The sequence below is a fragment of the Ochrobactrum sp. SFR4 genome (assembly GCF_019730395.1).
In the GTDB taxonomy this organism is placed as follows: domain Bacteria; phylum Pseudomonadota; class Alphaproteobacteria; order Rhizobiales; family Rhizobiaceae; genus Pseudochrobactrum.
Genome location: NZ_JAAPBB010000004.1, coordinates 286,158 through 341,287, shown reverse-complemented (window position 1 = coordinate 341,287; position 55,130 = coordinate 286,158). Strand labels below are relative to the sequence as shown.

Here is a 55,130-nt window from a genome sequence, read left to right as displayed (position 1 = left end):
CGATTTCTATACGCTCTCACCTCATTACGTCCATAACCTGAAGGGTGAGGAGGAAAAGCAAGCAATTGACTATCGATTGCCCGACGAATGGTTCAAATCCTGCCCTCGCAACCAAAATCTCCCATGAAAAACATCAAATGCCCCGGCAGAAATGCGCGGGGCTTTTTTTGTATGTTCAAACAAACAAATGACAAATGTGGGGAGAGGGGGAAGCGAACTTAGAAATATGCTTTTACTAGTTATGAGCATTGCTATGATTATAGGCATTCTGGTCGATTTTTAGTAATAAAATGATATTTGTGATGGTTCTATAAGAATGCGGAGTACGAGAATGATTAAACTATTGTGTGCCGGTGTTCTTGTAAGCCTGATGTTGCCGCTGGAAATGGCATCAGCTCAAACTTTTCGTGTCTGTCACGGTTATGATTGCTATTACCGAACTAAAGTGACGCTAAGTTCAAAGGATGAGAGCCGCATCCGTAATCTTTTGCAAAAGGCTGGCCGAAGCGCAAATGACGAGAGAAAAGCATTACGGATGGCTGTCGCAATATTTGAAGAGCGTAGTACAGCAATTATCAGTGTTCGTGACAAACCAAAAATGCAGTTCGGTAAAGCCCGCATTAAAGGCCAAATGGATTGTGTTGATGAATCGATCAATACAGATAGTTTTCTTCGTTATTTAGAAACACGCGGCTGGTTAAAGCATCATACTGTTTCGAAACGAACGACGCGCGGTTCGTTTATTGATGGTCGTTATCCGCACTGGACTGCGGTTATTCAGGATATATCGGGACAGAGGTGGGCTGTCGATTCCTGGTATGAGGCGGGTGGCGGAATGCCTGATATTATGCCGCTTCAGGAATGGAAACGTGGCGGCTATGGGGACGAACGTTAACACTCCAATCCCCATTATAATAAAGCATAAGATGTAGCCTTAAATGCTAGGGTGAAAGTCATAAAATATTACATCTATCGTTATCCCGTTGGCAAAAAGCCTTTTGATCAGATGCAGATGGCTAATGTGCCGTGATCATGCAAATTTCTTCAATTCATTCCTTGCCATTGATAAAGACACTTATATTCTATGTGTGAATGAGTGACATATGGGGAATGAAATGACTCCGGAAGAAATTTTTGTATCGCCGCAATGGGTGAAAGACCGTCAGAAATCAGGCGGTCTGAAAATCGTTGACGGTTCCTGGTATATGCGGGCGACAAAACGCATCTGCGGTGAGGAATTTGAACAGGTTCATATTCCGGGCGCAGTCTTTTTCGATCAGGATAAGATCGTCGATCCGAGCTCTTCTTTCCCGCATACTGTTCCTTCACCGGAAGTTTTCGCGGATGCAGTGGGCATGCTGGGCATCAGCGTTGATGATGAGATCGTTATCTATGAAACCGGTGATTTGTTTGCCGCGCCCCGCGTCTGGTGGTTGTTTCATATTATGGGCGTACAAAAACTGCATATTCTGCGCGGCGGTATTGCTGCATGGCAGGCTGAACGCTTTGAAACAGAGAGCGGTAAAGTTGTACCTGAGCCTGTTAAATTCAAACCGGTCTATGCCGGTGAAAAAGTTGTCTTCATTGAAGAAATGGTGCTGATTGCCAAACATGCAAAAGCACATATTACAGATGCCCGTTCGGCTGAACGGTTTACCGGTGCCGTACCAGAGCCGCGTGCGAATGTCCGTTCCGGCTCTATTCCCGGTTCTGTCAATGTGCCTTACGGTTCTCTCGTAGAAGACGGTGCTTTCAAAGCACTTGATACGATGAAGGTAATTTTTGAAGCACAGGGTGTGAAGAAGGATAAGCCTGTTGTAACAACCTGCGGCTCAGGTGTGACAGCCGCTGTGCTGTTTCTTGCGCTCAATCTGCTGGGTTATGAAAATGTCCGCCTTTATGACGGTTCATGGACAGAATGGGGCACAGTGACCTGAGCGGTTTTTCTGTGTAATCGCCAGTTAATGGTATAATTTTCTTTGATTTTGCATCATGGAAAACTGTTGTTCTTGTAATTGGCTATGTTTTGGAACGTGAATATCGCGAATGCATGAGGTCATTGATCTGAATCAATGAGAAACATTCCTGACAGTCTCAGATGGAGGTGAAGAGACGACTCAGGAGTTCAACATGAAGCTTGTTAAGACGCTTGCCCTTTGCGGTCTGGGCTTGTTTGGCGCAAGCTATGCAATTGCGGTTACATCGCATCATTGGTATGCGCCAAAGCAGGAAGCTACAGTCAATATTCAGGATCCGGTACTGATTAAGCAGGGTGAATATCTTGCTCGTGCCGGTGACTGTATTGCCTGTCATACTGCACCGGGCGGCAAGGAATTTGCCGGCGGTCTGGGTATGCAGACACCGCTTGGCACCATTTATTCAACAAATATCACACCGGATAAGAAAACCGGTATTGGTAATTACAGTTACGGCGATTTCGAGCGTGCTGTCCGTCGTGGCGTACGCCCCGACGGTGTGGCGCTCTATCCGGCTATGCCTTACGTTTCCTACGTTGTCGTGAAAGACGACGACATTAAAGCGCTCTATGCATATTTCATGTCACGCGTGGAAAAGGTTGAGCAGGAAAATCAGGCTTCCACTTTGCCTTGGCCGATGAATATGCGCTGGCCGCTGGCCTATTGGCAGCTGGCTTTTGCACAACCGCGTGAATTTACATCGGCAACCGGCATGGATGCGATGGTTGATCGCGGAGCCTATCTGGTTGAAGGTCTGGCGCATTGCGGTGCCTGCCATACACCACGTGGTGTCGGCTATCAGGAAACAGCACTCAGTGATGACAAGAAGGGCAATTACCTGTCCGGCTCTGTTCTTGAAGGCTGGTATGCTAAGAACCTGCGTGATGAAGGCACCGGCCTTTCCACATGGACTGAAGCGGAAATTACCGACTTCCTGAAAACCGGCCGTAATGATCGCACCGCCGCCTTTGGTGGTATGGCCGATGTGGTTGCCCATAGTACGCAATATCTGACGGATGACGATCTGACATCGATTGCCCGCTATCTGAAGAGCCTGCCTGCTCGTGACAGCCATCCGCAGCAATGGACTCCGAAGGAAGATGTAACAACTGCGGCACTGCGTGCCGGTGACTTTTCCGCTCCGGGTGCCGTTGGTTACGTGGATAATTGTGCTGCCTGTCACCGTCTGGATGGTCGTGGTGCGGAACGTGTTTTCCCGGCTCTTGCCGGTAATTCGATCGTCTTTGCTGAAGATCCGAGCTCTCTGATCCAGTTGACACTGGATGGTGCAGCAATGGCTGAGACGCCGCATGATCCGATGGTGTTCAAGATGCCGGGCTTTGCCCATCTCACCAACAAGGAAATCGCGGATATTCTGAACTTTATCCGTAACGGCTGGGGAAATCACGGCTCACATATCAAGGACAGCGATATTGCCCGTATGCGGCATCTGATTGAGCACAAGCCTGTGCATTATGTTCCGGAGGCAAAATAATGAGCAAGCAATTCTGGATCGGCACAGCTGCAGCACTTGTTGTAACAATCGCAGCAGCAGGCGCAGGCTGGACATTTCTGGTGAAACCGTCGCGTGTCGATGCGCCGCCACTGCCGACCTATGATGTGGTGGATGCAGAAGGCAAAGTCGTCGGTCAATATACAATCCCGAGTGATGATCTGATTGCCAAGGAACCGGATGCCAATGCCATTATGTATGGCAAGCGTCTGCTCAATGAAACAGCCCGTCTGTTGCCGGAGAATGTTGGTGCGGGGCTGAATTGTAACTCCTGTCATCTGGCGCAGGGGAAACTGGATAAAGGCGCTCCTTATATTAACTCCTATAATTTCTATCCGCGGGTGATGCCGCGTGCGGGTAAGGAAGTTAATCTGGTGATGCGTATCAATGGCTGCTTTCAGCGCTCAATGAATGGTAAGCCGCTTGATCCGAAGTCTGAGGAAATGGGCGCAATGATCGCCTATATGAAATGGCTCGGACAGGGATTGCCGAAACAACACATGGTGAAAGTGGCCGGTGCCGGTAAAATTGATGAGTCACTGGTGCCGGATCCTGTCAAAGGCAAGGCGATTTATGCAACCCAATGCGCCGTTTGTCATGGCAATGACGGCGAAGGTAAAAAAGACCAGTTCGGTGATTATGTCTTCCCGCCGCTTTGGGGTGATGACAGCTTTAACATCGGTGCGGGTATGGCGCGTACCTATAAGGCTGCGGCATTCGTAAAATATAATATGCCGGTCAGCATCCATCAGGACGGTATGCTGGGGCAGGGTGGCTTGTTGACTGATCAGGAAGCGGTTGATGTGTCTGAATATTTCACACATATGCCGCGTCCGGATTTTGCCGGTAAGGTCAATGACTGGCCGAATGGCAAAAAGCCGAAAGATGCCCGCTATTAATCGCGTGTGGTGCGTGATCGGAAAAACCGGCAGCAAGAAATTGCTGCCGGTTTTTTGTTCTTGCTTGGTGGATATTTAGGTGACAAACAGTTTTCTCATTCTCATCCGCTGCTATGTTGTGCGGAAAATGTAAAAGGTTGAAGTCTCGTGAAAAAGCTGCTGCGGATTATTCTGATTGTTATGATTGCTGCGATCGCTGTTGCTGGTCAACGTTGGTATAGTTATGTGACGAATACTACAGATCCGTTTGATGAGGTTGGAATCAATCTGCAATCCTATATGCCTGCACCGATCCGTCATTGGGGTTGCATGCAATTGAAAAAGAATTTTGGCACTAAAACTTTGCCGCCTTATGGTTGCCAGTCACCGGATAACAGCGCAAGCTGGATTGAGGGATAAGTCCTTCAGCAAGATACAAAAAAGGCGCGGACAGGTTATATTGTCCGCGCTTTTTTGTTGTTGTGCCGAATCAGCGCCAGCTGAGGAAATAATGTTCGACCCTGCCGATGAGCCAGCTGGTAATCAGCCCCATGACGGAGAGGATTGTAACGCCGGCAAACAGGCGCTCCAGATCATAGAGTGAACCGGCTTCCAGAATGTAAGCGCCGACGCCATATTGCGCGCCGAGCATTTCGGCAGCAACCAGCAGAATAATGGCAATGGCGATGGAAACACGTAAGCCCGACAGGATGCCGGGTAAGGCACCCGGCAAGACGATCTTGCGGATGATCGACCACCAGCGCAGATTAAAACTTTGTCCCATGCGGATCAGACTGCGATCCACATTATCAACCGCGCCATAGGTTGCGACCACAGTTGGTGTGAAAGTACCGAAAGCGATCAGCGCATATTTCGACATTTCATCAATGCCGAACCAGATCACAAACAGCGGCAGCAGGGCGATTTTAGGGATCGGAAAGATGGCAGCAACCAATGGCACCAGACCGGCACGGACATAGGAGAACAGTCCGATCATCGTGCCGAGCAGTACACCGGCGAAAATCCCCATCGAAGCGCCGACAAGCAGCCGCTGCAATGACGGCAGCAGATGTTGCCATAACAGACCGGTATCATAGAGCTGATAGAAGGTGCCCAGCACCGCAGAAGGGCGCGGCAAAGTGAGATTGGAAATAAAACCTGTACGGGTGCCGATCTCAGCCAGTGCAATCAGGACCATAAATAGCAAAGGCGCTATGAAGCGCACTTTTACCGGTGCAAAACCGCCGCCTCGAAAAGGTACAGGACGGGTGATGATTGTCTGGTTATCTGATGGTTTTGTCATTTCAGCAGCTCCTGATCCGCAGCCATCGCTTCATCACGCATGAGCGCCCATAATTCCTGCTGCTTGGCATCCAGTACAGGGTCTGCGAGATGGCGCTGATCGAGAGGCGTGTCGATTGTCACAACCTGATTGATCCGCCCCGGACGGCGGGACAGCACCACAATCTTATGGCCGAGGCGGACGGCTTCAGCCAGATTATGGGTGACATAGACAGCGGTGAAAGGCTGGCGCGTCCAGAGTGATACCAGATCATCCATCAGCAATTCGCGGGTCTGACTATCGAGCGCGGAGAGCGGCTCATCCATCAGCATGACATCAGGGCGCACAGCCAGTGCACGGGCAATGGCAACGCGCTGCTTCATGCCGCCGGAAAGTTGCTTGGGATAGGCATTGGCGAAGTCAGACAGGCGGGTGCGTGCCAGCACATCAGCAATGATGGTATCCATTTCTGATGAGGATAATTTGTGATCTTCCAGTACCAGCCGGATATTACCGGCAACCGTGCGCCAAGGCAGCAGGGCAAAATGCTGGAAAACATAGGTCAACGGATTGAGCGATGAGGGCGAAGGTTCTCCGACCTGCAAAACCTGACCGGATGTCGGCTGTTCAAGACCACCGATAAAACGGAGCAACGTGGATTTGCCGCAACCGGAGGGGCCGATCAGACAGACGATCTGCCCCTGATTGATCTCTAGCGTGATATCACGCAAAACTTCGACCTTGCCGTAATGGTGGCCGACATTTTTTAACAGCAAATCCATGCAGTTTTTACTTCTTCTTGTCAGGGCGGCAGGGTTAAAATGTATCCCGAAAAGTGAGAGCGGTTTTCGGATAAGATACACGTAATAACAAAAAGAGAGAGCATTTCTTCTGAATTAAAAAACTAGAAATGCTCGATCGCTACGGGCCCTGATCATTCGCGGGAAACAGCCGGCAGGGCAAACCGTACCGGCTGAAAAGACTTTAGATCAGATGGTTTTGACGTAACTGGTGTCAAACAGCATTTCAGACGTAATGGTATCTTTGACCATCTTCTCGTCTTTAAACCAGTTCAGCTGTTCGGTCACAGAACCGAGCGACAGTGCAAGACCTTTGTTGATGCGCATTGCGCCATTGACAAGATTGGTTTTGGCCTGTTCGAACGGCAAATCCATTTCCACATATTTATGGGTGATCTTGGCAATCGCATCGACCTCTTCCGCAGAAGCGGTTTTGTCGACCAGAGCCGCATTGTAATCATCAATAGCTTTGGAATAAGCGCGGATGAAAGCTTCTGTTTTCGCACGTTCTTCCGCAGCATTTTTGGTCGAAGTGAACACTGTTGTCACCTGATAATCCGGCGCAACATCAGACACCAGACCGATCTGCTTGGCTGCACCTTCTGCAATCATTTTCTTGGCAATGCTTGGCTGGATAGCCCATACGTCAATCTGGCCGGAAGTCAGAGCGCCGACAACAGCACCGACCTTCTGCAGCGGGCGCAGAGTGATTTCAGACAGCGGAATATTGTTGGCCTTGGCAATTTTGTAAGCCATGAAGTGGAAGGATGAACCAGCAGTGGTGATGCCGAAGCTCTTGCCTGCCAGATGTTTAGGCTCGGTCAAGCCTGCTTCATATGCTTTGTTAGAAGCAAGAATGATCTGACCGGCGAGGCCTTTTTCTTCTTGCAGAGAACCGCCGATGACTTTTACCGCATTTTTCTCGGCCAGATTGATCAGGCCGCCGCTCATGGCTGTTACACCATAGTCGACATCGCCACCGGCAATGGCAACGGCCATCGGCTGCGCGGCTTCAAAATATTTGAATTCCATGTCGAGGTTTTCAGCTTGGAAATAGCCGCGCTCCATCGCAATGAAGCTAGGTGCCTGACTGGCGAGACGGATAATGCCGAGCACGGCCTTGATCTGTGCAGCTTCAGCTCTGGCACTTAACGAAAACGGGGCGCCCAGAACAGTCATAGCACCGGCGGCACTGAGCCCTGCGAGAGTCTGACGGCGGGAGAGCTGGAATTTCTGCATCTGTTATCCTTACCAAAAGCGGAGCGGCCTGAAACATAAAGCGACAGATGCCGGTTTACCTGCTGTCCGTGCCCGACGCTTTATTGCGAAAAGGCATGGAATTTTTGCAATGATTTCGTGTGCCCTTTTAGAGCAAACTTGTCAGGATTTGAAGCCAAAAGCCGCAAGATTGCACTTTGTCCCGCTTAATTGTGATAAGAAACGGAGGTTTATCTGTTTGTACGGCCTTTAAATTATTCCGGAACCTTGCGGCGCAGCGTAAGGCAAAGTACGCCGGAGATAATCAGAAGGATTGCTGCCAGCTCAGTTATATCGGGTGTTTCATTGAGAAAGACTACGCCAAGTATAACAGTCACCACTGGTATCAATGAAGAAAGAGCTGATCCTGCCGCAGCACCAAGACCTGCGACAGCGCGGTTAAAAGCGACCAGTCCGATAATGGTGGTGAATATGCCCTGATAAATTGCCTGTGTGAGAATATCCTCCCATGGAGCTGAGGTGATGTTTTTCTCAAAAAAGCAAAGATAGAGCGGCAGGTAGACGAGTGCGGAGATCACTGCTGCAATTGCCGTGGCATGGAGCGCGCTGATACCGCTGCCACGCAAGGCAATAACATAGGCAGCCCAGAGCATTGCAGCTGCCAGAAAGGCCAGATGGCCGTAAGATTGTCCGGCTTCAAAAGACTGGCTGACGATGAATAATGCGCCGCCAAGAATGAGAAGGATACCAGCCCAACCGCGGGGTGAAAGTTTTTCCCGCAACAGAAAAGTCCCCAGCAGCGCCACCAGCACAGTCATCAGACCCGGAATAAGTGCTGCGGCCTGCGCGGCAGGCGCAAAACGCAGGCCGGTCGCGGTGAGCAGCGCGTAAGGGGCTCCTGCACCGCATACCAGCAGAACCCAGCCGCTGCGACCAAGGCGGTTAAGACCTGAGCCTGTTTTCCATAAAACAGGGAATAGCAACAGGCCGCCGGTGCCGAAACGCAGAGCAATAATATCATAGGCAGTGAGGCTGGATTTGACACCGAAGCGGGTGAGGACAAATGAACCGGACCAAATGGCCAGCCCGAGCAGCCCCCACAGGAAAGCACTCAGACGGGAGGGGGAGGCAGCGATCTGCGCTTGAGATGTGGCGGGGCTGGTGATGCTTGCTGACATGACGGTCTCCTGATGTGAAGACCAGCCTGTGACATATAATGAAACTTATGCGGTCATTAAATCAAATCAGATTACCCATTAGTCCGGCTTATGGTTTGTGTCATAAGCTGTGATAATGCCGCGAAAATATCTGTCTGGGTGTTATCCTGACGATGGATAAGTTGCAGGGTTCTGCAGAGTACGGGACTGAAAGAGCGCAAACGCAATTCATGATAATCAGCCTGCGGGAAAGTGTTTGCCGCCAGAATAGTGATGCCCAGTCCTTGCCGCACCATATTCAGCGCGGTGGTAATGTCCTGTGTCATGATTGTTTCCGGCGCGGATATATTTGCCGCCTGAAACAGCGGCAGCATAATATGTTCCGAACCTGCGGCCATGATCACAGTGCGCTGCGTTGCATCCTGTAAGGTCAGATGCGGCAGACGCAGCAGGGGATCATCGCGGCGGATAACTGCCAGCAACTCTTCCTGCCTGAGCGGCTGACTGATCAGCTCAGCCGGCAGGCCTGTTGGTAAAGCCGTGATACCGGCATCGGTGATGCCTTGTCTGACCCAGTTGCTGACTTCGAGATGCGTACCCTGATAAAGCGAGATTTCCAATCCTGGAAAGAGCCGCTGTAATTGTCTGCGCCATTGCGGCAGCAGGGTTTCTGCAATACTGGGAATGGCTGCAAAGCTGAACCGTTGCGGGTGCTGATTTTGCCGGTTTTCAGCGCTTTCAGCAATATTCAATATGCGCAGTGCCGCATCAATTGCGTGGTGTGCTTCGGGTAAAATGCTTTGCGCAAAGGCTGTGGGCGTCACACCGGATGCGGTTCTGGTAAAAAGCGGCAATCCCAAAGTTTTTTCCAGTGAGGCAAGCGACTGGCTGGCGGCTGATTGTGTGAGATGCAGCTGCCGTGCTGCCTTGCCGATAGTACCGCATGCAGCAATAGCGATGATCAGCTCAAGCTGGGACAAGGTTAGTTTTCGCTGCATCACAACCTGTCTTTACGTGATTTGTAGCGGCTATATTTCTGTCCGTTAACAATAGACAGACATTTCTTGTTGTGCTGCACTGTTTCTGAAAATCTTGTTTGGCGATTGGCGGGACTCTGCGATACAAGATTATGTCAGGTGGGCTTTTGAAGGCAAGTCCGGATTTTCTTTCCGGTTATTGTTGCCGCCTATGTCAGCGGGGGCGTTATCGTGTGCGGATTAGCAGGCTATGTCGGGCAGATAAAAACGGATCAGGCGCCGGAGATTTTACTGCGCCGGATGGCCGATGCTATTGCTCATCGCGGCCCTGACGAGCAGGGCGCCGTTGTTCTGAATGGTGCAGGTCTGGCGCATAAGCGTTTGTCTATTGTCGGCATCAGCGATGGTCAGCAACCGATGACAGTCGCCGATAAGCGCTATGTGCTGGTTTTCAACGGCCAGATTTTCAATCATGCAGAATTGCGTCGTGATCTGGAAGGACAGGGGGCACAGTTCCGCACTCACAGCGATACGGAAGTGATCCTGCATCTCTATGCCCGTTATGGCACAGATTGCCTGCGTTTTATGAACGGTGATTTTGCATTCGCTTTATGGGATGTGCAGTTAAAGCGCATGTTTATTGCCCGTGATCGTCTGGGGGTGCGGCCGCTTTTCTACACTTATGCGGACGGGGTGTTATATTTCGCTTCAGAGATTAAAGCATTGCTGCGTGTGCCTTCAGTACAGGCAGAGCTTGATCCGGTTGCACTGGATCAGATTTTTACGCTCTGGGCGCCGGTTGCGCCGCGCACGGCTTTCCGTAATATCTATGAGCTTGAACCGGCGCATATGATGATCTGCGATGAAAACGGCATGAAAATGCACCGTTACTGGACGCTAGATTATCCGGACAGGGACGATGCTGCCGTCATTCATGATGCCGATACTGCCGCAGAAGAATTGGAAGCTTTACTGCAGGATGCCACTAATCTGCGCATTCAGGCTGATGTGCCTGTCGGAACTTATCTTTCCGGCGGGTTGGATTCATCACTGATTGCTGCTTTTGCACAGCCGCTGACAAAAGGCGAGCTGCATAGTTTTTCCGTAGGCTTCGAGCAGGCGGATTATGATGAAAGCCGTTATCAGCAAATGGTGGCGCAGGCGCTGCATACGCATCATCATTCCATCTCCATTGCGGAAGATGATATTGCCGCTATTTTTCCTGATGTTATTCAGGCTGCCGAAGTGCCGCTGGTCCGCACGGCACCGGCACCGCTTTATCGCCTTGCACAATTGGTGCGGGAAAGTGGCATGAAAGCAGTGCTGACCGGAGAAGGGGCGGATGAGGTCTTTGCCGGCTATGATATTTTTCGCGAGGCAAAAGTCCGCCGTTTTTGTGCGCGGCAACCGCAATCGCAAATCAGGCCGCAATTATTTCGCAAACTCTATCCTTATTTGCCTGGCTTAAAAGCACAGACACCGGAAACACTGGCTGCTTTTTTCGGTATTCACGGTACGGATATGGCAGACCCGCTTTATTCGCACCGCCCGCGTTTTAAGGCGACAAGTGCTGCTAAATTGTTTTTCTCCGGCGATCTGAAACGGGAGCTTGCTGATTATGATGCGGGTGAGGAAGTGGCTTCCAAACTGCCGGAGCGGTTCGGGCGCTGGCATGAACTACATCAGGCGCAATATCTGGAGTGTCGTTTTCTGTTACCGTCCTATATTCTCTCCAGTCAGGGTGATCGTATGGCAATGGTGCATGGTGTGGAAACACGCTTTCCGTTTCTGGATTACCGCCTGTCTGAATTTGCAACAAGGTTGCATCCGTCGCTGAAGCTGCACGGACTGACCGAGAAATATCTGTTGCGCCGTGTCGCAGAAGAACGGGTTCCGGCTGAGGTTTTGCAAAGACAGAAACAGCCTTATCGTGCGCCGGACAGCCATTCCTTTACCGGAAAGGGTGAAAAAGACTATGTACGCGATCTGATGAGTGACGGCCGCATTGAAGAGAGCGGCTATTTTAACTCTAAAGCCGTTTCTAAATTATATAATAAGAATAAAGAACAAGGTCTGACTGGTTTTCGTGACAATACAGCCTATGTCGGGGTGCTTTCTACACAGATATGGCTGAGAAAATTTACAAGTTTACTGAACTAGTTTGGAAAATTTAAAAATCTTATAGACTTTACTGTCAAAATTATGCGTTAAGACAGTGAATAAAACAGAGTATTTACAGGCTTCATTAGAGTATTCTCAAATTATTGCTATGGCAGTTCTGAGAATGCCGGAAATGACCGAAACAGGATAAGAGCATGAGTGATACAATCAAAGACCGCTTGCGTGCGTTCATTATTGAGAATTTTCTTTTTGGCGATACGGATTATGCGCTGGAAGATGATGCCTCGCTAATCGACAATGATGTGATGGATTCCACAGGCGTGTTGGAACTGATTGCTTTTATTGACGAGGCTTTCGGTATTAAAATGGCAGATGCGGATATTGTTCCGGCTAATCTCGACAGCCTGTCAAAAATCACCACCTATGTCGCCGCCCGTAAAGCTGCCTGATAGCAGGCAATCTGTCCGATGATGCGTATTGAGAACCATCTTAAATTCCATGCACAAAATACCGGCCATAAGACTGTGCTGGTAACCGGACAGATGCGTCTTTCCTATGCGGAATTTAATGCCAAAGCTGAAGCTTTGGCACGCAGTTTGCAGGCACAGAATGTACAGCGCGGGGATCGCGTTGTTATTTTTATGGATAATTGCTGGCAGGCAGCGGTATCAGTTTTTGCTATTTTGAAGGCTGGCGCAGTTTTCACACTGGTGAACCCTTCAACCAAAGCAGATAAACTTGGTTATATTCTGAACGACTGTACCCCTTCCGCTTTGCTGACACAGGCTAAATTATTGCAGGTGGTTGATGAGGCTGAGGCGTTTGCTGAAATACCTGCTCTGATTGCCGTTAAAGGTCCAGGTCGCTCCAAGCGCCAGCACTTGTCATTTGAGACGGCTGTTGAACCGCAGGAAGACCAGACAGAGATTATCAGCGGCGGCATCGATATTGATCTGGCCATGCTGATCTATACATCCGGTTCAACCGGTCGCCCCAAAGGTGTGATGATGACACATCGCAATATTGAGGCGGCGGCGACCTCTCTGACCGGGCTGCTGAAAAACACTGCAGATGATATTATTCTCTCTGTATTACCACTGTCTTTCAATTACGGGCTGTATCAGCTGCTGATGACTGTGAAACTCGGTGCAACGCTGGTGCTGGAAAAGTCTTTTGCCTTTCCGCAGGCAGTGTTTGAGGTGATGCGTGCAGAGAAGGTAACAGGCTTTCCTATTGTGCCTACAATGTCTGCTATTATGATGCAGATGCGTGATCTGACATCCGGTTTTTTGCCCGATCTGCGCTATGTTACCAACACTGCTGCCCAATTGCCGGTGCCGCATATCGAGTTTTTGCAACGTGTTGTTCCGGATGCGGAAATCTACTCCATGTATGGTATGACAGAATGCAAACGCTGCACATGGTTGCCGCCGCATATGATCAGCGAGAAGCCGGAATCGGTGGGTATTGCACTGCCGAATAGTGAAGTTTATCTGGTCGATGAGCAGGGCTGGCCTGTACCTGCCGGTGAAGCCGGTGAAATGGTGATACGCGGGCCGAATGTGATGCAGGGTTACTGGAACAATCCCGAGGCAAGTGCTGCTGTGCTGAAAAGCGGGCGCAATCCGTGGGAAAAGGTTCTGCATACCGGTGATCTGCTGCGCATGGATGCAGACGGATATTATTACTTTGTCGGGCGCAAGGATGACATCATCAAATCGCGCGGAGAAAAAGTGCCGCCGAAAGAAGTCGAGACTGTGCTTTACACGCATCCCGCCATTCGGGAAGCTGTTGTAGCCGGTGTGCCTGATGCAATGCTGGGGCAGGCGATCACCGCAATGGTGACCACCACAGATACAGAGCTGAGCGATAAGGAGATTATCCGGTTCTGCCGTCAGCATCTGGAAGATTATATGGTTCCGGTTTTCGTTCTGGTTACGGATGAATTGCCGCGAACCGATACAGGTAAAGTCAGTCGTCGTCTTGCGGCGGAAATATTGGCCAAACAATACAGGCAGTTTCAGGATGAATAAGATTCAAGAATTTTCCGCACAGACGATGGTGATTGATGCGGAAGCTGAGGTGGAGAAAATCATCGCTGCCTTGCGTCGTCAGCTGCGCGGTCTGCGGCGCCGTGGTCTGGTTGTCGGTATCTCCGGCGGTATCGATTCCAGCGTAAGTACGGCATTGGCTGTGCGCGCTGTCGGTGCGGATAAAGTCTTCGGTATTTTTATGCCGGAAAATGATTCCGACCCGTTGTCGCTGGCGCTGGGGCAGAAGCTTGCAGGCACCTATGGTGTGCAAACAGTGATTGAGGATATCGGCCCTGCCTTGGCTGCAATGGGTTGCTATCGCCGCCGCGATGATTTTATCCGCTCGGTTGTACCTGCTTACGGAGAGGGCTGGGCGTCGAAGCTGGTGATCAACAATGCTTCTGAAAATGGCGGCTATAATATTTCCTCGCTGGTGGTGCAGTCGCCGGACGGTCAGCAGGAAAAAATCCGCCTGACACCGGAGGCTTATTTAGGCATTGTTGCTGCTACCAATATGAAGCAGCGTACCCGTAAACAGTTTGAATATTATCACGCGGATCGCCTGAATTTTGCGGTTGTCGGTACACCGAACCGGCTGGAATATGATCAGGGCTTCTTCGTGAAGAACGGGGATGGTGCCGCGGATGTGAAGCCGATTGCTCATCTTTATAAGACACAGGTCTATCAGCTTGCTGATCATCTTGGGGTGCCCGCAGAAATCCGTCAGCGTCCGCCGACAACGGATACTTTCTCGCTCGCGCAGACGCAGGAAGAGTTCTATTTCTCTCTGCCATATAATCTGATGGATCTTTGCCTTTACGCGCTTAATCACAAGATCAGTGCGGCGGATACGGCTAAAGCGACCAATCTGGGTGAAGATCAGGTGCAGCATGTCTGGGCGGATATTGCAGCCAAGCGTAAAACAACCAAAGCTCTGCATGAGCCGCCGCTCCTGGTCGAGCCGGTTCAGGATTTTCTGTCCTAGAGCATTATTCCTTACACTTGGATCAGTTAAGGAAAAAATTATGCTCTAATTCTCAAGTGTTAGAGCGGGTTTTGTGTGCCAAGTCCGGCACATGGCGCTCTAATGAGAAAAGCCGCCTTTTGAGGCGGCTTTTTTTATCGGCGCTTACAGCGTGTTGGCGTAGAGTCTGTTCCAGAACTCTCCGGCAAGGCCGTTCAGCAGGGCTTTACCCTCGACAAAAGGCGGCAATGAAGCCGGATCCTGCGCCCACACCATCGTTGAGCATAAATGGGTGAAAGCAATACGCTTTCCGAGCATGTTTTCCATGAGTTCCGGTTGTGTACGTCCGCGAATGGCGACGGCGCCGTTGGAGGCCGCATGATGGATCAGCGTATCAATCATCTGACTCCCGGCTTTCGGATCGCTGAAGAGTTCCAGTACACGCGCTGTTTTGCCAGACTCTAAGTGATAGAGGAAAAGACCGAGATTTTTGCCAGATTTTGTGCCTGCTTTGACCATATAGGCCTTGCCATATTCAGGCTTTTGCAATGCATCTTCCAGACGGTTCAGCAATTGCTCTGTATTCCATTGCGGACGGCAGGAAAAGCTTTGCGCGTAATGCTGATAGAGTTCAGCAAATTCTGTTGCATCAATATCTGTACAGGTCAGTTGCTGGGCGGTTGGCCAATCCGATGGTGTGGCTGACCAGCGCAGGCTTTTGCCATGCATGGTATTGCGTTTGCGATCATCAAACTTGCGCGCCAAAGGTTGCAGCACGGAGAGAGGTTTCAGCTTGCTGCCTGCGATTTCTGTCATGAAGCTAAGCGGGCGAATAATCCGCAACCAGTCAAGGCTGTAATTGGTGAGTTGAACCGCATCCAGTTTTTTCCAGATCGCTGCGGCAATCTCACTGGCCGTTTCGGTTATCATCAGGTCATAACCGTCTTTTTGCAGATTGCGCATCAGTTTGACGCCGCCCAGAGGGTTGTGCTGATGATCCTCTACCATCAATGTGCTGACAATGGCGGTACGCAGTGTTTTATGTGACGTCTCACAAAAATAATCAAAATAATTCACGCCGAGAAAACCGCAAATATTGCCGTTTTTGTCGAGCAAAACTTTAGAAGCAGGCGCGGTCTCTCCGGCAAAACGAATATAAAGCCGGTGAAGATAGGTGATCAGTTCAGCCGACGGTTCCTTGTTGCTTTTCCGGAAGATTTTTTGAAAAAGCTTTGCGACTACCGGTATATCCGTTTCTGTTAAGGATCGGATTTCAGTCATGGTCAGTTTATCCCGTCTTTAGAGTCTGACATTTTGCACATTATTCTGTGCATTATACCTGTTTTGCTTCCTGCTTCGGCTGCTAACAGCTGTCGCTCTGCTCTTGGTTGATAATCATACTATGCGGGAGAAACCCTTTAAAATCTTTTACTTAAATGTTGGGATAGCTCCGCAGAAAATTGTGACCAAGATAAACTTGACTCTTTTTATCAAGTTTATTATTCCCTAGGCATAAGAGAGAAATCTACTCTTTCAATTGCTGCTTTTCAAAACTTGTCATGATTATGCATGGCAGGACAGACGATGTCTGCCTGCCAAAGGGGGTATTATGTCTGTTGTCAGACACTGTCTGCGCGCATCTTTTGCCGGTACCATTTTGAGCCTATCGGGTTTGAGCATTGCCGGTCTCGGGATTTTTACTGGTATGGCTGCGGCGCAGCAGCGTGAAGTCGCCGCACAGGATGCGGCAAAAGATAAGGCTGCGGGCAGTACCACGCAATTGCAAACAATTACAGTGACCGGTGGTTTGAACGGACCTTTTGTTCAGGGTGACGGAATATACCGCGCACCCGCAGCAGTCAGCTCTGTGAGCCGTAATACGCTGCAGGAGCGATTTGGCGGCGATCCGCAGGCTGCGTTGCGCTCGACACCCGGTGTATTCACCCGCCAGCAGTCCAGTCAGCCTGGTATTGAGGTGAATATTCGCGGGATGAGCGGTTTTGGTCGTGTGAATGCGATGATTGACGGTGTGCCGCAGACATTCCGTAATGTGGCAGGCCATGCCTCATCCGGCGGTACCTTGCTCTATGTGCAGCCGGAACTGCTTGGCGGCATTGATGTGAGCAAAGGTGCCGTGGGAGGCGCCGCCGGTATGGGGACTCTGAGCGGCGCCGCAAATTTCCGCACACTTGATTTTGACGATATTGTTTTACCGGGGCGTGATGTCGGCGTGCTGACACGCTGGAAAGCCGGAACCAACGGGTTCCGCGGCTCCGGCATGCTGGCAGGCGCTGCACGCGCCAATCTGAACAATGATAAATCCAGCAATGTCAGTATTCTCGGTGCTTTTGCTCGCACATCCTTCGGTACATTTAAAAACGGTGACGGCGTTTATGTGGATAGCGGGCGCGATGCCACCAACCGTCCGGGTGGCGGCCTGATCAAATTTGAAATTGCACCATCCTCCGAGCATAATCTCAAACTTGGTGCCCGCTGGTATGAAAACCGGTTTACCTATGCCAATTACGAGCAGGATCTGAAGAACGCATCTTATACTGCAAATTATGCCTATACGCCGGATGATAATGACTGGATCGATCTGAAGGTGAATGCCTATTATAACCGCACCAATATGGACTATGCAGCGACCGGCGGTAGCTATCGGGGACGCAAAACCGATGATCGCGGCTATGGTTTTGACATTTCCAATACCAGCAAAACAATGCTGAGTGATGATGTACAGCTCAAGCTGTTCTATGGCGGGTCTTTCGGCAGTGATGAATATCTCATCAACAGCTACCGCGGTGCCAACCCTCCCGGTACTTTAAAGAAATCCAGCGGTTTTACCGATGCAACTTTGTCGTGGAATATTTTCACGCTGACCGGCGGTCTGCGTTATGATCACTGGAATGTGGAAGGCTATCAGCCGGCTTATGCGGCAGGCACAGGGGACTGTCCTGCAGGAGGACCTGCCTGCGGCAACAAGGATATTGAGCGCAGCAGCGGCAAATGGTTGCCGAAAGTCTCTCTGACCGCGCAACCTTATGACGGATTGGAGCTTTATGCGACTTATGCCCATACTTTCCGCCCGCCGACGGTACAGGAAATGTTCTTCTCGCTGATACCGATTGGCGCGGGACTCGGCAGTGGTATTGCCAATAATCTCAGTCTTGAACCGGAATATAGCAAAGGCTGGGATATCGGGGTTAATTTCACAGAAGACGGCTTGTTACGCAGCGATGACAAGTTCCGTCTGAAAACCGGCTTCTTTCACAATTCTATTGAGAATTTCGTCGTCAATGATTTTGTCGATGTACCCAATCGCGGGCCGACAGCGATGTGGATCAACCGCCCCGGCATTACCAAAATGTATGGCTGGGAGATTGAAGGCAGCTATGATCTCGGCTTCTTCTATACCAATGTTTCTTATACCAAAGCCAAAACAGATCAGCCGATTGGTGAGGGGGCCGGTGCGGGGAATGGTGATGCCTTCATGATACCGGATCAGTATGGCACGCTTGATGCCGGTTTCCGTCTGTTTGATGAGAAGCTGACACTGGGGGCACAGGCGCGTTATTTCGGCAAAAGCAGCTATGCCGGATTTGGTACGGATTTTGGTCAGAAATTCGCACTACCAAGCTATATTCTCTATGATCTCTACGGTTCTTATAAGCTGAAGGAAAATGCGGAATTGTTCTTCTCGGTCGAGAATGTGGCCAATAAGAATTATCGCGTGGCTGTGTCGGGGCCATTGGGTGAGAATGAATATTCAGGAAAAGGCCGCAGCTTTATATTCGGAGCGAGTGCCAAATTCTGATCCCTGTCATTTTATTGACTTCAAAGAACCGCCGGACAATTTCCGGCGGTTTTTTTATTGCATGAAGAAAAAATTCACAGTTGCGTCAAAATAGCCAGTTCGTCTTTTTTCAATGTTGCCTATGGTACGGGCATAAGGTTCGCTGACAGCTTGCACATTGATTTTACAGGCTGTTTGAATTTTTCAGTGTGATTATTACACCGAACCATGCATGATGGAGCATCTGCTTCGGATAGGAAATTCTGCGGTGTCGCAAAGTGTATCCCCTTTAGCCCCGTTTAAACATAAAGCTTTTCGCTCTTTATGGACTGCAACGCTTGCTTCCAATCTTGGCGGGCTGATTCAGACTGTTGGTGCAGGCTGGATGATGACGACCATCGCGCAATCCTCCAATATGGTGGCGCTGGTGCAGGCCTCCACAACTTTGCCGGTGATGTTTTTCTCGCTGTTTGCCGGTGCTCTGGCGGATAATTTTGACCGCCGCCGTATCATGCTGATTGCTCAGTTTATGATGTTGCTGGTGTCGCTGATGCTGGCGATTTTTGGCTATATGGGCTGGCTTACGCCATGGCTTTTGCTGAGTTTTACATTCCTGATCGGTTGTGGCGGAGCCTTGCACAATCCGTCATGGCAGGCATCAATGGGGGACATTGTACCCCGCTCTGATCTGCCGGGGGCGGTGGCACTCAACAGCATGAGCTTTAATGCTATGCGCAGTATCGGCCCTGCCATTGGTGGTTTTATCGTGGCCGTTGCCGGTGCTGCTTTTGCCTTTATCATCAATGCTGTCAGTTATATTCCGCTGATTATTGCACTGCTGCGCTGGAAGCCGCAGGTTGCAAAATCCACACTACCGCGTGAGACCTTTGGGCGTGCCGTTTCCGCTGGTTTGCGCTATGTTTCCATGTCGCCGAACCTGATCAAGGTGATGTTTCGTGGTTTCCTGTTCGGTCTTTCAGCCATTGTTGTGCTGGCTCTGTTGCCGCTGGTTGCGCGCGATCTGGTGCAGGGCACGGCGCTGACCTATGGTATTATGCTCGGTGCCTTCGGTCTTGGGGCGATTGCCGGTGCTTTCACTTCCGGCGAGCTGCGCGAGAAGTTTGCCAATGAAACCATTGTGCGCGGTGCATTCATCGCCTTTGGTATCAGTGTTTATCTGTTGTCCTACAGTCATTCGGTTATTTTAACCTGCCTGCTATTACTGCCTGCCGGTGCGTCATGGGTTCTGGCTTTGTCGCTATTCAATGTGACAGTGCAATTGTCTACGCCGCGCTGGGTGGTAGGACGTGCTCTGGCGCTTTATCAAACCGCTACTTTCGGCGGTATGGCCGCTGGCAGCTGGCTCTGGGGTTCTGTGGCTGACGGCTATGGGCCTGAGGCGGCGCTGAGTGTTGCTGCCTTCACGCTGGTTGGCGGAGCGCTGGTCGGACTGGTGTTCAAACTGCCGGAATTCGACAAGCTCAATCTTGATCCGCTCAATTCGTTTTCTGAGCCGCAATTGCGTCTGGACATCCGCCCGCGCAGCGGTCCGATTATGGTGATGGTGGATTATCATATTGAGCATCATAATGTTCATGCATTTCTGGAGGCGATGGCTGCACGCCGCCGTATCCGTATTCGTGACGGTGCACAGCAATGGGCTCTGCTACGCGATCTGGAAAATCCGGATATCTGGACAGAAACCTATCATGTGCCGACATGGGTGGAATATGTCCGCCATAATCAGCGCCGTACCTATGCGGATGCTGCGGTATCCGAAAAATTACTGTCGTTGCATAAAGGGCCGGAAAAACCGCGTGTCCATCGTATGATCGAACGCCAGACTGTGCCTTTGCATGATGATATGCCTTTGAAATCGCATATTGAAATCACCTGACTGGTGCGCAAGTCGGAAAATTAAAAACGCCGGTCTGTTTGCAACGGACCGGCGTTTTGCGTTTTTCGGGCACTTTCTTGGCCGGAATGATATATTTTATGGCACCATGACAGAATGACGCCAGTATGATAAAACTATACTAATTATCTCATATTTTAACGCCTATTACAGGTGTATAGTTTATGAGGCAGACTATGCAGATTGATATTCAGGACTTTCCGCTGGTACGGATGGATTATTCCGGTGCTGGTCATCAGACGATTGAAGAGACATTACAGATTTTTGAGCAATGCCTGCAACGCAAGCAAGCTTTTGTTTTTCTTGGCTGGGGTGCTGATTTTGACAAGGATCCGGGCGAAAGTGTTGCTGACCGCCGTGCTGTCTCGCTGTGGATGAAACAGAACAAAGCTGATTTACGTGATTACGTGAAGGCGATGTATTATGTGGAACAGAGCTCAGTTAAACGGCTGGCTGCAAAAGCTTTCTCTGTCATTTATGGTAAGTTCTGGGGACATCCGATGATCGTCACGGAGAACCGCGATGATGCGGTGCGTCAGGCTTATGAGCTTTTAGGATTATCATCAGAGTAACGGTGATTTCATGTTTTTTACAACGAGTTTCCCTGATTATGCTTTGCCGGATCAGATTGACCGTCCCGTGGTTGTGATGGGCTTATCGATGGTTGTTGATGGCTGGGAGTTTCCGCGCCATTCGCATCGTAAAGCGCAGCTTTTATTCAGTGCCAGCGGTGTGGTGACCGTTGAGACGGATAGTGGTGTCTGGGTTGTGCCGCCGCAATGTGCGGTCTGGATACCGGGGGGGCTATTTCATAAAGCCAGAAGCTCCGGCGAGGCGCGCGGTTTCGGTCTGTTTGTTGCGCCGGACGTGGTTGACGGTTTGCCGGAGACGTGTTGCAGCGTTTCCGTCTCACCTTTGCTGCAAAGCCTGCTGGAAAAAGCTGCGGGTTTTGATCCCTGTTATGATGAAGATGGTGCAGAGGGCAGGCTCATCGGTGTGTTGCTGGATGAATTGGTGGCTGCACCGCTTGAACAGTTGCATCTGCCGATACCGGCGGACAGCCGTTTGCGTAAACTGACCGATATTTTGCTGGATGATCCGGCAAGCCATGCGACACTGGAAGAATGGGCACATCGTATCGGCATGAGCGAGCGTAGTCTGAGCCGGTTATTCAGCCATGAAACGGGCATGAGTGTCGGGCGCTGGCGGCGACAATTGCATGTGATAACCGGTGTGCAATTATTGACACAGGGACGATCGATCCAGTCGGTGGATTTTGATCTGGGCTATGAGAGTGCCGGTGCTTTTGTCACTATGTTCCGCAAAGCGGTTGGCACGCCACCAGGGCGATTTCTGGCCGAGCGACGCTCATCATGGAACCTGTTTCGCGGGGCTGTCTTACAGTAACCGTCAGAGCATTTTCAGTTTAGACAAATATTAAAAATGCTCTGACTAGTTATGATTTACGCGCATCTTATCCGAAAACCGCTTCACACTTTTCGGGATGCGCTCAAGTCCAGAAATAGCGGATCAGGTGGAAGAACACAGGGGCTGCAAAAACCAGACTATCGGCACGGTCCATCATACCGCCATGCCCCTCAATCATATGCCCCCAGTCTTTGACACCGCGGTCACGTTTGATCGCTGAAGCGACAAGGCCTCCGAAAAAACCCATAATACAGGCAATGGCTGCAAGACCGCCTGCCTGTAACGGTGAGAAAGGTGTGAGCCACGAGAGCGCTGCCCCCAGTAAAGACGCGCTGGCTACGCCGCCGATCAGCCCTTCCCATGTTTTGGATGGCGATACCTTTGGCGAGATGCGATGTTTGCCGAATAATTTGCCGAAAATGAATTGCAGCACATCGCAGCCCTGCACCACGGCAATCAGAAAGGCAATCAGCAGCATTTGCCGGCCTTCAAAGCCTTCAATATGCAATGTCGCCAGCGCAGGCACATGACTGATGCAATAGACCGAGAGCATAATGCCCCATTGCTGCTCGGAAATACGCTCAAGAAACCGGCTGGTATTACCCCAAAGTGCTGTGAGCACCGACATAGCCAGAAATACATAAACGGGAATGAAGATGGAATAGAGCCCGTACCATTCCACCCAGACCAGATAATATTGCACCGGAATGACAATCAGGAAGGCACCGAGCAACAGCCAGTGATCGCTGCGATGCGTATGGGTGAGAGTTACATATTCCCGAAGCGCTGCGAAAGAGACCAGTCCGAACAGAATAACCACACCGGTTTTGCCAAACAGAAAAGCGATGCTGATCGCGGCAATCATAATCCACCACGCACGAATGCGTGCATTGATATTGCTGAGCGCGGAAGGCAATGGCTTGGCACTGCGCCAGCTGATTAATGCGGCAGCAAGGCTTGCGACTGATAACAGCACAACCAGTCCGATCAGGAGAAGATTGGTTTCTTCGCTCACTTCATACTCCCTGAGATTGCGGGCTGAGTGTCAGCAAGGCATGTTGCGCACGGTGCAGGAAGTTTTTGCGTTCTTCATCCGGTTGCAATTGCAGCGGCGCACCGAAAATCACACGGCATAACAGCGGTACCGGCAGAAATGTGCCTTTAGGCAAAACACGGGACATATTTTCAATCCAGCAGGGCACCAGCTCAACATCCGGCCGTGCTTTGGCGAGATGATAAAGACCGGCGCGAAAACGCAGCAGCGGTTCTTCGGTCATATTGCGGGTGCCTTCAGGGAAAAAGATCAGCGACTGGCCGCTGTCAATCGCACGCAACATCACCAGCAACGGGTCTTCATTGCGCTCGATCCAGTTCCGCTCCACCAGCACTGTGCCGAGCAGCCGCGTGGCAATGAACTGTCGCAGGCGGTTGCTGTTCCAGTAATCGGCACCGGCAACGGCACGGGTTCTTGCGCGTTCGCCTAAAGGTAACGAGGAGGACAGCAGAATGAAGTCGCCATGGCTGGTGTGGTTGGCGAAATAAATCCGCTGTTTGCGGGACGGGACTGTACCGCTCCAGATCGGACGCACGCCGGTAATGGCGCGGGAAAAAAAGGCCAGAACCATGCCGGAGAAAATCTGTAATACTGAATGCGAGTCCGGATCGGCCATGAAGAACAGTCGTTTTTATTTTGCTTCACATTAAATTCAGCAAGTAACAGAATAAAAGCACTTTCCGCAATCATTTCTTATTTTCGTGAATTACGTTGTTTTATTGATGATCCGGATAAAGACGCACCGGCCTGCCGGTTTTGCGGATCAGTTCCTCGGCTTGCTGACTGTTCGCCACATGACCGCTTTCAACCAGCCAGCGGGCAATGAGATTGGCACTGCGCTGATAGCCCAAAGCACAGCAGATCAGTGTCGGGCGCGGTGGATTATGAATTGCCCTGACTGCGGCCTGCATGGTGAGAGGCTCCGGCTTAGCGAGATCCATCAGAGGAAAAGCCTGCCAGCGGGCTCTGATATTGCGTGGTGCGATACACTCCGCGGTCATATCAATGATGCAGGTATAGTTTTGTGTTTCTGAGTGTTTCGGGAAACGACCGAGATAGAGACCTTCAGTAATTTTAACCGCTGACGGTTCGCGCCATGTCCATGCGATACGGTTAAGTCTGAAGAAAATACGCAAAGGTAAAAATAGCCAGAGGGATGCAAGGCTGACGGAGCCGTCGCTGCGTTTCTGGAAGATTTTTGCACCGCTACCGCTATAGCCAAAGCTCAGCATCAGCAAGGCCAGTGCAGGCCAGAGCAGCAACAGAATTGCCGGATGCCCGCCGGTGAATGTGAGTGCCAATAATACAAGGCCGGCAGCGCCATAAATACGCATGAATTTACGGGATTTGGGATCACGGGTGAAACGGTAATTCTGCCAGGGTGCATCGCCTTCACGGGGAAATAGCCACAAAGCGAACAGGCCGAGCAAAGCACCGGCCGGAACATCAATGAAATGATGCTGCCATGTGGTGAGAACAGACAGAGCAATCAGCAGATACCAGACATGCCAGATCATGCGCCAAAATACTGGTAATCTGTCACGCAGATGATCCCAGATGATGATTGCCAAGGCGATATGCAGCGAAGGTGCCTGATTGAACGGCTGATCGAAATTGCCGAGCATGGCAAATAACCAGCCGGAAAGGCCGGTTGTTACAGGTTTTTCCCATGTGATGGTCAGCGGAAAAGCAATGAAACAGACAAAGGCAATGAATTGCGCCGTGAGATAGCGGCCGATCAGCCGGTTTTGCGATTTCCTGTCGGTAGCGACCAAAACTGCGACCGCGTAGAATAGATTGAGCGACCAATAGGGGATGATTGTCCAACCCCAGAACGGGATTTGCTTTTCCCAGTCAAAGACAATCTCCGGCACGGAAGCATGTTGCGATGCCAGCCAGTTTGCCAGACCGTATGTTGCATAGAACAGCGGGGCAAGCAGGAACAAACACAGCACGCCTCGCCGGATCAATACCGGATTTGTTTTATGCACTTCGGGATCGAGCTGCATTATTGCTCAATACGTTGTGCCAGTGACACGGTGAAAATACCCCACTGGTCAATACGCTGTTCAATTTTGCGGAAGCCTGCGGCCTCAACCAGCTGATCCATCTCGTTCTGCGTGCGGCGGCGCATCACCCATGCTTGTCCGCCACGATGGGATGTCAGGGCGCGGGCAATCATTTCCAGCTGCGGATGCCAAGGCTGGTTTGTATAGATCAGATAACCGCCACTCTGAACTGCTTGTGCCAGTCCTTCCAATGATTGTGCGATCTGGTCATTATCGGCAAACAGCTCATAAAGACCGGAAACAATAGCCAGATTCGGTGCAGTTTCTGCATCTGCGCCAAGGGCAGCGAGCACCTTGGTGTCGAAAGCATCACCTTCATGGAATTCGGCTTTACCGGAAAGATTGCGCTCCGCAATCAGCTGACGACCGGCCAGCACATTGATCGGTGAATAATCCTGCAAACGTACGGAAGCAATTTCATCATCCTTGGTGGTGAGTGCATCCAGCACATAGCGGCCATGGCCGGCTGCAATGTCGAGAATATGTGCCGGTTTGCCGTCGTCCTGCAAACGGGTAACAGCCTGCCGGATCAGTTCTTCCAGATGAATTTTACGCTGGCGAATACCGCGCCAGCCAATGGCGTTGAGGAAAGTCTTGTCTGTATAACGGCCGCCGGGGCCTAAGCCCTTCACCTCATTGCGATAAACATAATCGAGCGTGGAGCCGGAATCGAAACCGGTGCGGATACCGGTTTTCAGTCCTTCCGAGAACAATGCGCCAATACGGATAGAAGCACGGGTCATACCCCAATAAGCACCGCGCGGACTGGTAATGGACAGAGGGGTAGCCAGACGGTCAGCTTCATCACGGGTAAAGCCCTGAATATGAGCTTCAAGTAGCGAATTTTGTTGCGGTTTTTTGGCGAACTGCTGCTCAATGAAAGGCCGGATTTTGGCAAAAGCCAGTGCACGGTCACGCTCGCCCAATGTGTCGTGATAGAAGCCTTTGAGCACATGGCGCTCTTTAACCGGGCCCGCGAGATTTTCGTAAAAACGGTGTTGCGGCGCATCACGCACCACCCAGTCACGACCGGAAATCAGCACTTGTGTCGGCGTGGTAATCGCACGGGCATCGCGCACAATACGGTCAGCATTCTCGTAAAGTTCCAGCAGAATATTGGAGGCAATCGGGCGGGTAATCAGCGGGTCATTTTCAAAGGATGCAATCCGCTCTTTGTCATGGGTGAGAAAGCGGGCTTTGACATAGGAGTTGACGAAGAATGTGCCTTTGAGCTTCTGCCAGAGCCAGATGCCTTCTTTGGCCAGCGGTACATAAAGTTTAACGTCAAAGGCCGGTGCAGCCAGCACCATGGCGCGGATCGGCGGCGCATAATCATGCACCCATGTGGCACCGATAACTGCGCCGACACTTTGCGCAATCAGCGCCATGTCTTGTAATGCAAAGCCGTCTGTCTCGGTGATATGGCGGGCAAAGCAATCAAGGTCGCGCACCGTGGTTGCAAAGGAAGGCGAATAGCCGCGCTGACCTTGGGTAAGGCCGTGACCACGAGCGTCCCATGCATAGAAGCTGTAATTGTCCAGCCCGAGTTCTTCGACAATATGCGCGACACGGCCGCTATGTTCATGCCCGCGATGTAACAGAATGATTGCGCCTTCCGGCTTTTCGCTCAAAGCTGGCCAGTAGCGGAAAAAGATTTCCTGCCGGTCATGGCTGATAAAATGCCGCTCAGTGCAATCGCGTTTTACCGAAGTCATAGGCCTGTCTTTCATATGGCGATACAAGAATATAGATGTTGTTTTGCTATTTATTGTAAGTCTTTTAGACTAAACGATGTTTAAGAAAAATGATTTTGCAAAGAGTTATACCGTGTCTGTTTATCAGCTTAAGAGCCGTTTTCAGGATTTATTACGTCCGCTGGTAAGCCGATTGGCACAGTGGGGTGTGACCGCCAATCAGGTGACTATTGCGGCGATGCTGATCTCTGTAGCGATAGGCTCATGGCTGGTGATTGCTGAAAACAAGGTATGGTTCTGGCTGATTCCCGTATGGCTGTTCATCCGAATGGCGATGAATGCCATCGACGGGATGCTGGCGCGCGAATTTAACCAGCAAAGCATTTTGGGGGCCTATCTCAACGAGCTTGGTGATCTTGTCTCTGATATTGCACTGTTTGCACCGTTTCTGTGGGTCGCACCGTTTCAGCCGCATTGGATGGGGCTGATTATTGTGCTGGCTTTGCTCACCGAATTTGCCGGATTGCTGGGCCTGAGTGTCGGGGCATCGCGGCGCTATGACGGGCCGATGGGCAAAAGCGACCGCGCCTTGTTGTTCGGTATCCTCGGTGGCTGGCTGGCCGTTGACGGTTTTCTGCCGCAATGGATGGTCTGGTTGCAGTCGCTACTGATCGCGCTGTTAGTGTGGACGATTTTCAACCGTATTCGCAGAGGTTTAGCAGAGGCTGCAAAGGGCTGAGATTGCTTAGCTCTGTTTCTCACGCCAGTCACGCAGCCGGTTAATGGCAGTCTCCAGCGTATCAAGCTTTTTGGCGAAGCAAAAACGTACATGGCTGGTGATATTGCGCTCTGAATAGAAAGACGACACCGGTACCGGCGTTACACCGGCCTCGCAGGTGAGGCGCTGGCTAAAAGCGAGATCATCACCATCTTTGTCGAGATCACTGATATCGGCAACCGCGAAATAAGTGGCAGGCGCAGAGGCAATGTTAAAACCGGCTTCACGCAGACCGGCATCGAGATAATTACGACGTTTAGCCAGTTCTTCCCGCAGGCCGGTGAAATAGCTGTCCGGCAAGTTGAGACCGGCCGCTACCGCTGTCTGTAAGGCCGGTGGTGTGGTGAAGGTCATATATTGATGGACGCGGGAGATCACTTTCAGCAATTGTGCATCGGCGGTGATATAGCCAACCTTCCAGCCGGTGAGCGAAAAGCTTTTACCTGCAGAGCCGATCCGTACCACACGGTCGCGGATTTCCAGCAGTGAAAACAGCGAGATATGTTTATTGTCATCAAAGGTCAGATGTTCATAAACTTCATCGGCGATAATGAAGAGGTTATGCTTCACCGTCAGTTCCGCAATGAAATTCAGCTCCTCGCGGGTAAAGACCTTGCCGATCGGGTTCATCGGATTATTCACAACGATCATGCGCGTGCGCGGGGTAATCGCATCGCTCAGGGTTTGTAACGGCAATTCCCAATGGGGCGGCGCAAGACGCACCGGCACAACCACGCCACCGGCACGGCGGATCACCGGACTATAGGAATCATAGGCCGGTTCCAACACAATCACTTCATCACCGGAATTAATCAGCGCGAAGAAACTATCGGCCAGCGCTTCCGTCGCACCGGAAGTTACCAAAATTTCTGTTTCCCAATCGGGAGCAATATTGAAAAACCGGCGGGCATTGTCAGCCACAGCTTTGCGCAGGGCAGGAAGACCAAGCATTGGCGGATATTGATGGGAACCGTTGTGCAGAGCATCTGTTGCAGCGGCAATCAGTTCCTGCGGCTCAAGCCCTTCCGGAAAACCCTGTCCGAGATTGATGGCGCCGGTTTCTGCGGCCAGTCTCGACATGATTTCAAAAACAGATATGCCGGATGCTGCGAAAACCGGATTGACCATGATAATCCTCTTTGGTTCGAATTTGCCGTACTATAGAGTTCTGTTTTTAAACAGGAAAGCAGGCAAGTGCAGGAAAAACGACGCTGTTTGGTATTGCTTGCTCTGTGATGTCGTTTCTTGAGAATATTATCCTGATACTGCAATGTTCATGTGCATAGATTACGCTGTCGCAGTGTTGCAACGCGTTCTTCAACGGCACTGACGATTGCTTGCACAAATTCTGCGCCAAGTGCACCGCGGCGGATATCTTCCGGCTGCCAGACATTCACATAATAAGGGATAGAATGGCGGATCGGGCGGATCAGCAGATTTTGTCCCTCGAAGGCTAATGCGCTTAGCGGGTTGATAACGGATATGCCAATACCTGCTGTTACCAGAGAACCGATGGAGGACGCGGTGGTTGCCTCAATCATAAGTTTACGGCTGATACCGGCATTGCTGAACCACTGATCGACCTGACGGCGATAGTAATCCTCATCGGAATAATAAATAAAGTTATGACCGGAGAATTGCTCAATATCGAGACTGTCATAATCCGCCAGCGGATGACCGGCAGGCATGATGCACAGAAGATCACCGGTATAAAGCTCGCGTGTTGCGGAGGCGCTGAGGGTAATATTGCCTTCTACCATGCCGACATCAAAGAATTTGCTCAACAGGTCGCGGGTGAGGGCGCTTTCTTCCAGAGAATGAATTTTCACAGACGCTTGCGGATGTTCGTTGAGAAACAGTTTGGTGGCTTGCGGAATAATCGCATGGGCATAGGCGGGCAGGCAGGCGACAGATACGCGTTGCAAATTATCGCCGCGAATAGCGCGTGCCGTACGAGCAATTTCTTCAATGCTGACAAAGGAGCGCTGCACAATCACGTTGAGCGCGGCAGCTTGTTGTGTCGGCTTCAGACGGCGGTTATCACGGTGAAATAGCGTAAAGCCGAGTGTTGCTTCCAAATCTTTCAGTTCGCGACTGATGGTTGGCTGCGAGGAGCCGAGATGGTCTGCCGTTTCAGTAACATTGAGGGTGTGCATCAGCGACTGAAAAATTTCCAGCTGGCGGTGTGTCAGGCGCATAAAATGTCCCCTTTCGCAGCAAACCTTCCCAGTATTAAGCATATCGAAAATGAATAATAAAGAGATTATTATGAATTTGACCGCAGATGGATGTCTGATAGCTTGATGTGAGTAATGATGAAGCGGTGTGTCCTGTGCGACCCTCCGCTTCGAGTGTTTGAGGGTAGAATGACCACTGAGTTCTCACGTCCGCATGTTGCGCATTTCGGCTATAAAAACGGGACTTTAAGCGTTGAAAACGTTGCTGTCTCTGCAATTGCAGAAAAATACGGCACGCCGTTTTATGTCTATTCGGCTGCTGCTGTGCGTGAACGTGTTGCCAGATTGCGCGCTGCGCTGAGCGGACTCAATGTGCAGATCTGCTATGCGGTGAAAGCCAATAACAACCTGTCGCTGTTGTCTTTGCTGGTCGGTGAGGGTTGCGGCATGGATATTGTTTCCGGCGGTGAGATGCACCGCGCATTGGCGGCCGGTTCGCCTGCGGATAAAATCGTATTCTCCGGCGTTGGTAAAACCGATGAGGAAATTGCAGCGGCACTCAATGCCGGTGTGCATCAGTTGAATCTTGAATCCATCGAAGAGCTGGATGCGATTTCCCGTGTTGCCCGCCAGCTTGGCAAAGTGGCGACCGTTGTGCTGCGCATCAATCCTGATGTGGATGCGCTGACCCATCCGAAAATTACCACCGGCACCAGCAAGAACAAATTCGGCATTGCCTATGCCGATGCGCTGAATACTTATGCAGCCGCTTCTGCCCGTGAAGAAATCAATGTGGTTGGTATCGCCGTTCATATCGGTTCGCAGATTACGGATGTGACGCCATATCGTCAGACTTTTGAGCGTCTGGCACAGCTGACGCGGGCTATCCGTGCTAAAGGACTGAGCATTTCCCGTCTTGATCTCGGTGGTGGCCTCGGCGTTTCCTATGATGGTTCTGCCGGTATTGATGTCGATGCCTATGCACAGACAATCCGCGATACACTTGGTGATATTGATTGCGAACTGACTATGGAGCCGGGTCGCTTCATCATTGCTGAAGCCGGTGCGCTGGTGACCAAAGTTCTCTATGGCAAAAATCAGGGGAATGCTAAGTTCTCTATTGTTGATGCAGCGATGAATGATCTGATGCGTCCTGCACTTTACGATGCCGTGCATCCGGTCTGGCCGGTGCGTGAACCGGCAGCAGATGCGGAAACTCTGCCGGTTAATCTGGTTGGCCCTGTTTGCGAAAGCTCGGATACATTCGGCGAATTCGACCGTTTGCCAGCACTGGAGCGTGGTGATCTGGTGATGCTTGGTGTTGCCGGTGCCTATGGTGCAACAATGTCTTCAACCTATAATGCGCGTCCGCTTATTCAGGAAGTGCTGGTTGAGGGCGATACATTCAGACTGGTTCGCCGTCAGTGGACGGTAGAAGATGCACTTATGCTGGAACGTGATCTCTAAGATCCGGCCAGCATAAAGGGAACGGTTGGGAGGCCGTTTCCTGAGGTTGTCACTATTTGTTTTAAGCATTTTCCACCGCAAAACCGCTACATATTTTTGCTGGAAATGCTTGAAGGGACAGCCCGAAGAGGAGGGGAAATATGAGGCCATATTCTGAAGCGGCGCAAACAAGCGCAGCAGGAATTTTCTTCGTCAAGACCCACGGGCTGGGGAATGACTTTGTGCTTGTTGACGGTCGGGAAAATGTTTTCCGGCCGCAGGCAGCTCTGATTGCGCAGATTTGTGATCGTCATCGCGGCATCGGCGGCGATCAGTTGCTGGTGTTGGAAATGCCGCAAAATGCCCGTGCTGATGTGCGGATGCGCATCTATAATGTGGATGGTATGGAGGCTCCGGCCTGTTTTAATGCCAGCCGTTGTGCCGCTTTTCTCTGGATGCAGGAAGCCGGCAAAAAATCCGTCATTTTAGAAACGCTCGGCGGGTTGATCGAAGCCCGTATGGCCGCGGCTGAAAACGGGCAGCTGCGTATCAGCCTGTATCTGGCGCCTGCTGTCACAGACTGGCAGGCTATTCCGCTGGCAGGGCCGCTTGCGAACCATGACGGGCACCTGAACCACGGCCTGTTGTCCGAGCCTTTTGCCGTCAGTATGGGAAATCCGCATCTGGTTTACTTCGTGCCGGATTTTGATGCTGTCGATGTGCCGCTTGAGGCTGCTGTGGTGCAAAACAGTACCTATTTGCCGGAGCAGGCGAATATTGGTGTGGCTGAGTTGCTGCCGTCTGAAGGTGACGAGGCGCTGCTGAAACTGGTGGTTTATGAACGTCCCGGTATTCTCACTGAAGCCTGTGGCAGCGGCGCCTGTGCGGCGGCAGTTGCAGCGGTACGCAGCGGACGCACAAATCAGAAAAAATTCCGTGTTTTAATGCCGGGCGGGGCTTTACAGGTCGAGTTATGTGCTGATGATACAATTATCCTGACAGGGGATGTTGCTGTCGCATTTTACGGATTTCTGCCTGACGAAGCATCAACAGAATTCAATAAGGATAACGCATAATCGCCCGTTAGAGGCAGCGTTAGTTCTGATTATTACGCGGTTTCGGACGGATCGAAGCGGGATTAGAAATCAATTCGGTGAATTGATTTTCCCGCGAAGGCGATACCCACTTTTCCTGAAACTGCTTGAGAGGGGAAATAATGACTTTTATATCAGTTGAGCATGTCAGCAAGACCTATCCTGCGACCAGCAACGGCAAGGCTCACCGCGCATTGGGCGATGTTTCTTTTTCCGTAGAGAAGGGGGAGGTTCTGGTAATTATCGGCCCTTCCGGCTCCGGTAAAAGCACCTTGCTGCGTACGCTCAATGCGCTGGAAGCCATCGACAGCGGCACGATCACCGTCAATAATCTTGCAATTTCTGATCCTAAAACCGACCTCAATCATGCGCGATCTGAAATCGGCATGGTGTTTCAGCATTTCAATTTGTTTCAGCATAAAACAGCGCTGGAAAATGTGGTTCTGCCGCAGACTGTTGTGCTGAAGCGTTCCAAGGCAGAGGCGCTGAAAATCGCACAGGATATGTTGGCGCGTGTGGGTATTGCGGAACGTGCAGGACATTATCCGAGTCAGCTTTCCGGCGGCCAGCAGCAACGCGTGGCGATTGCCCGCGCTTTGGCGATGAACCCGAAAGTGATGCTGTTTGACGAGGCAACCTCGGCGCTTGATCCTGAAATGGTTGGCGGCATTCTCGATCTGATGAAAGAGCTGGCAAAATCCGGCATGACCATGGTGGTTGTCACCCACGAAATGGGCTTTGCCCGTGAGGTGGCTGATCGTGTGATTTTCATGGATGAAGGGCAAATTGTTGAAACCGGTACGCCGGATGTGCTGTTTTCAAAGCCGGCTCATCAGCGCACACAGCATTTTCTCGAACAGGTGCTTTAGAGCATTTCCAGCAAAAGTGTGAAGCGGTTTTGCGTTGGATAATGCATAAAAACAAAGAGATAGAGTGGTTCCAACAATTCAGTCTTAACTGGAACCACTCTTAAGGAGCATGTGCAGACGTGGGAGGCGTCTGTTGAAAATTACGGAAATGAATGCCCGTAAATAAGGGTAAATCCATATAATAGTGAGGAGAACATTAATGAAATTTCTGAAAAAAATCGCTCTGTCTATCGGAATGCTGGCGGGTGTGGCTGCTATGTCTGTGGGTGCGGCAAGCACCGCCAAAGCAGACATTATGGAAGAAATTCTGAAGCGTGGTGAGCTGCGTGTTGCCGTGCAAACGCAGGGTGCGCCGGTCAGCTTCATCAACAAAGACGGCAAGCAAACCGGTCTGGCTGTAGAACTTGCCCGTATGATGGGCGAGGATCTTGGTGTTAAAGTCGTGTTTCAGGATTATGACTGGAAAGGCCTTATTCCCGCATTGCTGGCAGGCAAAGTGGATATGATTGCCGCCGACATGACACCGACGCCGCAGCGTGCGGCGCAGCTGCTTTTCTCCCGCCCGATGTTCTACGAAGAAACCGTTGCGGTGGTGAAGAATGATTCACCGCTGGCCAAATGGGAAGATCTCAATCAGGAAGGTCTGAATATCGGCTCCACACAGGCCAGTTCCTATAGTGAAGCCATCAAGAAGTTCATGCCAAAAGCAACGCTGAAAGAGTTCACCGGCGGTACTGCTGCTGTGGCACAGGCGCTGTCGGCCGGTCGTATTGATGCAACGGTTTCTGATCTCGGTAATGTCACCAACTTTGTCAATGAATTCGGTAATCTGAAAATTCTTGACGGCATTATTGTCAAAAACCCGCTGGCCTTTGCCGTGCGTCCTGATGAAGTGCATCTGAAGTTCTGGCTCGACAATTATGTTGAACTGATTAGCTCGGACAAGCGTCTGGATCAGATGGTCAATTACTGGTGGAATACCACCGAATGGGAAAAAGACCACAAGTAACAGAAGCCATCTCCTGCCTGTCATTCAGGCGGGCAGGAGCCCTGCTGTTTTAAGTATTTTACGCCGGTACAGATTACTTGCCTCGTAAAATATCCGGGACCGGATAATGTCATCATTCATTCTTGATTATTTCAATTACCGCATCGTCGCGCAGTATCTCGACCGCTTTGCAGAAGGTCTGGGCAATACGCTGATTGCAACCGGTGTGAGTTTTGTGCTGTCTTTTGTACTCGGCACGATCATGGCTGTTATCATGTTTACGCAGTGGAAAGTGCTGCGTAATCTGATCCAGGCTTATGTCACATTCATCCGCTCAACCCCGCTGCTGGTGCAGATTTATCTGGTCTATTTCGGTCTGCCGGTTCTGCTGCCGTTTACTGCCAAATGGCCTGAAATGTGGCTTGGTATTGCCGCGCTGGTTATTAACTGCACGCCTTATATGTCCGAAATTATACGTACCGGTATCGGCTCTGTGCCGCGCGGACAAGTTGAAGCCGCTAAGGCTGTTGGCATGAATTACGGGCAGCGGCTGATCCATATTGTGTTGCCTCAGGCTTTTGCCAATGTGATCCCGCCTGTGCTCGGCCAGACGGCTGTTCTGATTAAAGATACATCGCTGCTGTCGCTGATTACGGTGTTTGAATTCACCAGTGCCGGTTTGTTGCTGAACAGTGAGCGTGTACGTCCGAATGAGAGCTTCCTGACAATCGCTGCCGGATATCTCGCTATCTATTGTGTGATGCTGTTCCTTTCGCATCATGTGAAAAAGAAGCTGGCAGGTCCTGCCTGGGCTGCGAAAGGTTGAGACTATGTTTGAATATTATTGGAAACTTACAGTCTCAGTCATGCCATTTCTCTGGCAGGGGTTCAAAGAGACTTTTACCGTTTCGCTGGTCGCAATTTTTGCGGGATCGCTGATTGGGACTGTGATCGGGATTATACGCAGCTATCGTATCCCAGTTTTGACACAGCTCTTCGGCGGCTATGTGCATATTTTGCGCGGCACTCCCTTTCTGGTGCAGCTCTATGTGTTCTATTTCGTGTTGCCGAATACAGGGATTGAATGGCTGAGCTGGGATTCCAGCACAGCGGCCTTTGTGGCGTTGTCGCTCTATACCTCCTGCTATGTGGCTGAAATTGTGTGCAGTGCTATTGATGCGGTACCGCGGGGTCAATGGGAAGCTGCAACTGCAGTAGGCATGAGCCAGTTGCAAAAATTGTGGCATGTGATCTTGCCTCAGGCGCTGAAGCTGACCATTGCGCCGATGAGCAGTGTCTATGTGATTATCATCAAAAGCACTGCTATTCTGTCGGTAATCGGGATTGCCGAACTGACCCGTCAGGGCGAAGTATCAATGCTGCGTTTCCCGCGTGATGTGTTGTTTATCTATGGTCTGATTGCGCTGGTCTATTTTGTCTATTGTTATCCGATCCTGAAATTCTCCAAGTGGGCGGAGAACAAAATCAGCGGATCGCAGCGCCTGTCATTGGATTGAGCCTTATTGCATGAAGAGTAAAAGCGCAGCATCGGAGGATGCTGCGCTTTTTGTTTATGCATTACGGGCGATTTGCAGGCTCGCAATGCCGTGTTTGGAGATGCGGTAGGCGCTGCCGTTAAAAGAGGCAATCAGTTTTTTGGCGCGTAGTTTTTTGAAGGTCTGCAGGTCTGTACCGTCGAGAAACCAGCCCTCGCGGGAGATGAAATCGACATCAATAATTTTGCCATTGTCGTCTTTTTCCGGTTCGATACGGCCGCCTTTGGCCAGCATATCGAGAATACGGCGTTCAAAACGTGAAATGTTCATGGCTGTCTCCGTTGTTTGAAACGGATGAACAGTGCACAGAAGCCGCCAACGCATGGCAGCACGATCTGAAGCATCATGGGAATTGTCCTGATAAGGAGAGAAAATCTGGCGCAAGCCGTTGTAAGCCCGTGTTTTACAGGCGGCTCTGCATAAGCAGAGGATCAACGATGAAGGATGCTGCGCATAAATCTCCTTAAGACGACTGCCCGAAATATAATGCGAAAATGTAATAAAAACAAGTATGACTATGATGTGCAGGCAAGGTGATTGTTGATCGCAAAAATGCATGAAGCCAGATGATAATAGCGCTTGTTTTCGCTTCGCAGGACGTATTCATTCAGGTGCAGAAATTTCATTATAAAAGCACGGCACAATGACACAGAAAACAGTATTCCGTCCGATCATCGGCGTCACACTCGACAGTGAGGAGGGCGGTGGTTTTTCGGATTCTCCCTGGTATGCAATCCGCCAGAATTATTTGTCCTGCCTTGAAGAGGCGGGTGCTGCGCCGGTTGCCTTGCCGCATCTCGCAGAACTGGCTGAAACCTATCTGAATATGATTGACGGGCTGGTTGTAACCGGTGGTGCTTTTGATGTGCCGCCTGCGATGTTCGGCGAAGAAGCGCGTACGGACACAATCCGTCTGAAACCTGCGCGGACAGAATTTGAAGCGGCGGTTCTTCGTGGTGCACTGGAGCGCGATATGCCGGTGCTGGGGATTTGCGGCGGCCATCAGCTGCTGGCTGTTATTGCCGGCGGTACGCTCGTGCAGCATATTCCGGATGAAGTATCAGGCGCGCTTGAACATTCTGTTTCGAAAGATACTGAAAATGCCGGTGGTAAGAAACGTGCAGGGCACAGTATCGCAATTGAAGAAGACAGCCTGCTGGCGAAACTGGTTGGCACAACCGGTCAGCATGTCAACAGTTCGCATCATCAGTCTGTACGTACTGTAAAAGCGCCGATGCGTGTGACGGCTACGGCTGAAGACGGTATTATTGAAGCGATTGAGCACACGGAAAAGAGTTTTGCCATTGGTGTGCAATGGCATCCGGAATATAAACAGATGGAAGGTGATGTGCATCTGCTCGCAGCATTTTGTGCTGCCGCTGAAGCCTATCATAATCGCTGAGCGGTTTTCGTTTACTTATCTTTCATACCAAGATCGCGTGCAGCAAGATCCAGCATTTTATTGGAACTGTTGCGCGCCCGTTCTTTATCGCGCAACCGGATGGCTTCAATCAGTTCCAGATGTTCGGAAATGGCTTCATCGCGGCTCGCAACCGCATCATTGGATGTGTAAAGCGTATAGCGCAATGCGGCTTCAATAATGCCGCAAAGCTGGCGAAAGACCTGATTATGGCTTGCCCGCAACAGAGCGATGTGGAAGTCAACATCACCTTGTGTGAAGGCTTCAATATCGCTGCCCGCTTCATTCATCCGGTTCCATGCTATTTCCAGCGCTGCAATATCCATGGCGGATGCGCGTTGTGTTGCCAGTTCGGCAGCGACCGGTTCAATCGCGCGGCGGGCTTCCAGCACACAGAGCAATAAATCCAGATCGACGATGCGCGGCCCCAGCCAGTCCAGCACCTGCTGATCCAGCAGATTCCATTCATCCTGCTCACAAACGACTGTGCCGATACGTGGCTTGCCACGCACCAGTCCTTTGGACTCCAGCGTTTTGATCGTTTCGCGGATGACTGTGCGGCTGACGCCATATTCCTCGCACAGATCATTTTCGCGGGGCAGCATTGAGCCCGGCTTGAAGCGACTGTTGAGAATGTCAGCGGCGAGCGTCGCAGTGATGCTTTTTTGTACCCTTGGGCGCGTCGGGCGGGAAGGGGCATGCAGGCTCTGCTCAGACATTTCAGTCACGGCTTTTCTTTCGTTGTAATCCGGCCATGCGGTTGTTCAGTTTCCGGCTTTAATGCAGACTCTGATCATAGTCATAGGGTTTGACAGACGGGAACCGCAAGGCACTCAGTTGTTTAATTATGTATAATGAACAATTTTAAATCATCATACAAGAATTATTGACTGGTATGATGATTTGTTTTAGCGTGACCGGCGATGGAGGACATCTGCGTCATGGCAAGACTGTGGGAGCTTGAGATGACGTGCAATCTTTGGGAGGAAAGATATGCGCTTTTTTAAAACGGCTGCTTTAGCCGGAATGATGGCCGGCGTGGTTTTCACGGCTGTTGCAGGATCATCTGCGGCCTATGCGGCGGATGTGAAAATCGGCTTTGTTGTAAAGCAGCCGGAAGAACCATGGTTTCAGGATGAGTGGAAATTTGCCGATGTAGCGGCAAAGGAAAAAGGTTTCACTCTGGTCAAAATCGGTGCGGAGGATGGTGAGAAGGTGCAGTCTGCGCTGGATAATCTGGCTGCGCAGGGCGCTACCGGTGTGATCATCTGTACGCCGGATGTGAAGCTCGGACCGGGTATCGTTGCCAAGGCCGAAGCGAATGGTCTTAAGCTGATGACTGTCGATGACCGTCTTGTCGGTGCGGATGGCAAACCGCTGGAAGATGTGGTGCATATGGGAATTTCTGCCACCAAAATCGGTGAGGAAGTTGGCCGTGCCATCAGTGAAGAAGTTAAAAAGCGTGGCTGGGACTGGAAGAATGTCGGTGCAATCCGTGTTTCCTATGACCAGTTGCCGACTGCCGTTGACCGTGTTGAAGGCGCGCTTTCGGTCCTGAAAGAAAACGGATTGCCGGAAGCCAATATTTTTGCGGCGCCACAGGCAAAAACCGATACTGAAGCTGCTCTGAATGCATCCACTGTTGTTCTCAACAAGAATGCGGATATCAAATATTGGGTTGCCGTTGGCCTCAATGATGAGTCCGTGCTTGGTGCGGTACGCGCAACGGAAAGCGTTGGTATTCCTTCGACAAATGTTGTGGCGGTTGGTATCGGCGGGGCAGATTCTGCAATCAATGAGTTCAAAAAGCCAAGCCCGACCGGTTTCTACGGAACAGTCATCATTTCGCCGAAGCGTCATGGTTACGAGACAGCGATGAATATGTATGCATGGCTGGCTGATGGAAAAGAGCCTGAAAAGCTCATTCTGACATCCGGTCAGCTAGCCTTGCGCGATAATTACGCGGAAGTCCGCAAGGAACTCGGCATCGAGTAATCCTGCACGGAGCCGGAGCATTTAGTATTCCGGCTCCCATTTCTCAGAAATTATTCTTCAAGTGGTGCAACCACTGCTGAGAGACAGGTGCGGCATGGCTGACTTTCTGACATTTAAAAATATTTCAAAGTTCTATCCCGGTGTTAAGGCGCTGACAGATGTGTCTTTCGGTGTTGCTCAAGGGGCTGTTCACGGGCTGATGGGAGAAAACGGTGCGGGTAAATCCACGCTTATCCGTGTTCTTTCCGGCGATCAGCAGGCGAATAGCGGTGAGATCATTATTGACGGTGTGGTGCAGAAATATGCATCCGTGCGCGATGCTTTTCATGCCGGTGTGATCGTTATTCATCAGGAATTGCAATTGGTGCCGGAACTGAGCGTTGCGGAAAATCTGTGGCTCGGGCGCTTTCCTGCAAAAGCGGGCATTATCAGTTTTAAAGCGCTGGTAAGTGCTGTCGGCGAAAAATTGCGGATGATCGGTATTGATATCGACCCTGCCACCAAGGTTGCACAGCTTTCAATCGGTGAGCGGCAGATGGTTGAAATCGCCAAAGCCGTGATGCTGGATGCGCGTATTATTGCGCTTGATGAACCGACGTCATCCCTGTCATCACGGGAGAGCGAAATCTTGTTTCGCCTGATCGGCCGTCTGAAGGCTGAGGGCAAGATCATTCTTTATATCTCGCATCGTCTGGATGAGATTTTCCAGCTTTGCGATAGTCTGACTGTGCTGCGTGACGGCAAACTGGCTGCCCATCATCCGAGTCTTGGGAATGTCACCCGTGACCAGATTATCTCTGAAATGGTGGGGCGGGAGATCAATAATATCTGGGGGTGGCGCGGTCGCGATATTCGCCAGAATGTATTGCTGAAAGTTGAAAATCTCAGCGGCAGTAAATTACCGAAGCCTGTGAATTTTGAGGTACGTGCTGGTGAAATCTTAGGATTTTTCGGTCTGATCGGCGCCGGACGTTCTGAGATGAGCCGCCTGATTTATGGTGCTGATCAACGACGCACTGGTACGGTGTATGTTGATGGTAAGGTTGTGAAGGCTGATGATCCGCGCAGTTCCATCCGTGCCGGTATCGTCCTGTGTCCCGAAGACCGTAAATTTGACGGTATTGTTCAGGGGCGTTCGATTGAAGAAAATATCACTATTTCTGCCCGCAGACATTTTTCCCCGTTTGGCTTGATCCGCCCGAAAAAAGAGGCGGAACTGGCTGAAACCTATATCAGAAAATTACGGGTGCGCACGCCGTCGCGCAAACAGAATATCGTCAATCTCTCCGGCGGCAACCAGCAGAAGGTTATTCTCGGCCGCTGGCTGGCCGAGCAGAATATCAAGGTGCTGATTATTGACGAGCCTACGCGCGGTATTGATGTGGGCGCCAAGGCAGAGATTTATGAAATTCTCTATCAGCTTGCTGAAAGCGGTATGGCGATTGTGGTGATCTCCAGCGAACTGCCCGAAGTCATGGGCATCTCAGACCGGATTATGGTGATGTGCGAAGGGCGGATTGCCGCCGGATTTGATCGTGCTGATTTTAATGACCGCGCCATTCTCACGGCGGCACTACCGGATAAGACCGTCGCTGAAACGGCAGCCGGATCATTACAAAAGGTATCCTGAACGATGGTTTCAATTAAAAAAATTCTGCTTGGTGAACAAGGGCTTGTGGTGATTTTTCTGCTGGCCTTTGCAGTGGTGGCGCTGACAGTCCCGAATTTTCTGACTGAACGGAATATGCTCGGGCTTCTGCAATCGGTGGTAACCATCGGCATTGTTGCCTGCACGATGATGTTCTGTCTTGCATCGCGCGATTTCGATCTTTCTGTAGGCTCCACTGTCGCCTTTACCGGCATGATTGCGGTGATGGCGTCCAATGCTACCGGTTCCATTTTTCTCGGATTGCTGGCCGCTTTGGCAGGCGGTTTTATCGTCGGGCTGTTCAATGGTGTTGTGATTGCGAAATTTCGTATCAATGCCCTGATTACCACGCTGGCAACAATGCAGATTGTGCGCGGATTGGCGCTGATCTCCAGTGATGGCCGTGCGGTTGGTATTAATGATCCGTCTTTCTATCAGTTGGCACTGTCAAAGTTCTTGAGCATTCCGACGCCGATCTGGGTGATGGGACTGCTGTTTGTCATTTTCGGATTTGTGCTCAACCGTACGGTGTTTGGTAAGAACACGCTGGCAATCGGCGGTAATCCTGAAGCATCGCGCCTAGCCGGTGTGAATGTGGATTCCATGCGTATCTGGATTTTTGCCCTGCAGGGGCTGGTCTGCGGTATTGCCGGTATTTTGCTGGCATCGCGTATCACATCCGGTCAGCCGAATGCGGCAACAGGGCTTGAATTATCTGTCATCTCGGCTTGTGTTCTTGGTGGTGTTTCTCTGGCTGGCGGTCGTGCTGCAATGCTGGGCGTGATTGTTGGCGTGCTGATTATGGGGATTGCCGAAAATGTCATGAACCTGCTGAATATTCAGGCATTTTACCAATATGTTGTGCGCGGCTGCATTCTTCTCATTGCTGTGCTGCTGGATAATCTGCGCTCAAACATGATCGGGTTCAGAGGATAAACACTGATGAATGACGCTGTTTACGCATTGGTTGATTGGGGAACGAGCAGTTTTCGCCTCTGGACTACAGATGCACAGGGGCATGTACTGGGTGAAAGCCGCAGTGATGAAGGTATGATGCATTGTGCCTCAACGGGTTTTGCACCGGTGCTGGAAAAGCATTTGCACAAGCTGGCAGCAGGACCGGATCTGCCGGTTATAATCTGCGGTATGGCCGGTGCACGGCAAGGCTGGGCGGAGGCACCTTATATCAGCCTGCCTGCTACGCTTGATGGTCTGGCAGATTATGCGCTCAAGTTAGAAAATCAGACACGGGATATCCGTATTTTGCCCGGACTTGCGCAGCGTGATGCATCCGCAGCCAATGTGATGCGCGGTGAGGAAACCCAGCTTGCGGGTATTGCCACATCGATGCCTGATGGTCTGATCTGTATGCCTGGCACGCATAGTAAGTGGACGAGACTGGAAAACGGTGTTGTGACGCAGTTCGCGACTTTCATGACCGGTGAGCTCTTTGCGGTACTGTCTCAACATTCCATTCTCAGACATGCGATGGATACGGATGCGGCTTTTGATGAAAACACACCTGCTTTTCTCCGTGCTGTTGAAAAGACATGCGCGGAACCGGCACGGATGGCCGAGGATGTTTTTGGTATCCGTGCAGCACAATTGCTTGGTTTTGAAGAGCAGTCTGAGGGAGCCGCTCATCTTTCCGGTCTGCTGATCGGCGCAGAGGCGGGCAGAGCAAAACAGCTTTATGGCGTGGGTACAATCGGGCTGGTGGCTTCGGGAAAACTCGGCCGGTTGTATCAGGCTGCTCTGGAGAAAAACGGTTTCAGCATCACTCTGCTGGATGGCGAAACTGCAGTCCGGCAGGGATTATTTGTGGCGGCAGCCAGAGTGTGGCCGGTAACACATCATGCGTGATGGAGAGGGAAGCACAATGTCATCTGTCATCTGGCCGAATTTGAAACGCTCACTGGTGGCGATCATTCGCGGTATTCGCAATGATGAGGTTGAGCCGGTGCTTGAAGCTCTGATTACAGAAGGGTTCGAGATTATTGAGATTCCGCTGAACTCACCGGAGCCGTGGGTTTCGATTGAGCGCGCGGTGAAACTATTCGGTGACAAAGTGCTGATCGGTGCCGGAACCGTGCTGACAACAGAAGATGCACAGCGGCTGGCAGATATTGGCGGGCGGATTATGGTGAGCCCGAATACGGATGCCGATGTTATCCGTCATGCAACTTCCTGCGGGCTGATTACTATGCCCGGTTGTTATACGGCGAGTGAGGCTCTGCTGGCGATCCGCAGTGGCGCTTCCGCATTGAAATTCTTTCCTGCCGGTTCCCTTGGCCCTGCAGGCATCGCGGCGATTAAAACCATTCTGCCGAAGGATGCTGTTGTCGGGGCTGTCGGTGGTGTTTCCGATCAGAATTTCGGGGATTATGCCCGCGTGGGTGTGCGCACATTCGGCATAGGTTCCAGCCTTTATAGATCAGGGGACAGTGCGGAAACTGTGCAGGCAAAAGCCCGTCTGACAATCACGGCCTATGACGAGGTTTTTGGTGGTGAGCATGGCTGAGATATTTTTGCCCGCTGCGTTGAATGCACCTTTGTGTAAGCTGGGTGAGGGGCCGGTCTATGACCAGCATACAGATACAGCATGGTGGTTTGATATTCTGCAATCCAAACTCTGCGAATATCAGTTTCAAAGTGGTGTAAGCAGGCAACATGATTTACCTTTTGCCGCCAGCGCGCTTGCACGGGTAGATGACCATTGCCAGCTCCTTTTCACGGAACTGGGCCTGTATCTGCGCGATGTGGCAACGGGCGACCTGTCTCTGCATTGTGAAATCGAAGCGGATAACCGTCTGACCCGCTCCAATGATGCGCGGGTGCACCCATCAGGGGCATTCTGGCTTGGCACAATGGGTTGGCAGGCTGAGCAGGGTGCAGGCGCAATTTACTGGTATTTCAAAGGTGAGTTGCGCAAGCTTTACGGCAATATCACGATCAGCAATGCGATTTGTTTTTCACCGGATGGCACGGTCGGATATTTTGCCGATACAGCTTTACGTCAAGTGATGCGTGTGCCGCTTGACCCTGAGAATGGTTTGCCGGTCGGGGAGCCGGAACTGTTCCTCAATGATTTTCCCGCAGGCAATCCCGATGGTGCGGTTGTGGATGCGGACGGTAATTTTTGGGTTGCATTGTGGGGTGGCTCGCAGATTGCCGGATATGCACCGGATGGCAGTTTTCTGCGTTCAATTGCTCTGCCGGTTTCTCAGCCGAGTTGTCCTGCTTTTATCGGCAAAACTGCCAGCCAGATGCTGGTGACATCCGCATGGGCCGGGCTGGATGACGCAGCGCGACAGCAAGAGCCGTCGGGGGCGATATTTATCATGGATCTGCCGTTTCAGGGCAGGTTTGAACCCGATGTCAAAATCATCTGACCGGAGGCTGCCATGAGCATCATCACATTGAAAAACCAACAATTTGAAGCGTATATTGCTAGCCAGGGCGGCACGGTAGATGGCTTGTGGTGGCACGATCAGGGGCGGATTATTCCCCTGCTGCGTGAAGCCAAACATGCCGATGCTGCACCGGTTGAAACAGGTGGTTTTCCGCTCATCCCGTTCGGCAACCGTATTCCGCAAAATCACTTCAGTTTTGAGGGGCGGGACTATCATTTTCAGGCCAATACAGATGATGATCCGCTCTATATTCATGGCGAAAGCTGGCAAGGTCTCTGGCAGATTGCAGAGCAGTCAGAGAACCGGCTTGTACTGCGCTTTACCCATAACAAAGCCGATGCTGCTTTTATCTATGAAGCGGAACAGAATTTTACACTGGATGAAACCGGTTTCACTCTCTCCATGCGTGTGACAAATAAAGGGGAAAAAGCCATGCCGTTCGGCCTTGGCTGGCATCCTTATTTTCATCTGACCGAGCAAACACAGCTACAACTCAACGCTCAGAAAATGTGGACGCAAGGGGCCGGTTATTTACCGGAAAACCGCGTCAATATTCCCGATGATCTGAATTTCAGCAGCATGAAAAAAATTCCCGATCATTGGGTGAATAACGGGTTTGAGGGATGGGACGGCACTGCGCGACTTGTCTGGCCGGAACAGAATACAGCGCTGACCATGAGTGCCGACCCGTTGTTTGACCGGTTCTTTCTCTATGCGCCGCATGGTGTGCCGGTGTCGCAATCCCGCTCGGATTATTTTTGTCTGGAGCCGATGTCTCATATGGCGGGCGATCATTGCCGTGACGGTTATGGTGGTTTGAAAATATTGCAGCCTGCTGAAAGCCTGTCAGGAACCATTCGTTTGCAGCCTGAGCAAACTAAAGCATTTCCAGCAAAAGTGGGAACCGGTTTTGCGTAGGATAATGCGTAAAACAAAGATTTAGAGCGGTTTAGACAATTCAGTTCTAACTGGAACCGCTCGAAAAATCAGGTCTATAAAAGGGTAACAGAATGAAAATCACCAAGCTCACGACCTATATTGTGCCGCCGCGCTGGCTGTTTGTGAAAGTGGAAACCGATGAGGGTATTTCCGGCTGGGGAGAGCCGATTGTTGAAGGGCGTGCGCTGACAGTTGAAGCGGCTGTGCATGAGCTGTCTGATTATCTGATCGGCAAAAACCCGTTTCTGATCGAAGATCATTGGAATGTCATGTATCGCGGCGGGTTTTATCGCGGCGGCGCTGTGCATATGAGTGCTATTGCCGGTATTGATCAGGCGCTGTGGGATATTAAAGGCAAGGCGCTGAATGTGCCGGTGCATCAGCTGCTGGGCGGACAATGCCGCGACCGGATTAAAGTCTATTCATGGATCGGCGGCGACCGTCCGTCTGATGTGGCACGCAATGCCAAGGAAATGGTGGAACGCGGTTTTACAGCATTGAAGCTCAATGGAGCGGAAGAGCTGCAGATCGTTGACAGCTATGCCAAGATTGATGCGATTGTCGAGACGATTGGTACAGTGCGTGATGCGGTCGGCCCGCATGTCGGGATTGGGGCGGATTTCCATGGCCGCGTGCATCGCCCGATGGCGAAAGTGCTGGCCAAAGCGCTTGATCCGTTCCGGCTGATGTTTATTGAAGAGCCGGTTTTATCCGAGAATTATGAAGCGCTGAAAGAGATTGCCAATCATACGTCCACGCCGATTGCATTGGGGGAGCGTCTTTATTCCCGCTGGGATTTCAAGAATATTCTTTCCGGCGGTTATGTGGATATTATTCAGCCGGATCTGTCCCATGCGGGCGGGATTACCGAATGCCGCAAGATTGCTTCGATGGCTGAAGCTTATGATATTGCACTGGCGCCGCATTGCCCGCTGGGGCCGATTGCTCTGGCTGCCTGTCTGCAGATTGATGCGGTGAGCTATAATGCCTTCATTCAGGAGCAGAGCCTGAATATCCATTATAATCAGGATAATGACATTCTGGATTATATCACCAATCGTGAGGTCTTCGATTACAAGGACGGCTTTGTGGCTATTCCGCAGGGGCCGGGTCTGGGTGTCGATGTTGATGAAGCCTATGTGATTGAACGGGCAAAAACCGGTCATCGCTGGCGCAATCCGGTGTGGCGTCATGAAGATGGCAGTTTTGCTGAATGGTAATGCGGGCGTTCGAAAAGGATAAATATCATGGCTGATCGTCTGATCGGAAAACGCATTGTTGTCACCGGCGCAGCGCAGGGTATTGGCCTTGCGATTGCGCAATGTTTTGGCCGCGAGGGAGCGGCGCTGTTCCTGATTGATACGGACGGGGCATTGCTGGAAAAAGAGGTGCTGGCCTTACGGGAAAGCGGCGTTAAGGTGGGCTTTGCTCAGGCCGATATCTCCGATGCCAAAGCGATTGCAAATGCTTTTATTCAGGCTGATGCGGAAATCGGGCAGATTAATGCACTGGTCAATAATGCGGGGATCAATGTCTTCAGCAAACCGCTGGAAATGGATGATGAAGCATGGAACCGTTGCTTTGATGTTAATCTGAAAGGCGCGTGGAATTGTTGTAAGGCTGTGTTGCCGCGTCTGATTGAGCAGGGTGGCGGTGCTATTCTCAATATTGCTTCCACCCATTCTTTCACGATTATCCCGCACACATTTCCTTATCCGCTGGCGAAACATGCTTTGCTCGGCATGACCAAATCGCTGGGGTTGGAATATGCGCCACAGCAGATACGCGTGAATGCTATTGCACCGGGCTATGTGCTGACGCAGAAGAATGTGGATTATTGGAACAGTTTTCCTGATCCGGAGGCAGCAAAAGCTGAAACTATGCGATTGCATCCGGGTGGACGCATTGCCAGCACGCAGGAAATCGCGATGGCGGCCGTGTTTATGATTTCAGACGAGTGCCCGTTTATGACCGCAACCTGCCTGACAATCGACGGCGGTTTAAGTGTTTTGCAACACGCGGTTTAAGCATCGCGTAAATGAGGGAGATCAGCCCGCCGGACTGATCTCCTGTTTTTGTAAGAAGGCTGTGCCGCCGGCTGCCTGCACGGCCAGACTGCCGGACTGAATACCGGCATTGAGTGCCGTTTGCGCGTCTGCGCCTGAAAGCCATGCATTGATGAAACCGGCATTGAAGGCATCACCTGCACCGGTGGTATCAATAACCGGTACATTTTCAGCATGTGCATGAAGATTATGCTCATTTGAGCGCAACCATGCACCTTCCGCACCGCCTTTCAGCACAGTGACGGGAAAGGTTTCCGCGAGTTTATCGAGAGCGTCTTGCGGGTCTTCAAAACCGGTAATTGCCAGTGCTTCTTCCTTATTCGGCAGGAAGATATCAATACCTGCGCAAGCCTTGAGCAGAGCCGGATCATAGATCAGGGTCTCGTCCCAGCTTGGATCGAGAGAGACTGTGAGGCCGTGTGCCTTGGCACGGCGCACAAGATCAGGAATCTCATGCAGCGTTGCATATTCCGCAATATGCAAATGGCCTGCCTGAGACCACGTGAGCGCGGCATCCAATGTTGCAGGCAGTGCACTGCCTGCGCGACGCGACAGGAAGGCACGGTCGTTGCCGATGACGCTGGCAACAGTCACCTGAGGGCCTGCATATTTCGAACGCTCCAGAAATTGCAGATCAATGCCTGCGGCCTCCAGTTCCGGTGACAGACCGGCAGACAGAGCATCCAGACCGAGCCGTGCCACAAGGGCGGTTGTGCGGCCGGTATGTGCCAGATGCGCGGCGGTGATATAGGCACCGCCACCGGCTGCCATTTTCAGATTATCGGCAAAGACTTCACGTCCCGGTTCCGGCAAAGCTGCCAGACCGGTAAAAATCAGATCGCAGTAAATCCGCCCGATGCTGAGAACGGCCGGATGCTGATTGTCTTTCAAACTCATAGACGGCCCAGACTTTTCTCTGTCGCCTTGTCAAACAGATAAAGACTGCCACTGGCTGCGCGTGCAGTCAGCGTGCTGCCGGTGGCCGGAATGAATTTGCCCGATGCGGTGGCGATAACTGCGGTGCCCTGTACATCAATATGCACCAGTGTTTCAGGCCCCAGCGGTTCAGCCGCGGTGACGGTGCCGGTCAGTTCAATGCCTGCCGGTGCGGAGGCATCATTGCCGGTGACAACCATCAGATCATGCGGACGGATGCCGACCAGAATGTCGCCATCCGGTTTGAATTCGATGCTGTTGCCGTTTTTATGGCCTGCAATGAGGTTCATCGACGGGCTGCCGATAAAACGGGCGGTAAAGACATCAACCGGATTTTCATAAAGCTCGGTCGGTGTGCCGGTCTGCAGAATGTTTCCGTCGCGCATCACCACAATACGATCAGCCATAGTCATGGCTTCCACCTGATCGTGGGTCACATAAACGGTTGTGGTTTTGAGGCGCTGGTGCAGACGCTTGATCTCAATACGCATCTGGGCGCGCAACTGCGCGTCAAGATTGGATAGGGGCTCATCAAACAGGAAAGCAGACGGATTGCGCACCATCGCGCGGCCAATGGCAACGCGCTGACGCTGACCACCGGAAAGCGCAGCAGGGCGGCGATCCAGATATGGCTCGAGGCCGAGAATTTTTGCAGTTTCTTCAATACGGGCATTTTTATCCGCATTGGAGATTTTGGAGGTATAGAGACCGAAGCCGATATTCTGACGTACAGTCATATGCGGATAGATCGCATAATTCTGGAACACCATCGCAATATTGCGCTGTTTCGGGTCACGCTCATTGACGACTTCATCGCCGATTTTCAGCGCGCCGCCGGAAATGTCTTCCAGACCGGCAATCATGCGTAGCGTCGTGGATTTGCCGCAGCCGGAAGGCCCGACGAAAACGACAAATTCGCCGTCGGCAATTTGCAGGTCAATGCCGCGCACGGCCTCAACCTTGCCATAGCGTTTAACCAGCTTGTTCAGTTCGATCGTTGCCATCAGCGTTTCTCCACCAAGGCCTGAAATTTATCATTGAGCTCGCGCGCGGCTTTGGCCTCGTCTGCGGCTTGTGTGTCTGCAAGGCTTGCAAAGGCATTGGCCTGATCGCGATAGGCTGTCAGTGCCTGTGCCATCGGTTCAGGGGCAGGGCCGCCGAAACGATCCCGCACAGCGATGAAATGCTCCGGCGATACCAGTTCTTCAAACTTTGTACGGTCGAAAGACGGGTCTCTGCCTGCTGCATGTTTGAAGGCTTCCAGAAACGGCTCATAGCCGTCCTGTGCCAGACCGCCGCCTTTGGCGACAACGGCTTTGGCTACGGTTGCTGCAATTTCATGCGCCTGACGGAAGGACAGACCTTCAATACGCACCAGTGAATCAGCCAGCTCGGTAATAGTGATGCAGGAGCGGCGGATATTGTCGGCAACACGTGCCGGATCAATACGGATGGCCTGCACAAAGGCTGCCAGCAGATCGAGAACGCGACCAGCAGAAGCAAAGGCTTCATAGCCCATCTGTTGTGTTTCGCCTTCACTGTCATTCATATCAGTGAAAGGCGTATTATGGATCACATCCAGCACCGTGCGGGCGCGACCCATAGTCTGGCTTGCCAGATGACGCATATGCTCAATCGGTACCGGATTGCGCTTCTGCGGCATGATCGATGAGATCTGTACAAAAGCGTTCGGCACATAGATCTGGCCAACCTCGAAGCTCGTCCAGAACTGGAAGTCCTGAATGAGACGGCCGAGATGGATAAACATCAGCTCAATCGCGGAATAGGTTGAGGTGATATAATCCGAAGCAGCAATACAGCTGTAAGAATTGCGTAAAGGCGCGGCAAAGCCCAACAGGTCAGCCACGCGTGCGCGGTCGATGGGAAAACCTGAGGTGGTGATGGCTGCCGCGCCCATAGGTGAGAGGTTGACGATTTCACGCGCTGTTGCAAAACGCTGCATATCGCGGATCAGCACTTCAATCGCTGCGGACAGATAGTGACCGAAGGTTGAAGGCTGTGCAGGCTGACCATGGGTATAGGCAACGATCGGCGTTGCCTGTTCGCGGTTTGCAGTTTCAATCATCGCATCGAGCAGATGACGGGACTTGGCCAGCAGAACATCAATATGTTCTTTGAGGCCGAGTTTGAACAGCGTGTGGTCGATATCATTACGTGAACGTGCGGTGTGCAGGCGACCGGCAATATCTGCGCCGAGGCGGGACTTCAGTTCCTTTTCAATCAGGAAGAAAAAGTCTTCAACCTCACCCGTATAAGTGAGCGATGCCGGATCAATATCACGGTCGATTTGTTCCAGCGCACCGGCGATTGCCGATGCCTGTTTTTCGTCGAGAATGCCGGTTTCCGTCAGCATCACCAGATGGGCGCGGTCAATGCGGCGGAAGCTTTCCACGTGGTGGGTTTTAGCGCCGTCAAAAAGCGGTTTCAGCACGGTCTCCTTGTAGACCGGATCAGGGAAAACGCTTTTATCGGCAAGGCGCGGATCGTTTACAGACATCATAGTATCCTTATCCCTTGAGGCCGGCCAGCATGACGCCGCGCACGATATAGCGCTGCAGCAACAGGAACACGAGCAGGGTTGGCAGGGTGGCGATAGCGGCACCGGTCATAATCATTTCCCACTGGATTGATTGCTCAACCGCGAAACTCGAAAGCCCGACAGGCAATGTGTAGAGTTCCTTGCTGGTGGTGACGATCAGCGGCCAGAAGAAGGCCGTCCAGTTACCGAGGAAAGTGAAGATTGCCAGAGCCGACAGTGCCGGTGTGACCAGTGGCATGGCCACTTTCCACCAGATCTGGAATTCGTTCAGACCATCCACACGGGCAGCTTCGAGAAAGTCATTCGGCACGCCTTCAAAGAACTGCTTCATCAGGAAGGTACCAAAAGCCGTCATCATGCCCGGGAACATGATGCCCCAATAGCTGTCGAGCCAGCCGAGTTTGCTGGACATCAGATACCACGGGATCACCAGCATTTCGGTTGGGATCATCAGGGTCGACAGAATGGCGAGGAAGATGAAGTGGCGGCCACGGAACTGGAATTTTGCCAATGTGTAGCCGACAAGACTGTCGAAAAACACGTTGGATAATGTGACGACAACGGCGACGAACATCGAGTTGAAGAACCAGCGCAGGAAGCGCCCGTCCGCCAGAATGGTGACATAGTTTTGTACTGTCGGGTCAGCCGGTATCAGACGCAGATCATAGACCTGACTGGCGGTTTTGAACGAGGTGGAGAACATATAGGCCAGCGGCGTGACCATGATGATGCCGCCGATAAACAGCAGTGTCCATGTGAGGACGCGGCCTGGCCGGATATTTGCAAACGGGAGTGCCGGTGTTTTGGTTTCAGCGGTCATTTCTTTTCCCTCAAAACCCACAGCTGCAACAGTGAGACAACCAGCAGAATGGAGAACAGCACGACTGTCTGTGCAGCGGCATAGCCCATGGCATAAGACGAGAAGGCGGTTTGATAGATCATCATCACCAATGGCTTGGTGGAACCAAGCGGGCCACCCGGATCATAGGTGGTCATATTATAGACCTGATCGAAAATGCGCAGGAAGCCGATGGACGAGAAGACGACCAGAAACACGGTTGTCGGTTTCAGCAGTGGTATGGTGATTTTGCGCAGGATCGCCCAATCACCCAAGCCGTCAATGCGGGCAGCTTCATAATAGGTGTTAGGAATAGCACGCAGACCAGCCATGAAAATAATGATCTGGAAGCCGAGACCAGCCCAGATGGATGTCGCCATAATAGAATAAAGCGCCTGATCCACTGACCGCAGAAATGTCTGCTGTGGCAGGCCGAGGCTGCTGAGCATATTATTGATCACGCCGATTGGTGCCGGCTGATAGAACCAGCGCCAGACCCAGCCCATTGCCGCCGCAGTGGTGAGAAACGGCAGGAAATACAGCCCACGGATCAGCCCGTGCATGAAACGAACACGATCCAGATAATAGGCGATGATAAACGCCAAAAACAGGCTCACGGGTGTGCCGATAAGCAGGTAAGTGAACGTGTTTTTGAACACTTTCCAGAATTGCGGATCCGCGAACAGCTTTTCATAATTCGCAAGGCCGATAAATTTCGGCGGTTTCATCAGATCCCAGTTGGTCAGCGATAACCAGAATGCTTCAACGGTAGGATAAAACCGGATGACCGTATAAAACAGGATAGGGATACTCAGAAAGCTCCATACCCAGATCAGCCGCCTTGTGCGCATAGGCAGGCGGTTCCAGAAAGTATCACCGGAGCGGGCAGCCGTCACAGTCATGGTTCAAAATACCTTATGGTACGGGAGCATATCCGACAAAACGGCATTGCAGCCCTGTCCGGAAATATGCGTCAACAAATATCTAAGGCCATAGCCGGTTCCGGCTTGTATGCGGCGGCCATCCGCAGTTTCATGGCTTGGCGATGAAACAAAAGCTGCCGTGTCGCTCTTAGCGGCGACACGGCAGATAATCAGATTTTACTGCGCATCATCAATGATGGTCTGCTCAGCCTTGGCAGCTTGTGCAAGGGACTCTTTCACAGGCTGTTTTTCAAGAATGACACGGTTCACCATATCCATTGCTGTCTGGCGCTGGGCCGCTTCATCCACAAACATGGTGGTGTGCGCATAGTCCAGACCTTTCAGGAACGGGCCATAGATCGGGTCTGCCAGATTAGCTTCGGTCTGGGCAACTGCACGGCGGGCAGGCAGCTCGCCAACTTCCTTGAGCCAGATTTCCATCGCCTCCGGCGAGGAAATATAGTTCAGGAACTTCTTGGCAGCTTCGAGTTTTTCGCCCTTGGCGTTAGCACCGATACCGTTAGCAAAGTAGCTGGCATAGTTGGAACGCACGCCGTCGGCATTGGCCGGCAGTTCGGTTACACCCCATTCAAAGTCTTTAATGGTGCGGAATGCGCCAAGACGGAATGTGCCGTCTACAGTCATAGCGGCCATGCCTGCGCGGAATGCAGCCTGACCTTCGTCCATGAATTTCGGCTCGCCGACTTTCTTTTCAGTCTGCAGATCAGTGTAGAATTTCAGCGCTTTTTCACCGGCTTCGGAATCATAGGCGACTTTACGGTCATTATCAGTGTAAGGCACGCCGCCATATTGACGGATCAGAACTTCACGCCACCAATGGTGATCCTGACCGGCCATATCCATGGTAATACCGGCAGTGGTCAGATTGCCGTTTGCATCGCGTTTCGCGGTTTTTTCCGCAGCGGCAACCAGTTCATCCAGTGTTTTTGGCGGGTTTTTAGGGTCAAGACCGGCTTCTTCAAAGAGCTTCTTGTTGTAGAACAGTGCCAGCGAACGTACCGCAGTCGGCAGACCATAATAGTCTTCGCCGCGCTTCATCGCACTGGTGATCGGGAAGAAATCGCTCTCGATCTTATCATGCGGGAATGTATCGGTTGGCAGCGGCTGCAAAATGCCGCCTGCTACGAATTTATCGAGCCAGCCATAGAAAAGCTGCATGACATCAGGGCTGTTGCCAGCCATTTTGGCTGCAATTACGCGGGTCTGATAATCATCATAAGGGAAGGTGGTGTGCTTGACCTTGATATCCGGATTAGCTTTTTCGAAATTCTCGATCAGCTTGTCCATCGCTTTAACGCGCGATTCAAAGACATATTGCCAATATTCAATTTCAACAGCCTGCGCTGCATTGAGCGCCATTGTGCTGAAGCCTGCGAGCAATCCCGCAAATAATAATTTACGCATGTGAACCTCCCCTTATGACCTCCGGCTGCTGCCGGTATCAGGCAAAAATACAGTTTTATGCATGTTGTTTCCGAAACGGCAGCCCGTTTTGGGGTGACATGCGTCAGCAATCAGTGTTCGGAAATTGCATCTTCGTCAAAGACCGGTTGGCAGCTTTGCCCCTTCAGATGTGTTTTCCTCCGCAGAGCTGCCCTCTACGGTCACTATTTTACAGGCTTTTGTCAATAAGATAATTTACTTGAGTTAATCTATTGCGGTTATGAAGGCTCTCGCTTATCATTTTTTGAGACGGGCAGGACGGAACAGCATGGGCGCACAGCCGGCAGGTACACAATCGGGTACAGAATCAGGCACACAGCTGATTACTTTGGGTAAAAACCCTGAGCGAATCCGCGATCACAATCGTCGGGTGGTGCTGGATATTGTGCGCCAGCACGGTTCTCTGGGGCGGATGCATATTGCCCGCCTGACTCATCTGACGGCTCAGGCAATTGCTAATATTGTCGATGAACTGGTCTGTGAAAATTTGTTGATGGAGACCGGAAGGCTCAAATCCGGACGCGGCCAGCCGCCCAAACAATTCGCAGTCAATCCTGATGGCGCTGTAACGATGGGTGTTGAAATGGCATCCGATCACATGGTGACGACGGTGCTTGATCTGACAGGACAACCTCGTTCCCGCCATATTACACCGGTGCATGATACCAGCCCTGACGCGCTTTCCGGCTTGTTGCGTATACAGGTTGATACTGTGAAAGCGGAGTTTTCCGCACCATTGCTGGGTGTCGGTGTGGTGATGCCGGGGCCGTTCGATATTGAAGGCATGACCTCTGTCGGGCCGACCACTTTGCCGGGCTGGTCAGATGTGGATGCAGCGGCCATTTTAGGCGAGGCTTGCGGTGAGCCGGTTACCATCGAGAATGACGCGAATGCGGCAGCGGTGGGAGAGCGCCTGTTTGGTGCGGGACATGCCATTTCCTCTTTTGCGATGATCTATTTCGGTGCCGGTGTAGGCCTTGGCATGATTCAGGACGGAGTGCCGTTTCGCGGCGCTTTCGGCAATGCCGGTGAAATCGGACATATTGTGGTGGCGCCAAAAGGCCGGGCCTGCCCCTGTGGTCAGGCCGGTTGTCTGGAACGCTATGCATCTCTGTATGTCCTGCGGGAAAAACTGGCTTTGGCGG

General features: G+C 51.5%; 51 protein-coding genes (1 of these 51 only partly in view). 31 read left to right on the top strand and 20 right to left on the bottom strand.

Annotation, left to right across the window (positions count from 1 at the left end):
• The first annotated feature begins 331 nt into the window (after window positions 1-331).
• From HBA93_RS07500 to HBA93_RS07480, 5 genes are all read left to right on the top strand, one after another.
• On the top strand, window positions 332-895 hold the full coding sequence (locus tag HBA93_RS07500; RefSeq protein WP_286201794.1) for a hypothetical protein: 564 nt from the start codon (window positions 332-334) through the stop codon (window positions 893-895).
• A 208-nt stretch (window positions 896-1,103) separates the two neighbouring features.
• Window positions 1,104-1,937, top strand: a complete 834-nt coding sequence (sseA, locus tag HBA93_RS07495) for a 3-mercaptopyruvate sulfurtransferase (RefSeq protein WP_286201793.1) — start codon at window positions 1,104-1,106, stop codon at window positions 1,935-1,937.
• A gap of 193 nt (window positions 1,938-2,130) precedes the next feature.
• Window positions 2,131-3,471, top strand: a complete 1,341-nt coding sequence (locus HBA93_RS07490; protein ID WP_221722856.1) for a c-type cytochrome — start codon at window positions 2,131-2,133, stop codon at window positions 3,469-3,471.
• The gene (locus HBA93_RS07485) at window positions 3,471-4,388 is read left to right on the top strand and encodes a c-type cytochrome (protein ID WP_221722855.1); all 918 of its coding nucleotides are present in this window, start codon (window positions 3,471-3,473) and stop codon (window positions 4,386-4,388) included. Before HBA93_RS07490 ends, HBA93_RS07485 begins: the two co-directional genes overlap by 1 nt.
• A gap of 147 nt (window positions 4,389-4,535) precedes the next feature.
• Entirely contained in the window at window positions 4,536-4,787 is a 252-nt protein-coding gene (locus HBA93_RS07480) for a hypothetical protein (RefSeq protein WP_221722854.1), read from the top strand.
• A 70-nt stretch (window positions 4,788-4,857) separates the two neighbouring features.
• Here the strand turns inward: HBA93_RS07480 and HBA93_RS07475 are convergent, their stop codons facing one another.
• The 5 genes from HBA93_RS07475 to HBA93_RS07455 all read right to left on the bottom strand — a co-directional run bounded on the left by HBA93_RS07475 (window position 4,858) and on the right by HBA93_RS07455 (window position 9,822).
• Window positions 4,858-5,670 carry an ABC transporter permease gene (locus tag HBA93_RS07475; protein ID WP_121992332.1) on the bottom strand — a complete coding sequence of 271 codons (813 nt, stop codon included), beginning with the start codon at window positions 5,668-5,670 and terminating at the stop codon, window positions 4,858-4,860.
• Window positions 5,667-6,431 (bottom strand): ABC transporter ATP-binding protein, encoded by a 765-nt coding sequence (locus tag HBA93_RS07470; RefSeq protein ID WP_221722853.1) that lies wholly within the window; start codon window positions 6,429-6,431, stop codon window positions 5,667-5,669. The genes HBA93_RS07475 and HBA93_RS07470 overlap by 4 nt, the downstream gene beginning before the upstream one ends.
• Window positions 6,432-6,638: 207 nt before the next feature.
• Window positions 6,639-7,688 carry an ABC transporter substrate-binding protein gene (locus HBA93_RS07465; RefSeq protein WP_221722852.1) on the bottom strand — a complete coding sequence of 350 codons (1,050 nt, stop codon included), beginning with the start codon at window positions 7,686-7,688 and terminating at the stop codon, window positions 6,639-6,641.
• A gap of 233 nt (window positions 7,689-7,921) precedes the next feature.
• A complete protein-coding gene (locus HBA93_RS07460; protein WP_221722851.1) occupies window positions 7,922-8,845 on the bottom strand; it encodes a DMT family transporter in 924 nt (307 codons plus the stop codon).
• 71 nt (window positions 8,846-8,916) lie between these two features.
• Complete coding sequence (locus HBA93_RS07455) at window positions 8,917-9,822, bottom strand: LysR family transcriptional regulator (protein WP_122092031.1); 906 nt, start codon at window positions 9,820-9,822, stop codon at window positions 8,917-8,919.
• 210 nt (window positions 9,823-10,032) lie between these two features.
• On the opposite strand from HBA93_RS07455, the gene asnB reads away from it, so the two are divergent.
• From asnB to nadE, 4 genes are all read left to right on the top strand, one after another.
• A complete protein-coding gene (gene asnB, locus HBA93_RS07450) occupies window positions 10,033-11,961 on the top strand; it encodes an asparagine synthase (glutamine-hydrolyzing) (protein ID WP_221722850.1) in 1,929 nt (642 codons plus the stop codon).
• A gap of 155 nt (window positions 11,962-12,116) precedes the next feature.
• A complete protein-coding gene (locus tag HBA93_RS07445) occupies window positions 12,117-12,371 on the top strand; it encodes an acyl carrier protein (RefSeq protein ID WP_221722849.1) in 255 nt (84 codons plus the stop codon).
• 21 nt (window positions 12,372-12,392) lie between these two features.
• On the top strand, window positions 12,393-13,955 hold the full coding sequence (locus HBA93_RS07440) for a class I adenylate-forming enzyme family protein (protein ID WP_221722875.1): 1,563 nt from the start codon (window positions 12,393-12,395) through the stop codon (window positions 13,953-13,955).
• Window positions 13,948-14,940 (top strand): NAD(+) synthase, encoded by a 993-nt coding sequence (gene nadE, locus HBA93_RS07435; protein ID WP_221722848.1) that lies wholly within the window; start codon window positions 13,948-13,950, stop codon window positions 14,938-14,940. Before HBA93_RS07440 ends, nadE begins: the two co-directional genes overlap by 8 nt.
• 144 nt (window positions 14,941-15,084) lie before the next feature.
• Here the strand turns inward: nadE and HBA93_RS07430 are convergent, their stop codons facing one another.
• A complete protein-coding gene (locus HBA93_RS07430; protein WP_121992341.1) occupies window positions 15,085-16,200 on the bottom strand; it encodes a hypothetical protein in 1,116 nt (371 codons plus the stop codon).
• Between the two features lie 328 nt (window positions 16,201-16,528).
• Between HBA93_RS07430 and HBA93_RS07425 the strand changes: the two genes are divergently transcribed.
• From HBA93_RS07425 to HBA93_RS07410, 4 genes are all read left to right on the top strand, one after another.
• Window positions 16,529-18,736 (top strand): TonB-dependent receptor domain-containing protein, encoded by a 2,208-nt coding sequence (locus HBA93_RS07425; RefSeq protein WP_221722847.1) that lies wholly within the window; start codon window positions 16,529-16,531, stop codon window positions 18,734-18,736.
• 247 nt (window positions 18,737-18,983) lie between these two features.
• Complete coding sequence (locus HBA93_RS07420; protein ID WP_221722846.1) at window positions 18,984-20,612, top strand: MFS transporter; 1,629 nt, start codon at window positions 18,984-18,986, stop codon at window positions 20,610-20,612.
• Window positions 20,613-20,794: 182 nt separating this feature from the next.
• Window positions 20,795-21,202, top strand: a complete 408-nt coding sequence (locus HBA93_RS07415) for a hypothetical protein (RefSeq protein ID WP_162994460.1) — start codon at window positions 20,795-20,797, stop codon at window positions 21,200-21,202.
• 10 nt (window positions 21,203-21,212) lie between these two features.
• The gene (locus HBA93_RS07410) at window positions 21,213-22,037 is read left to right on the top strand and encodes an AraC family transcriptional regulator (RefSeq protein WP_221722845.1); all 825 of its coding nucleotides are present in this window, start codon (window positions 21,213-21,215) and stop codon (window positions 22,035-22,037) included.
• 103 nt (window positions 22,038-22,140) lie between these two features.
• Here HBA93_RS07410 and HBA93_RS07405 read toward each other — a convergent pair whose 3' ends face one another.
• The 4 genes from HBA93_RS07405 to HBA93_RS07390 form a co-directional block, all read right to left on the bottom strand.
• The gene (locus HBA93_RS07405; protein WP_221722844.1) at window positions 22,141-23,073 is read right to left on the bottom strand and encodes a phosphatidate cytidylyltransferase; all 933 of its coding nucleotides are present in this window, start codon (window positions 23,071-23,073) and stop codon (window positions 22,141-22,143) included.
• A 1-nt stretch (window position 23,074) separates the two neighbouring features.
• Window positions 23,075-23,728, bottom strand: a complete 654-nt coding sequence (locus tag HBA93_RS07400; protein WP_213599018.1) for a lysophospholipid acyltransferase family protein — start codon at window positions 23,726-23,728, stop codon at window positions 23,075-23,077.
• A 100-nt stretch (window positions 23,729-23,828) separates the two neighbouring features.
• The gene (locus HBA93_RS07395) at window positions 23,829-25,121 is read right to left on the bottom strand and encodes a phosphatase PAP2/dual specificity phosphatase family protein (RefSeq protein WP_221722843.1); all 1,293 of its coding nucleotides are present in this window, start codon (window positions 25,119-25,121) and stop codon (window positions 23,829-23,831) included.
• Window positions 25,121-26,896: a bifunctional alpha/beta hydrolase/class I SAM-dependent methyltransferase gene (locus HBA93_RS07390; RefSeq protein WP_286201792.1), complete on the bottom strand. Its 1,776-nt coding sequence runs from the start codon at window positions 26,894-26,896 to the stop codon at window positions 25,121-25,123. The genes HBA93_RS07395 and HBA93_RS07390 overlap by 1 nt, the downstream gene beginning before the upstream one ends.
• Window positions 26,897-27,008: 112 nt before the next feature.
• Between HBA93_RS07390 and HBA93_RS07385 the strand changes: the two genes are divergently transcribed.
• Window positions 27,009-27,614 carry a CDP-alcohol phosphatidyltransferase family protein gene (locus tag HBA93_RS07385; RefSeq protein WP_221722841.1) on the top strand — a complete coding sequence of 202 codons (606 nt, stop codon included), beginning with the start codon at window positions 27,009-27,011 and terminating at the stop codon, window positions 27,612-27,614.
• 6 nt (window positions 27,615-27,620) lie between these two features.
• Here HBA93_RS07385 and HBA93_RS07380 read toward each other — a convergent pair whose 3' ends face one another.
• Both HBA93_RS07380 and HBA93_RS07375 read right to left on the bottom strand, forming a co-directional pair.
• Entirely contained in the window at window positions 27,621-28,781 is a 1,161-nt protein-coding gene (locus tag HBA93_RS07380) for an aminotransferase (protein ID WP_221722840.1), read from the bottom strand.
• 146 nt (window positions 28,782-28,927) lie between these two features.
• The gene (locus HBA93_RS07375) at window positions 28,928-29,851 is read right to left on the bottom strand and encodes a LysR substrate-binding domain-containing protein (protein ID WP_122093507.1); all 924 of its coding nucleotides are present in this window, start codon (window positions 29,849-29,851) and stop codon (window positions 28,928-28,930) included.
• A 168-nt stretch (window positions 29,852-30,019) separates the two neighbouring features.
• On the opposite strand from HBA93_RS07375, the gene lysA reads away from it, so the two are divergent.
• From lysA to HBA93_RS07345, 6 genes are all read left to right on the top strand, one after another.
• Window positions 30,020-31,297 carry a diaminopimelate decarboxylase gene (gene lysA / locus HBA93_RS07370; RefSeq protein WP_221722839.1) on the top strand — a complete coding sequence of 426 codons (1,278 nt, stop codon included), beginning with the start codon at window positions 30,020-30,022 and terminating at the stop codon, window positions 31,295-31,297.
• Window positions 31,298-31,437: 140 nt separating this feature from the next.
• Entirely contained in the window at window positions 31,438-32,352 is a 915-nt protein-coding gene (dapF, locus tag HBA93_RS07365) for a diaminopimelate epimerase (protein ID WP_221722838.1), read from the top strand.
• A gap of 140 nt (window positions 32,353-32,492) precedes the next feature.
• The gene (locus tag HBA93_RS07360; RefSeq protein ID WP_221722837.1) at window positions 32,493-33,239 is read left to right on the top strand and encodes an amino acid ABC transporter ATP-binding protein; all 747 of its coding nucleotides are present in this window, start codon (window positions 32,493-32,495) and stop codon (window positions 33,237-33,239) included.
• 199 nt (window positions 33,240-33,438) lie between these two features.
• On the top strand, window positions 33,439-34,248 hold the full coding sequence (locus HBA93_RS07355; RefSeq protein ID WP_121992353.1) for an ABC transporter substrate-binding protein: 810 nt from the start codon (window positions 33,439-33,441) through the stop codon (window positions 34,246-34,248).
• Window positions 34,249-34,354: 106 nt separating this feature from the next.
• Entirely contained in the window at window positions 34,355-35,053 is a 699-nt protein-coding gene (locus HBA93_RS07350) for an amino acid ABC transporter permease (RefSeq protein ID WP_121992354.1), read from the top strand.
• A 4-nt stretch (window positions 35,054-35,057) separates the two neighbouring features.
• Window positions 35,058-35,744 carry an amino acid ABC transporter permease gene (locus tag HBA93_RS07345; protein ID WP_221722836.1) on the top strand — a complete coding sequence of 229 codons (687 nt, stop codon included), beginning with the start codon at window positions 35,058-35,060 and terminating at the stop codon, window positions 35,742-35,744.
• A 54-nt stretch (window positions 35,745-35,798) separates the two neighbouring features.
• Here HBA93_RS07345 and HBA93_RS07340 read toward each other — a convergent pair whose 3' ends face one another.
• Window positions 35,799-36,053, bottom strand: coding sequence for a YjhX family toxin (locus tag HBA93_RS07340; protein ID WP_121992356.1), 255 nt, complete (start codon window positions 36,051-36,053; stop codon window positions 35,799-35,801).
• Between the two features lie 373 nt (window positions 36,054-36,426).
• Here HBA93_RS07340 and HBA93_RS07335 point away from each other — a divergent pair, with 373 nt between their 5' ends.
• Window positions 36,427-37,185 carry a gamma-glutamyl-gamma-aminobutyrate hydrolase family protein gene (locus tag HBA93_RS07335; RefSeq protein WP_221722835.1) on the top strand — a complete coding sequence of 253 codons (759 nt, stop codon included), beginning with the start codon at window positions 36,427-36,429 and terminating at the stop codon, window positions 37,183-37,185.
• Window positions 37,186-37,196: 11 nt separating this feature from the next.
• On the opposite strand, the gene HBA93_RS07330 is transcribed toward HBA93_RS07335, so the two are convergent.
• The gene (locus tag HBA93_RS07330) at window positions 37,197-37,922 is read right to left on the bottom strand and encodes a FadR/GntR family transcriptional regulator (RefSeq protein WP_221722874.1); all 726 of its coding nucleotides are present in this window, start codon (window positions 37,920-37,922) and stop codon (window positions 37,197-37,199) included.
• A 274-nt stretch (window positions 37,923-38,196) separates the two neighbouring features.
• Here HBA93_RS07330 and HBA93_RS07325 point away from each other — a divergent pair, with 274 nt between their 5' ends.
• From HBA93_RS07325 to HBA93_RS07285, 9 genes are all read left to right on the top strand, one after another.
• Window positions 38,197-39,198: an arabinose ABC transporter substrate-binding protein gene (locus HBA93_RS07325; protein WP_121992359.1), complete on the top strand. Its 1,002-nt coding sequence runs from the start codon at window positions 38,197-38,199 to the stop codon at window positions 39,196-39,198.
• A 94-nt stretch (window positions 39,199-39,292) separates the two neighbouring features.
• Window positions 39,293-40,828, top strand: a complete 1,536-nt coding sequence (gene araG, locus HBA93_RS07320; RefSeq protein WP_221722834.1) for an L-arabinose ABC transporter ATP-binding protein AraG — start codon at window positions 39,293-39,295, stop codon at window positions 40,826-40,828.
• Between the two features lie 3 nt (window positions 40,829-40,831).
• On the top strand, window positions 40,832-41,782 hold the full coding sequence (gene araH / locus HBA93_RS07315; RefSeq protein WP_116088938.1) for an L-arabinose ABC transporter permease AraH: 951 nt from the start codon (window positions 40,832-40,834) through the stop codon (window positions 41,780-41,782).
• Between the two features lie 3 nt (window positions 41,783-41,785).
• Complete coding sequence (locus HBA93_RS07310) at window positions 41,786-42,709, top strand: 2-dehydro-3-deoxygalactonokinase (protein ID WP_502910059.1); 924 nt, start codon at window positions 41,786-41,788, stop codon at window positions 42,707-42,709.
• Between the two features lie 16 nt (window positions 42,710-42,725).
• Complete coding sequence (locus HBA93_RS07305; protein ID WP_122093518.1) at window positions 42,726-43,367, top strand: 2-dehydro-3-deoxy-6-phosphogalactonate aldolase; 642 nt, start codon at window positions 42,726-42,728, stop codon at window positions 43,365-43,367.
• Complete coding sequence (locus HBA93_RS07300) at window positions 43,360-44,238, top strand: SMP-30/gluconolactonase/LRE family protein (protein ID WP_221722832.1); 879 nt, start codon at window positions 43,360-43,362, stop codon at window positions 44,236-44,238. Before HBA93_RS07305 ends, HBA93_RS07300 begins: the two co-directional genes overlap by 8 nt.
• 12 nt (window positions 44,239-44,250) lie before the next feature.
• On the top strand, window positions 44,251-45,177 hold the full coding sequence (locus tag HBA93_RS07295; RefSeq protein ID WP_221722831.1) for an aldose 1-epimerase: 927 nt from the start codon (window positions 44,251-44,253) through the stop codon (window positions 45,175-45,177).
• Between the two features lie 92 nt (window positions 45,178-45,269).
• Entirely contained in the window at window positions 45,270-46,418 is a 1,149-nt protein-coding gene (gene dgoD / locus HBA93_RS07290; RefSeq protein WP_221722830.1) for a galactonate dehydratase, read from the top strand.
• Window positions 46,419-46,445: 27 nt separating this feature from the next.
• Window positions 46,446-47,225, top strand: a complete 780-nt coding sequence (locus tag HBA93_RS07285; RefSeq protein ID WP_221722829.1) for an SDR family oxidoreductase — start codon at window positions 46,446-46,448, stop codon at window positions 47,223-47,225.
• A 21-nt stretch (window positions 47,226-47,246) separates the two neighbouring features.
• Here HBA93_RS07285 and HBA93_RS07280 read toward each other — a convergent pair whose 3' ends face one another.
• The 6 genes from HBA93_RS07280 to HBA93_RS07255 form a co-directional block, all read right to left on the bottom strand.
• On the bottom strand, window positions 47,247-48,161 hold the full coding sequence (locus HBA93_RS07280; protein WP_221722828.1) for a carbohydrate kinase family protein: 915 nt from the start codon (window positions 48,159-48,161) through the stop codon (window positions 47,247-47,249).
• Window positions 48,158-49,204: an ABC transporter ATP-binding protein gene (locus HBA93_RS07275; protein ID WP_221722827.1), complete on the bottom strand. Its 1,047-nt coding sequence runs from the start codon at window positions 49,202-49,204 to the stop codon at window positions 48,158-48,160. The genes HBA93_RS07280 and HBA93_RS07275 overlap by 4 nt, the downstream gene beginning before the upstream one ends.
• Entirely contained in the window at window positions 49,204-50,718 is a 1,515-nt protein-coding gene (argH, locus tag HBA93_RS07270; protein WP_502910058.1) for an argininosuccinate lyase, read from the bottom strand. The genes HBA93_RS07275 and argH overlap by 1 nt, the downstream gene beginning before the upstream one ends.
• Before the next feature lie 10 nt (window positions 50,719-50,728).
• Window positions 50,729-51,580, bottom strand: coding sequence for a carbohydrate ABC transporter permease (locus tag HBA93_RS07265; RefSeq protein ID WP_075657105.1), 852 nt, complete (start codon window positions 51,578-51,580; stop codon window positions 50,729-50,731).
• Window positions 51,577-52,500, bottom strand: a complete 924-nt coding sequence (locus HBA93_RS07260) for a carbohydrate ABC transporter permease (protein ID WP_286201791.1) — start codon at window positions 52,498-52,500, stop codon at window positions 51,577-51,579. The genes HBA93_RS07265 and HBA93_RS07260 overlap by 4 nt, the downstream gene beginning before the upstream one ends.
• Window positions 52,501-52,698: 198 nt before the next feature.
• The gene (locus tag HBA93_RS07255; protein ID WP_122093526.1) at window positions 52,699-53,946 is read right to left on the bottom strand and encodes a sugar ABC transporter substrate-binding protein; all 1,248 of its coding nucleotides are present in this window, start codon (window positions 53,944-53,946) and stop codon (window positions 52,699-52,701) included.
• A gap of 307 nt (window positions 53,947-54,253) precedes the next feature.
• On the opposite strand from HBA93_RS07255, the gene HBA93_RS07250 reads away from it, so the two are divergent.
• On the top strand, window positions 54,254-55,130 hold the 5' portion of the coding sequence (locus tag HBA93_RS07250) for an ROK family protein (protein WP_221722825.1). It continues 353 nt past the right edge of the window; the window shows 877 of its 1,230 coding nt (coding positions 1-877); its start codon is at window positions 54,254-54,256; the stop codon falls past the right edge of the window.

Bases quoted from the DNA above. Each gene is read 5' to 3' on its own strand.
- HBA93_RS07380 (WP_221722840.1), bottom strand. From the start codon at position 28,781: ATGGTCAATCCGGTTTTCGCAGCATCCGGCATATCTGTTTTTGAAATC.
- HBA93_RS07275 (WP_221722827.1), bottom strand. From the start codon at position 49,204: ATGGCAACGATCGAACTGAACAAGCTGGTTAAACGCTATGGCAAGGTT.
- HBA93_RS07300 (WP_221722832.1), top strand. From the start codon at position 43,360: ATGGCTGAGATATTTTTGCCCGCTGCGTTGAATGCACCTTTGTGTAAG.
- HBA93_RS07325 (WP_121992359.1), top strand. From the start codon at position 38,197: ATGCGCTTTTTTAAAACGGCTGCTTTAGCCGGAATGATGGCCGGCGTG.
- HBA93_RS07265 (WP_075657105.1), bottom strand. From the start codon at position 51,580: ATGACCGCTGAAACCAAAACACCGGCACTCCCGTTTGCAAATATCCGG.
- HBA93_RS07430 (WP_121992341.1), bottom strand. From the start codon at position 16,200: ATGACTGAAATCCGATCCTTAACAGAAACGGATATACCGGTAGTCGCA.
- dgoD (WP_221722830.1), top strand. From the start codon at position 45,270: ATGAAAATCACCAAGCTCACGACCTATATTGTGCCGCCGCGCTGGCTG.
- HBA93_RS07285 (WP_221722829.1), top strand. From the start codon at position 46,446: ATGGCTGATCGTCTGATCGGAAAACGCATTGTTGTCACCGGCGCAGCG.
- HBA93_RS07400 (WP_213599018.1), bottom strand. From the start codon at position 23,728: ATGGCCGATCCGGACTCGCATTCAGTATTACAGATTTTCTCCGGCATG.
- HBA93_RS07345 (WP_221722836.1), top strand. From the start codon at position 35,058: ATGTTTGAATATTATTGGAAACTTACAGTCTCAGTCATGCCATTTCTC.
- HBA93_RS07255 (WP_122093526.1), bottom strand. From the start codon at position 53,946: ATGCGTAAATTATTATTTGCGGGATTGCTCGCAGGCTTCAGCACAATG.
- HBA93_RS07350 (WP_121992354.1), top strand. From the start codon at position 34,355: ATGTCATCATTCATTCTTGATTATTTCAATTACCGCATCGTCGCGCAG.
- HBA93_RS07395 (WP_221722843.1), bottom strand. From the start codon at position 25,121: ATGCAGCTCGATCCCGAAGTGCATAAAACAAATCCGGTATTGATCCGG.
- HBA93_RS07295 (WP_221722831.1), top strand. From the start codon at position 44,251: ATGAGCATCATCACATTGAAAAACCAACAATTTGAAGCGTATATTGCT.
- HBA93_RS07445 (WP_221722849.1), top strand. From the start codon at position 12,117: ATGAGTGATACAATCAAAGACCGCTTGCGTGCGTTCATTATTGAGAAT.
- HBA93_RS07500 (WP_286201794.1), top strand. From the start codon at position 332: ATGATTAAACTATTGTGTGCCGGTGTTCTTGTAAGCCTGATGTTGCCG.
- araG (WP_221722834.1), top strand. From the start codon at position 39,293: ATGGCTGACTTTCTGACATTTAAAAATATTTCAAAGTTCTATCCCGGT.
- HBA93_RS07280 (WP_221722828.1), bottom strand. From the start codon at position 48,161: ATGAGTTTGAAAGACAATCAGCATCCGGCCGTTCTCAGCATCGGGCGG.
- HBA93_RS07470 (WP_221722853.1), bottom strand. From the start codon at position 6,431: ATGGATTTGCTGTTAAAAAATGTCGGCCACCATTACGGCAAGGTCGAA.
- HBA93_RS07260 (WP_286201791.1), bottom strand. From the start codon at position 52,500: ATGACTGTGACGGCTGCCCGCTCCGGTGATACTTTCTGGAACCGCCTG.
- HBA93_RS07460 (WP_221722851.1), bottom strand. From the start codon at position 8,845: ATGTCAGCAAGCATCACCAGCCCCGCCACATCTCAAGCGCAGATCGCT.
- HBA93_RS07335 (WP_221722835.1), top strand. From the start codon at position 36,427: ATGACACAGAAAACAGTATTCCGTCCGATCATCGGCGTCACACTCGAC.
- argH (WP_502910058.1), bottom strand. From the start codon at position 50,718: ATGTCTGTAAACGATCCGCGCCTTGCCGATAAAAGCGTTTTCCCTGAT.
- HBA93_RS07360 (WP_221722837.1), top strand. From the start codon at position 32,493: ATGACTTTTATATCAGTTGAGCATGTCAGCAAGACCTATCCTGCGACC.
- dapF (WP_221722838.1), top strand. From the start codon at position 31,438: ATGAGGCCATATTCTGAAGCGGCGCAAACAAGCGCAGCAGGAATTTTC.
- HBA93_RS07475 (WP_121992332.1), bottom strand. From the start codon at position 5,670: ATGACAAAACCATCAGATAACCAGACAATCATCACCCGTCCTGTACCT.
- HBA93_RS07465 (WP_221722852.1), bottom strand. From the start codon at position 7,688: ATGCAGAAATTCCAGCTCTCCCGCCGTCAGACTCTCGCAGGGCTCAGT.
- HBA93_RS07490 (WP_221722856.1), top strand. From the start codon at position 2,131: ATGAAGCTTGTTAAGACGCTTGCCCTTTGCGGTCTGGGCTTGTTTGGC.
- HBA93_RS07440 (WP_221722875.1), top strand. From the start codon at position 12,393: ATGCGTATTGAGAACCATCTTAAATTCCATGCACAAAATACCGGCCAT.
- HBA93_RS07425 (WP_221722847.1), top strand. From the start codon at position 16,529: ATGTCTGTTGTCAGACACTGTCTGCGCGCATCTTTTGCCGGTACCATT.
- HBA93_RS07455 (WP_122092031.1), bottom strand. From the start codon at position 9,822: ATGCAGCGAAAACTAACCTTGTCCCAGCTTGAGCTGATCATCGCTATT.
- nadE (WP_221722848.1), top strand. From the start codon at position 13,948: ATGAATAAGATTCAAGAATTTTCCGCACAGACGATGGTGATTGATGCG.
- HBA93_RS07305 (WP_122093518.1), top strand. From the start codon at position 42,726: ATGTCATCTGTCATCTGGCCGAATTTGAAACGCTCACTGGTGGCGATC.
- sseA (WP_286201793.1), top strand. From the start codon at position 1,104: ATGGGGAATGAAATGACTCCGGAAGAAATTTTTGTATCGCCGCAATGG.
- HBA93_RS07390 (WP_286201792.1), bottom strand. From the start codon at position 26,896: ATGACTTCGGTAAAACGCGATTGCACTGAGCGGCATTTTATCAGCCAT.
- HBA93_RS07355 (WP_121992353.1), top strand. From the start codon at position 33,439: ATGAAATTTCTGAAAAAAATCGCTCTGTCTATCGGAATGCTGGCGGGT.
- HBA93_RS07410 (WP_221722845.1), top strand. From the start codon at position 21,213: ATGTTTTTTACAACGAGTTTCCCTGATTATGCTTTGCCGGATCAGATT.
- HBA93_RS07375 (WP_122093507.1), bottom strand. From the start codon at position 29,851: ATGCGCCTGACACACCGCCAGCTGGAAATTTTTCAGTCGCTGATGCAC.
- lysA (WP_221722839.1), top strand. From the start codon at position 30,020: ATGACCACTGAGTTCTCACGTCCGCATGTTGCGCATTTCGGCTATAAA.
- HBA93_RS07330 (WP_221722874.1), bottom strand. From the start codon at position 37,922: ATGTCTGAGCAGAGCCTGCATGCCCCTTCCCGCCCGACGCGCCCAAGG.
- HBA93_RS07415 (WP_162994460.1), top strand. From the start codon at position 20,795: ATGAGGCAGACTATGCAGATTGATATTCAGGACTTTCCGCTGGTACGG.
- HBA93_RS07340 (WP_121992356.1), bottom strand. From the start codon at position 36,053: ATGAACATTTCACGTTTTGAACGCCGTATTCTCGATATGCTGGCCAAA.
- araH (WP_116088938.1), top strand. From the start codon at position 40,832: ATGGTTTCAATTAAAAAAATTCTGCTTGGTGAACAAGGGCTTGTGGTG.
- HBA93_RS07485 (WP_221722855.1), top strand. From the start codon at position 3,471: ATGAGCAAGCAATTCTGGATCGGCACAGCTGCAGCACTTGTTGTAACA.